We start from the raw sequence: 55,707 nt of genomic DNA on the forward strand, positions 1-55,707 counted from the left end.
AACGCCTCGACGGCGTCGCGGGCCTCGCTGTCGCTGTATTGCACCGGCGGGCTCTTCATGAAGTAGGACGACGCGGAGAGGATCGGGCCGCCGACCCCGCGGTCCTTCGCGATCTTCGCGGCCCGGACGGCGTCGATGATGATGCCGGCCGAGTTCGGGGAGTCCCAGACCTCGAGCTTGTACTCCAGGTTCAGCGGGACGTCGCCGAACGCGCGGCCCTCGAGGCGCACGTAGGCCCACTTGCGGTCCGACAGCCACGGCACGTGGTCCGAGGGGCCGATGTGCACGTTGTCGGTGCCCATGTCCCGGTCGACCTGGCTGGTGACGGCCTGGGTCTTGGAGATCTTCTTGGACTCCAGTCGCTCCCGCTCGAGCATGTTCTTGAAGTCCATGTTCCCGCCGACGTTGAGCTGCATGGTGCGGTCGAGCTGCACGCCGCGGTCCTCGAAGAGCTTGGCCAGCACCCGGTGGGTGATGGTCGCGCCGACCTGCGACTTGATGTCGTCGCCGACGATCGGGACCCCGGCCGCGGTGAACCTGTCGGCCCACTCCGGCGTCCCCGCGATGAAGACCGGCAGCGCGTTCACGAAGGCCACGCCGGCGTCCAGCGCGCACTGCGCGTAGAACTCGGCGGCCTGCTGCGAGCCGACCGGGAGGTAGCAGACCAGCACGTCGGCACCGGACTCGCGCAGCGCCGCGACGACGTCCACCGGCTCCTCGTCGGACTCCTCGATGGTCGCCCGGTAGTACTTGCCCAGGCCGTCGAGCGTGGTGCCGCGCTGCACCGTCACGCCCAGCGGCGGGACGTCGCAGATGGTGATCGTGTTGTTCTCGCTGGCGACGATGGCCTCGGAGAGGTCGCGGCCGACCTTCTTGGCGTCGACGTCGAACGCGGCGACGAACTGCACGTCGCTGACGTGGTAGTCGCCGAAGCGCACGTGCATCAGGCCCGGCACCGACGTGGTCTCGTCGGCGTCGCGGTAGTAGTGCACGCCCTGCACGAGCGAGGCGGCGCAGTTGCCGACGCCGACGATGGCGACCTTGACGGATCCCATGGACATCTCCTTGTTCTCGGACCGGGTGCGGCCGGTGGACGCGGACCGCTGACGGTCCTGCTGGGGGTGGCGGGCGCGGAGCTCTCCCGCCGGGTCGTCGGGAGGTGCTGGTCAGGGCTCGGGTGGCGCCTGTGCCGGCGGGTCCCCCTGGGCGGCGCCGTCGTCTCGGCGCCCTTCGCTGTCGGTCAGCTCGCGGTCGATGAGCTCGGCCAGCCAGCGGACCTCACGGTCGACGGAGTCCAGACCGTGGCGCTGCAGCTCGAGGGTGTAGCGGTCCAGCCGCTCGCGGGTCCGGCTCAGCGAGGCCCGCAGGCCCTCGCGCTGCCGCTCGACGGTGCGGCGGCGGCCCTCGAGGATCCGCAGCCGGACGTCCGCGGCGGTGTGCCGGAAGAACGCCAGGCGGACGCCGAAGAGCCCGCCGTCGTCGTACGCCTCCGGGCCGGACTGGCTCACCAGCTCGTGGAAGCGCTCCTTGCCCTCGGCGGTGATCGTGTAGACCACCTTCCCGCGGCGGCCGGTCAGCGGCGGTGCGTCCGCCGGCAGGGGTGCGCGCGGGTCCGGCTCGTCGGTGGTGACGTAGCCGGCGGCGTACAGCCGCTTGAGCGCGGGGTACAGCGACCCGTAGGAGATGCTGCGCAGCCCGCCGAGCACCTGGGCAAGCTGTTTGCGCAGCTCGTAGCCGTGCATCGGCGACTGGTGCAGCAGGCCGAGGATGGCGAACTCGAGCACGTCGCCCCCTCGTCGTCTGCGGATCGATGTATCGGGACGATACATTAAGGACCCCGCTGCCCCCCGTGCCTCGCTCCGCTCGGCCCGCTGCCCCCCGTGCCTCGCTCCGCTCGGCCCGGGGCCCTGCAGCGGGGCCGTTCCATCCGGTCACCGGGCTCGCGGCGGGACCCTGCAAGGGGGCCGCCAGGCTCGGCGCGAGCGTCTGGACGGGGCCCAAGGAGGGGTGTCGAGGTCGGCGGAGACCTCCCGGCGTTCCCGCCGGTGCGTACATTGGCGAGGTGCCCGGACGTCGATCCGTCGTGGACTACTCGCTGCAGCGGCGAGCCGTCCTCGCCGACGTGTACGCCGGTCGCACGGGGCTGTTCGAGGTCTGCGACGCCAGTCCGTACCTCACCCGGGCGGCGAAGTACCACGGCGAGGCGACCGACGTCGCCTGCCCCGTGTGCCGCAAGGTGGAGCTCACGCTGGTGAGCTACGTCTACGGGGAGCACCTCGGCCCCACGGCCGGCCAGGCGAAGACGCAGGCCGAGCTCACCCGGATGGACGCGGCGCAGGAGGAGTTCTCCGTCTACACCGTCCAGGTGTGCCGCGGCTGCGGGTGGAACCACCTGGACTGCTCCTACGTCCTGGGGGCCGAGCCCGACCCGGGCCGTCAGCCCCGGCGGACCCGCCGACGGGCGGCCACCGAGTAGTTGCACGCGTCACACGGGGGAACACCAGGTGCCCCGCGTGGTCGTTGAGACACCTGGGCGTCGCAGCGCCGCGGGTCGTCCTCGCTCGCACAGCTGAAGACGCCACCCTGGGTGCCGGACGCCGGAGTCCTGCGCGCCCACCCGAGACCCTGACCAGAGAGGGGCCCTGCGTGCCTCCCCACGACGAGACCTCACCGGTCGGGCCGCGCAGCGGCTCCGTCCGCCGTCCGCCGTCCGGTCGCACCGCCGGCGGGAGCGGCGGGGGCGGCCGGCCGGCAGCGGGCCGGGGCCGGCCACCGGCAGGCCGCGGGGGCCGGACGGCCTCGCGCACCGGCCCGGCCGCGCGGGGCAGCCGCACCGCCGGCGGGACCGCGCGGACCAGGAAGCAGCGCCGCAAGCGCCGGCTCAAGGCCCTGCTCGGCGTCGTCGCCGGTGCCTTCGTGCTGCTCGGCGTCTTCGTGGGCGTCGTGTACGCGACCACCGAGGTGCCCGACCCGAACTCGGTGCAGAACGCCCAGACGACGGTCGTCTACTACGCCGACGGCACCACCGAGATGGCCCGGCTGGGCGCGGAGAACCGCACCAACGTGCCGCTCAGCGAGGTCTCCGAGCCGGCGCGCGAGGCGATCCTGGCCGCCGAGAACCGCAGCTTCTACTCCGACCCCGGCATCTCCGCCACCGGCATCGTGCGCGCCGCGTGGAACAACCTGACCGGCGGCTCGACGCAGGGTGGCTCCACCATCACCCAGCAGTACGTGAAGAACGCGTTCCTGACCTCGGAGCAGACGTTCAGCCGGAAGTTCCAGGAGCTCTTCCTGGCCGTCAAGCTCGACAACGAGTACGAGAAGAACGAGATCCTCGAGAACTACCTCAACACCATCTACTTCGGTCGCGGCGCCTACGGCATCGAGGCGGCGGCCAACACCTACTTCGACGTGCCGGCCAGCCAGCTGACCGCCCAGCAGGGCGCGGTGCTCGCCGTCCTGGTCCGCAGCCCCTCCACCTACGACCCGGAGTCCAATCCCGAGGGTGCTACGGACCGCTGGGGCCTGGTGCTCGACGCGATGGTCGACGAGGGCTGGCTGACCGAGCAGGAGCGGCAGGCCTCGGTGTTCCCGCCGGTGATGCCGCGCACCGGCTCCAACCTGGGCATCCCCAGCGAGTCGCAGGGCCTGGTCGTCCAGCGCGTCATCGCCGAGCTCGAGGCCAAGGGCTACGACGAGCAGCAGATCCGGGCCGGTGGCCTGCGGATCACCAGCACGGTGGACAAGCGCTACCAGGACGCCGCCGTCTCCGCGGTCTCCGAGGTGATGGACGGCCAGCCGGAGAACCTGCGCGAGGCGCTGGTGTCGGTCGACCCGGCGACCGGTGCGGTGCGGGCCTACTACGGCGGTCCGATCGGCGCCGGTGACGGCGCGGTCGACTACGCGCAGGCGCTGCGCCAGCCCGGGTCGTCGGTGAAGCCCTACGTGCTGGCCACCGCGCTCGAGGACGGCATCGGCGTCAACGCCCGGCGCGACGGCTCCTCGCCGCAGGACTTCGCCGACCGCCCGGGCCTGCCGGTCCGCAACTCCGGTGGCGCCTCGTGCGCCTCCTGCACGCTCCGGGAGTCGCTGACCCGCTCGCTCAACACCACCTTCTACGGGCTGGCCTACGAGGTCGGTGCGGAGCGGGTGCGGCAGAACGTCCTCGAGGCCACCGGCCTGCCCGAGGCGTGGCCGGACGAGCCGGCCTACGGCACGCTCGCCGGGAGCAACACCCTGGCCGACCCGCAGACCGGCGGGACCGGCGCCTCCATCGGCATCGGCCAGTACGAGATGCGTCCGATCGACCAGGCGCACGGCTTCGCCACCCTGGCCACCGGCGTGGAGCACGAGCCCTACTTCGTCGCCCGGGTGACCGACAGCGAGGGCACCGTCCTGCTCGAGTACAACGGCGACGCCGGCGACCGGGTCTTCGAGGAGGACGTCGTCAACGACGTCACCTACGCGATGACCGACGTCGCCGCCTACTCGCGGCGCTCGCTGGACGGTGGCCGCGAGGTGGCCAGCAAGACCGGCACGCAGGGCCAGGGCGAGGACAACTCCGACGCCTGGATGGTCGGATTCACCCCGTCGATCTCGACCGCGGTGTGGATGGGCAACGACTCGCCCGCCCAGCCGATCGAGGACGTCAACGGCCGGATCATCTACGGCTCGGGCCTGCCCGGCGCCATCTGGCAGGAGTACATGAACACCGTGCTGGACGGGACGCCGGAGGAGGACCTGCCCGACCGCGCGCTGATCCGCGGCGACACCGGTGAGGGCGTGCCCGCGCCGCAGACCGAGGCGCCGACGCGGTCGCCGCAGACGCAGGCGCCCGCACCGAGCACGCCGTCGACCCCGCCGGTGGCGGTTCCCGAGGAGCCTGTCACGGAGGAGCCGGTCGAGCAGCCGGTCGTCGAGGAGCCGGTCGTCCCGAACGGCGGGACGGGCGACGAGGACACCGGCAACACCTCGCCGAACCCGAACGGTGGGGGTGCCACGAACCCCGAGAACCCGGGTGGGGTCATCGGTGGCCAGTCCGCGGAAGCCACCGCCGGCGCCGGCGCTGCCAACTGACCTCCGGCGGGCAGACTGACCCGCATGAGCACGATCCCGACGGGCCCGTCCGCACCAGCGGACGGCGCGGGTGGGATCAGCGGCACGGCGTCCCCGGGTCCGGACGCCCGGCCCGACCGCGTCGTCCCCAGCTGGACCGACCCGGTCGTGGCCCAGGCCAGCGAGGCGGTGGGCGGCCCGTGGGGTCGCCACGCGGTCGTCGGGCGGGCGGCCTTCTGGACCCCCCTGCGGGTGTGCCTGCTGTTCGCCACGACCGTGCTGGCGGTCGCCTGGCTCAAGCAGGTCCCGTGCGCCGACGGCGACTGGACCGGCTCGCTGCAGTACACCCACCTCTGCTACTCCGACCCCGTGCCGCTGTTCGGCGCCTACGGGCAGGGCGAGGGGGCGCTGCCCTACCTCGACGCCCGGGTGGAGTACCCGGTGCTCACCGGGGCCGTCATGGCCCTCGCTGGGCTCGTCTCGGGCTGGTACGAACGGCTGGCCGCCACGGTCGGGGTCCTCCCGGCGGTCCCGCCGGTGGAGAGCTACACGGTCGTCACGGCGCTGCTGATGGCGGCGTGCGCGCTGGTGGTGGTGCGCGCGGTCCTGCCGCTGACCGGCCGGCGGCCGTGGGACACCGCGATGGTGGCGCTCTCACCCGTCCTGCTGGTCTACGCCTTCAACAACTGGGACCTGCTGGCCGTGGCGCTGGCCACCCTCGGGATCTGGGCGTGGGCCCGGCAGCGGCCGGTGCTCGCCGGGGCGCTGCTCGGGCTCGGCGTGGCCGCGAAGCTCTACCCGGTCCTGGTGCTCGGCGCGCTGTTCCTGCTGTGCCTGCGGGCCGGCCTGCTGCGGGTGTGGCTGCGGGCGGCGCTGGCCGCCGCCGGCGCGTGGCTGGCCGTCAACCTGCCGGTGGCCCTGCTGGCGCCGGAGAACTGGGGCTGGTTCTTCGCCTTCAGCCGACAGCGCCCGGCCAACCCCGAGTCGATCTGGAACCTCCTCCTGACGGTCACCGACAACCGGGTGCTCGACGGGCCGCTCGCCGAGGGCGAGGCGCCCTCGGTGCTCAACGCCGTCGTGGCCGTGCTGCTGCTCGCTCTCGCCGCCTGGGTCGCCTGGCTGGTGCTCACCGCCCCCGTCCGGCCGCGGGTGGCGCAGGTGGCCTTCCTGCTGGTGGCCGGCTTCCTGCTGCTCAACAAGGTCTACAGCCCGCAGTACGCGCTGTGGCTGCTGCCGTTGGCGGTCCTGGCCCGGCCGCGGTGGCGCTCGCTGCTGGTCTGGCAGGTCAGCGAGGCGCTGGTGTGGGTCGCCACGATGCTCTACTACCTCGGCACCGAGAACCGCGGCATCGAGGTCGAGTGGTTCTTCCTCGCCGTCCTGGCCCGCGACGCCATCCTCGTGGCGCTCGTGGTGCTCGTCGCCCGGGAGGTGCGACGGCCCGACGAGGACGTCGTCCGCACCAGCTGGCCCGGCGTCGACGACCCGGCGGGCGGCGCGCTCGACGGGGCCCCTGACGTGGTCACACTGCGATCCTCCGGATCGCACCGCAGCCAGGTGCCGTCCCCCCGGTGAGCTGAGCCGCTGCGTCGCACCTGCGCGGACCCCTCCAGGGCCCACTCGGCACGACGACACGACCGGGTGCCGCTCGCCACCAGCTCCCCGTGCTCCACGTGGAACACGGGCCCGGTCACCCCAGGGCGGACCTCAGCAAGGTGATCTCCCCGGCGTGGCCGGCGGCGTCGCCGGGGGTCTCCAGGACGACGGGGCAGTCGGCCGCCCGGGCCACCTCGACCAGCAGCTCGGTCGGGATCTCGCCCTCGGTCAGCGGGGCGTGCCGGTCGCGGCTGGAGCCCTGCGGGTCGCGGCTGTTGTTCAGGTGCACCAGGTCGACGCGGCCGGTGATCGCCCGGACGTCGTCCACCGCGGTCGCCAGATCCCAGCCGGCGGCCCACGCGTGGCAGGTGTCGAGCACGAAGCCGGCCTCGAACTCGCCGATGGCGTCCCACAGCCGGGCGAGGGCGTCGAGGTCGCGGGCCATGGCGTTGCCGCCGCCGGCGGTGTTCTCGATGAGCAGCGGGAGGGGGAAGCCGCCGTCCTCGGCCTGCCGGGAGAAGGTCTTGCGCCAGTTGTCGACGCCGGCCGCCGGGTCGTCGGTCCCCAGCACGTGACCGCCGTGCACGACCATGCCGCGGGCGCCGATGGCCGCGGCGACCTGGGCGTGCTGGCCGAGCGTCTTGCGGCTGGGGATGCGGATGCGGTTGTTGGTCGACGCCACGTTGAGGACGTAGGGCGCGTGCACGACGAGGAGCAGGTCCCCGGCGCGGTCGCCCGAGAGGGCGGACTGCTGGTCGGCGGACAGTCGCGGCGCCTTCCACCCCTGCGGGTCACCCAGGAAGACCTGCACGCCGTCGGCGTCCATCTCCGCGGCCCGGGCCAGCGGGCCGCCGTGCTCCATCCCGCCGTCCTGGGTCAGACCTGGGCCGACGTGTACGCCGATCGGGTGAGCTGCCACCCGGCCGACCCTAGGAGGGCCCCGTCCTCCCCGCCCCTCGCAGGCTCGCGGCGGGACCCGGGACAGGGCCGGCGGCGGGGAGCGGGAGGCCGAGCGCCGTCGTCCCCTGTGGACGGCGGCGAGGCCCGCCGTCCACGCTGGTACCCTGGTCGGAGCGCGTTCCACCGGTGGCCGTCACCGGGCGGGGCGCGCGACGCGTGTACGACCCTCCTGCTGCAGACCGACTGCAGCCGCTCAGACCAGAGGAGGTGGGGTTCTCCGTGCGTCGCTACGAACTGATGGTCATCCTCGACCCCGACCTGGAGGAGCGCACCATCGCTCCCTCCCTCGACCGGTTCCTCACCGTCGTCACCAACTCCGGTGGCACCGTGAAGACCGAGATCTGGGGCCGCCGCCGGTTGGCCTACGAGATCAAGAAGCAGGTCGAGGGCATCTACGCCATCGTCGACATCCAGGCCACGCCCGCCGCGGTGGCCGAGCTCGACCGGCAGTTGAACCTCAACGAGTCGGTCCTGCGCACGAAGCTCATGCGGCCCGAGGTCCACTGACCATGGCCGGCGAGACCGTCATCACCGTCATCGGCAACCTGACGTCGGACCCGGAGCTGCGCTTCACCCCCTCCGGTGCCGCGGTCGCCAACTTCACCGTGGCCTCCACGCCGCGGACCTTCGACCGTCAGTCGCAGGAGTGGAAGGACGGCGAGGCGCTCTTCCTGCGCTGCAACGTCTGGCGGCAGGCGGCGGAGAACGTCGCCGAGTCGCTGACCCGCGGGTCGCGGGTGATCGTCTCCGGCCGCCTCAAGCAGCGGTCGTTCGAGACCAAGGAAGGCGAGAAGCGCACCGTCGTCGAGCTCGAGGTCGACGAGATCGGCCCGTCGCTCCGCTACGCCACCGCGAAGGTCACCAAGGCCTCGCGCGGCGAGGGCGGCGGCGGCTTCGGCGGCGGTGGCGGTGGCGGCTTCGGTGGTGGCGGCGGGTCCAGCGACCCGTGGTCGACCCCGGCCCCGCCGTCCGACGAGCCGCCCTTCTGACGAAGGACCCCCTTGCCCCCCACCGCTCGCACGCTCGCGGCGGGGCCCTGCGAGGGGGCCACACCCCTGTCTCACCCTGGAGAACCCAGTGCCCAAGCCCCCTGTTCGGAAGCCCAAGAAGAAGGTCTGCCAGTTCTGCAAGGACAAGGCGACCTACATCGACTACAAGGACACGACCCTGCTGCGGAAGTTCATCTCCGACCGCGGCAAGATCCGTGCCCGCCGCGTGAGCGGCAACTGCAGCCAGCACCAGCGGGACGTCGCCACGGCTGTCAAGAACAGCCGTGAGATGGCCCTGCTGCCCTACACCTCGACGGCGCGCTGACCATGAGCACCCAGAAGCTGATCCTGACGCAGGAGGTCACCGGTCTCGGGTCCTCCGGTGACACGGTAGAGGTCAAGGGCGGCTACGCCCGCAACTACCTCCTGCCCCGCGGCCTGGCCATCGTCGCCACCCGCGGTGCCGAGAAGCAGGTCGAGTCGCTGCGCCGGGCACGTGCCGCCCGCGAGGTGCGGTCGCAGGAGGAGGCGCAGGCCGTGGCCGGGCGCCTGTCCGGCCTGACGGTCCAGGTGCCGGCGCGGGCCGGCGAGGGTGGCCGGCTGTTCGGCCGCATCACCACCGCCGACGTCGTCAACGCCGTGACCGCCGCCGGCGGCCCCCAGCTCGACCGGCGCCGGGTGGAGCTGCCCAGCAGCATCAAGACCACCGGCCAGCACACCGTGACCGTGCGGGTCCACCCCGAGGTCACCTCGCAGCTGACCATCGAGGTCGTCCCCGGCTGAGGTCGGCCCCGTCCCGAGGCTCACCCCGAGCGGGCGAGGGCTGAGGAGGACGGGGTCCTTCTACCGTGAGGGGCGTCGGACCGTGGTCCGGCGCCCCTCACGGCCTTCCCGGTCCCCGCTCCGGGCCCGTGACGCCTGGGCGCAGTGGGCTCGGCAACCGGCCACCGGTGACGGTTCGTGAGTGCGTCCATCTGTGGACGTGTGACCGCTGGGGCGGCTGCGGCGCGCCCGCCGACACGCCGGGGGACGACACCCGGATTTCTCGCGAAATTCTCCCGTCCACACCCGGTGGGTCGTCCCCGCGCAGGTCAGCCGCGGGATACCGGTGGCGGCGCCACAACGTCCCCCGCTGTCTCCACATGTCGACACGTCTGTGTCCACCGACTTGTCCACAAGTTGTGCAGAAGCGCACCCACACCGGTGTTGGACTGGTCCGTCCGCACTTCCTAACGTCCTCCTCGGCCCCGCGCCCGCCCGAACTGTCGGTGCCCCGGGGTAGGAACGTCTCGAACACACGTTCGAGTCAGGTGTGCAGCGTTCTGGTGCTTCCCCCACCAGGCCCCGGCGATCTCGCCGGGGCCTGTGCGCGGGTGCGCCGTGAGTGGATGGAGGACCTCCCGTGGCGGTGGCCGACGACTTCAGTCGACCGATCCCGACGGCGCCGCAGTACGACCGGCAGCCGCCGCAGGACGTCGCGGCGGAACAGTCGGTGCTCGGCGGCATGCTGCTGAGCAAGGACGCGATCGCCGACGTCGTCGAGGTGCTGGCGGGCCCGGACTTCTACCGGCCGGCGCACCAGGTGATCTACGACTGCATCCTCGACCTGTACGGGCGGGGGGAGCCGGCCGACGCGATCACCGTCGCCGCCGAGCTCAACCGCACCGACCAGCTGTCGAAGATGGGCGGCGCCGTCTACCTGCACACCCTCATCCAGTCGACGCCGACGGCGGCCAACGCCGGCTACTACGCCGCGATCGTCGCCGAGCAGGCCGTGCTGCGGCGGCTGGTCGAGGCCGGCACCCGCGTCGTCCAGCTGGGCTACGGCGCGGCCGGCGGCAAGGGCGACGTGGACGACATCGTCGACCGCGCCCAGCAGGAGATCTACGACGTCACCGAGAAGCGCATGAGCGAGGACTACTCGCGCCTCGAGGACGTCCTGCAGCCGACGATGGACGAGCTGGACGCCATCGCCTCCCGCGGCGGTACCGCGCGCGGCGTCCCCACCGGCATCCGCGATCTCGACGAATTGACGAATGGTCTCCAGGCCGGCCAGATGGTCGTCATCGCTGCCCGGCCGGGTGTCGGCAAGGCGCTGGCCCTCGACACCCCGATCGCGACGCCGATCGGCTGGACGACGATGGGTGAGGTCGCTGCCGGTGACCAGGTGATGGGCTCGGACGGCCGGCCGACGACGGTCGTGGCCGCCACCGAGGTGCTGACCGGCCGCCCCTGCTACGAGGTGCACTTCTCCGACGGCTCGGTCATCGTGGCCGACGCCCGGCACCAGTGGCTGACCGAGACCCGCGCCAGCCGGAAGTCGGCCCAGGCGGCGGCGACCGGTTACAACGGCTACCGCAACCAGCGGACCTTGGGCGAGGTCCGGACGACGGAGGAGATCGCCCGCACCGTCCGCTGCGCCACCAAGGACGCCCGACTCAACCACTCGGTGACCAACGCGGCGCCCCTGGAGCTGCCGGAGGCGAACCTCCCACTGCCGCCGTACGCGCTCGGGGTGTGGCTGGGTGACGGCACCTCACGGGCCGCACACTTCACCAGTAACGACCCGGAGATCGCGGTCCACATCGAGGCCGACGGCCTCGTCGTCGAGCAGACCGGTGTCGACCGGCGATATGCCCTGCGGCTGCCGGACCGGCCGGCCGTCGAGGCCCGGCCGTGTCCCATGTGCGGCGAGCTGTTCGTCCCCAGGACGTCCCAGGTGCAGACGTGTGGCAAGACCTGCGGCGGCCGGCTGCGGGCCAGCGGTGGCGTCGGCCGTCAGGCGACCTGCCCGGACTGCGGCGGCCCGTCGTCGGGCTTCGCGCAGTGCCAGGCCTGCCAGAACGAGCACGGCACCGTGCAGGGCCTGCTGCGCTCGCTGGGCGTCTTCGGGGACAAGCACATCCCGATGGCCTACCTGCGGGCCTCCGTGGCACAGCGGCGGGCTCTGCTGGCCGGGTTGCTCGACACCGACGGGACGGTGGCACCGAACGGTGTGGTCCAGTTCGCGGTGACCACCCAGCGGCTGGCCGAGGACGCCCGCGAGCTCGTCGCCGGCCTCGGCTACCGGGTGCGGATGACGCGCAAGCGGGTCAGGGGTCGCAGCGAGGCGTCGTCCACCTGCTTCACGCTGACCTTCAGCACGGACGACGAGGTGTTCCGGCTCGAGCGGAAGAAGCTGGTGCACAAGAAGCGGGGTGCGCGCACTTTCACCGCCCGAGGCGTCCGTTTCATCACTGACGTCCGGCCGATCGAGAGCGTGCCCGTGCGCTGCATCGAGGTCGACGCCGAGGACCACCTGTTCCTGGCCGGTCGCAGCTTCATCCCGACCCACAACTCGACGCTCGGCCTGGACATCGCCCGGTCGGCGACGGTGAAGCACCACCTGGCCACCTGCATCTTCTCGCTCGAGATGAGCAAGCACGAGATCACCATGCGTCTGCTCTCCGCCGAGGCGAAGGTGCCGCTGCACCACATGCGCGCCGGCACGCTGTCCGACGAGGACTGGTCGAAGCTGGCCCGCCGGATGGGCGAGATCGCCGACGCGCCGCTCTACATCGACGACTCCCCCAACATGACGATGATGGAGATCCGGGCGAAGGCACGGCGGCTCAAGCAGCGCAACGACCTCAAGCTCGTGGTCATCGACTACCTCCAGCTCATGACGTCCGGTAAGCGCGTCGAGAGCCGTCAGCAGGAGGTCTCGGAGTTCTCCCGTGCTCTCAAGCTGCTGGCCAAGGAACTGGAAGTGCCGGTCATTGCGATGAGTCAGCTGAATCGTGGGTCAGAACAACGGCAGGACAAAAAACCGATGCTCTCCGACCTTCGCGAAAGTGGTTCGATCGAACAAGATGCCGATATGGTCATGATGATCCACCGCGAGGACATGTACGAGAAGGAGAGCCCGCGGGCCGGCGAGGCCGACATCATGCTGGTGAAGCACCGTAACGGCCCCACTGCAAACGTCACCGTCGCCTTCCAGGGCCACTACAGCCGCTTCGTGGACATGGCTAACTGACCCAGCAGGCACGAGGGGCCCGGAGCGCTGGACGCTCCGGGCCCTTCTGCGTCACCCGCGTCGCCGCCCGCATGTGGACGACCGGCACTGTTCCACGTGGAGCACGGCACCGCTGTCGGTCACCCGGGCCAGGCTGGGGGCATGACCGTCGACCTGACTGCCGCCGCCGGCTTCATGGCCACGCATGCCCGGCTGCTCGACCGTCGCCGCTTCGACCTGCTGTTCGGGGACGGCGACGACCGGGACGCCGCCACCGCCGTCCTCGCGGCCGTCGAGGCGTACCGCAACCCCGACGGCGGCTATGGCTGGGGCCTGGAGCCCGACCTGCGATCCCGCACGAGCCAGCCGGGCGGCGCGCTGCACGCCCTCGAGGCGATCGCCGATGCCGCACCGGTGGCCACCACCGCCCGGGCTCGGGAGCTGTGCGACTGGCTGGAGACCGTCACGCTGCCCGACGGCGGCCTGCCGTTCGCCCTCCCGGTGCCCGATCCCGTCGGCTGTGCGCCGTTCTGGGCCTCCGCCGAGTCCGGGTCGTCCTCGCTCCAGATCACCGCCATCGTCGCGGAGAGCGCGCACCGGGTCACCGCGCACGACCCCGCCGTCGCCGGACACCCCTGGCTCGAGCGGGCCACCAGGTACTGCCTCGCGGCGGTGCGCGCGATGGGCGAGCAGCCGCACGCCCTCGAGCTGGCGTTCGCGGCGCGGTTCCTCGACGCCGCCGCGGCCACCTGCCCCGACGAGGCGGGGGAGCTGTTCCAGCGGCTCCGGGCCCACGTCCCGGCCGACGGGCTGGTGCACGTCGCCGGTGGAGCAGCGGACGAGTACGTGCGCCCGCTGGACTTCACTCCGCGACCGGGCGGTCCCGCGCGCGGTCTCTTCAGCCCGGGTGTGGTCGAGCGGGAGCTGGAGCGGCTCGCCGGCCAGCAGCGGCCCGACGGCGGCTGGGCGGTCGACTTCGACAGCTACTCCCCCGCCGCGGCCCTGGAGTGGCAGGGCCACCGCACCGTCGAGGTCCTGTCCCTGCTGCGCGACAACGCCGTCCTCTGAGAGCGGAGAGGCCCAGGACGACGGGCGTCCTGGGCCTCTCGGGGTTCCGTGCCGGCAGTGCTGACGCCGCGGCCGGCCGGGGTGGTCGCTGTTCCACGTGGATCCGCCGCACGTGCGCCTCAGCCCACGAGGACGCGCGCCAGGCTCTGTCCGCGGACTCGTGTCTGGCCGCGGGTCACGTCGTTCGTCCCGGTGAAGCCGTACACCGTGGAGTTGACCGCCCGCAGGTCCGGTGCCGCGCTGCGCATCGTCGCCCACCCGTGCATGGGGATCTCCAGGGCCGGCCACACGAACCCGGGGTCGCCGACCACCTCGAGCGGGGGCATCCCGCCCTCGGGCGTGAGGTGACCGCCGGCGTACCAGGAGACCGTGCGGCCGGCGGCCGACCGCGCCACCATGCGTACGTCCACGACCCCGACGCCGTCCTGGCGCTGCACGAGGTGGTCGATGCCGGTCACCGTGTCGCCGGCGAGCGGGCCCTCGGTGACCGTGCCCTGGAGGTGCGCGTCGATCCGCAGCCCCTCGGGGACCAGCCCCGATGGGGACCACCTCGGTGATCCCGGCCGCGAAGGCGTAGTCGTCCATCGACCTGCGGGTGCAGGACCTCCATGGCACCGGCGGGCGCGGCCGAGCCGACAGGGCCGTGGGTCCCGAGGTGCGGGGCTGCGTCACCCGCAGGGTGCGCACGACGCCGGAGGGCGGGGTGCGTGGCTCGCGCCACGCACCCCGCCCTCCGGCGTCAGCGAGTCCTCGTTCAGGCGGCGGCCGCCCGGGTCAGCCGGACGCCCGCAGTCAGCTTCCGCTGCAGCGTGCGGCGGACCTTGGGGCTGCCCGTGGTCATCTTGTAGAGCACCGCCAGCTGCGACAGCAGGTTGCGGCGGTTGGTCAGCTCCAGCCAGCCGTTGGGCAGCGACAGTCGGATGATCTTGTGCCAGGCCGACCCGACCTGCTGCGGCAGGGGCGCGGTGTGGTAGTTCAAGCCGTAGCGGTCGAACAGGTCGCGGATCCTGGGCGCGATCTCGGCGTACCGGTTGCTCGGCAGATCCGGGAACAGGTGGTGCTCGATCTGGTGCGACAGGTTCCCGGTCATGATGTGCATGGCCTGGGAGCCGGAGATGTTGGCCGAGCCGAGCATCTGGCGCAGGTACCACTCGCCGCGGGTCTCGCCGTCGATCGACTTCTTCTCGAAGGTCTCGACGCCCTCGGGGAAGTGGCCGCAGAGGATGACCGAGTTCGACCAGAGGTTGCGCACCAGGTTGGCGGTGAAGTTGGCCGCCAGCGTGGGGAGGAAGTTCGGGCCCGACAGCAGCGGGTGGGCGACGTAGTCCTTGGCCACCTGCTTGCCGATCTTGCGCAGCACGGCCTTGGCGCGGGCCCGGAACTCCGGGTCCTTCGTCTGCTTCTTGGCGACGACCGCGCCGAGCTCGAGGTCGTAGGCGGCGATCCCGTACTCGAAGAAGCACGCGTTGATGAAGCTCCAGATCGGCTGGCCCAGGTGGAAGGGCTGCCACGGCTGGTCCTCGTCGACGCGCATGATGCCGTAGCCGAGGTCGTTGTCCTTGCCGATGACGTTCGTGTACGTGTGGTGCAGCTCGTTGTGCGAGTGCTTCCACTGATCGGCCGGGCTCGCCATGTCCCACTCCCACGTCGTGGAGTGGATCTTCGGGTCCCGCATCCAGTCCCACTGGCCGTGCAGGATGTTGTGCCCGATCTCCATGTTCTCGAGGATCTTGGCGACCGACAGGCCGATCGTCCCGACGACCCACGCGGGCGGGAAGCCCGAGGCGAGCAGGACGGCGCGGCTGCCCAGCTCGATCTTGCGGTGCACGTCGATGACCTTGCGGATGTACCGCGCGTCGTTCTCGCCGCGGGTGTCGATCACGCTCTGGCGGATGTCGTCGAGCTCCTTGCCGATGAGCTCGATGTCCTCGGGGGTGAGGTGCTCGATCGGGTTGTCGGCCTTCTTCTGCAGCACGGTCATGCGGGTTCTCCCAGCGGTCTCGGGGTCAGTGGTCGATGTCGCAGGCGCCGGCGGCGGCGCTGATGCAGGTCTGGACGAGGACGCCGTCGCCGGGGACGGCGGTGGTCACCTCGCCGGTGCGCAGGTCGCGGACGGCGCCCTCGCGCAGCGGGAGCACGCAGCCGTAGCAGATGCCCATGCGGCAGCCGCTGGGCATGAGGACGCCGGCCTCCTCGGCGGCGTCGAGGATCGGGGTGGCCCCGTCGGCCTCGATGCTCGTCCCGGTCCCGGTGAAGGTCACCGTGCCGCCCTCGCCGGCGACGACGACCGTCGGCCGGAAGCGCTCGGTGAACAGCCGGTCGGCGATGCCGGCGGCGCTCCAGTGCTCCTCGAGGGCCTCGAGCATGCCGACCGGCCCGCAGGCCCAGGTGGCGCGCTCGGCCAGGTCGGGGACCAGCTCGGCGATGGCGGCGGCGTCGAGCAGCCCGGCCGTGTCGGTGTGCTGTTCGATCAGCCGGATGCGGCCGGCGGCGGCCAGCTCCCGCAGGTCCGCGCCGAAGACGACGTCCTCCGGCGTGGGCGCCGAGTGCACGACGACGACGTCGGTCAGCTCGTCGTGGTTGCGCAGGATGCCCATGACCGGCGTGATGCCGGACCCGGCGGTGACGAACAGGACCTTGGCGGGGGCCTGCGCGGGCAGCACGAACTCGCCGGTGGCCTGGTCGAGGTGGACCAGCGTGCCCGGATGCGTGCGGTGCACCAGGTGGTTGCTGACCTTGCCGCCCGGGATGGCCTTGACGGTGACGCTGATGCAGCCGTCGGGTCGGTCCAGGTGCGAGGTGAGCGAGTAGGCACGCCACATGCGCACGCCGTCGACGTCGATGCCGATGCGCACCCACTGCCCGGGCACGTGGCGCTGCCAGTCGGCGCCGGGCCGGATGACCAGCGTGGCGGCGTCCGCGGTCTCCCGCTGGACGGCGACGACGCGGCCGCGCAGGTCCGCCCCCGCACGCAGCGGGTTGACCATGTCCAGGTAGTCGGCCGGCAGCAGCGGGGTGGTGACGTACTCGGCCAGACGCATCGCACGGTCGCGCAGCGCACTCAGGGCCGGCCGGGCCGGGGAAGGGCGCGGGGCGGTCGCGGTCATACACCTGATGGTTCCCAGCGCTGCGCGTAATTACCTGTGCTCTGGACGTGAACGTCGGGGGCTCTACTGTTCGGGGCGAACAAACTCGCCGGACCGCGGAGGTGTTGATGGCGCCGGAGCAGGACACCTTCGCCGCGGAGGTGGCGGCGGCGATGCGCGCCCAGTTGCCCGCCGTCGCCGAGCGGACCGTCGCGGCGATCGTCGTCGAGGTGCCGAGCTACACCGAGGCGTTCGCCGGGCCGATGGGCCGCCGGATCGAGTACGCCGTCCAGCTGGCCCTGGGCGGCTTCCTGGAGCTGGCGGCGGCGCCCGGCGGCGTCGACCCCAGCCGGCCGATCGGCCCGGCGCTCGAGGAGGCCTTCAAGCTCGGTCGGGGTGAAGCGCGCAGCGGGCGCTCGATAGACGCGCTGCTGGGCGCCTACCGGGTGGGCGCCCGGGTGGCCTGGCGGCACATGAGCGAGACCGCGGTGGCGGCCGGCATGCCCGCCGGGTCACTGGCCCGCTTCGCCGAGCTGGTGTTCGCCTACATCGACCAGCTGTCGGCGGCCAGCGCCTCCGGGCACGCCGACCACCTCGACAGCAGCGGCCGGCTGCGCCGCCGGAACCTGGAGCGGCTGGCCGGGCTGCTGCTCACCGGCGCACCCCCGTACGACCTGGCCAGCGCCGCCGAGCGCGCCGACTGGGCGCCCCCGCGGACCCTGACCGCGGTGCTGCTGCCGGAGTCCCGTGTCCGCGGCGCGCTGGCCGTGCTCGACGGCCGCACGCTGCAGGCCGGGGAAGATCTGCCCGGCGCCGAGCCGGGGGCCGAGCGCACGGTGCTGCTGGTGCCGGACGCCGACGGGTACGTCCGCACCCAGCTGGTCCGGGCGCTGAGCGGGCGGGAGGCCGTCGTGGGCCCGGCCCGGCCGTGGCAGCAGGCCCGCTCCTCCTACTCGCGCGCGCTGCGGGCACTGCAGCTGGACCTGCGCCCGGACGGCGACCTGCCCGTCGACACCGAGCTGCGGCTGACCGACCTGGTGCTGCGGGCCGACGGCGAGGCGCTCGGCGACCTGCGCGCGCAGCTGCTCGCCCCGCTCGACGGCCTGAGCCCGGGCCCGCGCGAGAAGCTGGTGGAGACGCTGCGCTCCTGGCTGCTGCACCACGGACGCCGGGAGAAGGTCGCCGCGGAGCTGTTCGTGCACCCGCAGACGGTCCGCTACCGCATGGGGCAGCTGCGCGAGCTGTACGGCGATCGCCTGGAGGACCCGCAGTGCGTCCTCGGCCTGACCCTGGCGCTGGGCGCGGTGGAGCGGTGAGCGTCCTGGCGGTGTACGGCTCGAAGCCCCGCCGTCCGGCGAGTTGATCATGGGGTTGTCGCGGGTGACACGCGGCGGCACGCCGAAGACCGCAGCAACAACCCCATGATCACGGCCCGGCCCGGCCCGCCCGGATCAGCCAGCGGGGCAGAGGGGTCCTCCTTCAGGAGGGGCGGAGGACGGCGACCAGGAAGTCCGACCCCGGGGCGAACGGCCGCAGGTCCCACGTCGACAGCAGCAGGTCCTCCGCCCAGCCGGCCGTGCGGGCGTCGGCGCGGAAGTCGTCGAAGGCGTAGCCGCGGCCGGCGCCGAACCCGATCGCCGCCCGGCCGCCGGGGGCCACGTGCGCCCGCAGCCGCTGCAGGACGGCGACCCGCGTGCCCGGCGCCAGGAAGGCCATCACGTTGCCCGCAGACACGACGGCGTCGAACGGCTCGGCGATGCCGCGCGCGGGCAGGTCGAGCTCGGCCAGGTCGCCCACCAGCCACCGCGGCCCGGGGTGGTCCTCCTCGGCGGCGGCCACGAGCACCGGGTCGACGTCCACCCCGACGACGACGTGCCCGGCGCGGGCCAGCCAGCCGCCGGTGCGCCCCGGTCCGCAGCCGGCGTCGAGCACGCGCGACCCGCGCGCCAGCATCGCGTCGACCAGCCGCGCCTCGCCGGCCAGGTCGAACCCCTGCGCGGCGAGGTCCCGGAACCGCTGCACGTAGGCGGCCGAGTGGCCCGGGTCCTCCTGCGTGATCCGCACCCACGCGCTCTGCTCGGTCATGCCCCCATGGTCGCCGACGGCCGGGATCCCGAGGGAACCGCCACCTGACACCCAGCGATTCCACAGGTGCGCGGCCCAGGGTCGGGGCGAGCGGCCCACCGGGGGCCGCCGGACGACGGGAGGCCGCGATGGCCGCCACGACGAGCGGGTACCGCATCCTCTGGCTGCGGACGCGCCCCGCGGTACCCGCCGGGCCCGACCTCCCCGTGGAGGTCGCCGTCCAGGTGGCCACGGTGGCCCTGGCCGACCACCCCGGGGCGGTCGTCGACCGGGTCGAGGTCGACCGCACCGGCGGGTACACGGCCCACCTGGTGACCCGCTCGGGCGTGCGGGTCGTCGTCGAGGTCGACCGGGACCTCACGGTGGTGCGGTGGCTGGCGCTGGCTCGCTGACCCGCCAGTCCGGCGGCTCGGCCGGGTGCAGCGCGGGGTCGTCGGCGGCCAGCGTCCGCACCGGCCCGGGCGGGGTCAGCGGACCCTCGAAGCGCACCGTGACCCGCCCGAGGCCGCGGCCCCACACCCAGCCGGCGCCGAGCTCGTCGTGCCGGACGTCCTGGCCCGGCCACCAGCGGGCCTCGGCGGTGAGCGGCTCGGGGACCTCCTCGACGTCCGCGCCGGCCGTCTCGACGTCGTCGGCCACCGGCTCGTCGTCGGCGGCGAACAGGTCGCCCTGCGCGTAGAGCGACAGCCCGGAGACGCCGACCCCGAGCAGCCGCAGCCCGCCCTGCGTGCCGGCCTCGGTCAGCAGCCGCGCGGCGATCGTCGCGATCACCCGCGGGTCGTCGGTCGGCTGCGGCAGCGTCTGCGACCGGGTGAGCGTCGTGAAGTCGTAGCGGCGCAGCTTGAGCGTGACCGTGCGGCCCGAGTAGGCCGCCGCCCGCAGCCGGCTGCCGACCCGCGCCGCCATGCTGTCGACGTACCGGCCGAGCACGGTGAGGTCGGTCAGGTCGCGGGCGAAGGTCTCCTCCTGCGAGATCGACTTGGCCTCCCGCTCGGCGAGCACCGGCCGGTCGTCCTCGGCGCGGGCCAGCGCGTACAGCCCCGTGCCGTGCGCCCGGCCGGCCAGCGCCACCAGGTCGGGCAGCGTCTTGGCGGCCAGGTCGGCGACGGTCTTCACGCCGACCTGGTGCAGCCGCTCGGCGGTCGCCGGTCCCACGCCGCCGAGCCGGGTCACCGGCAGCGGGTGCAGCACCTCGAGCTCGCGCCCCGGCGGGACGACGACCAGCCCGTCGGGCTTGTCGAGGTCGGAGGCGATCTTGGCCATCAGCTTGGAGCTGCCGATGCCGACCGAGCCGGTCACCCCGCCGGTGGCCGCGGCGATCCGCTCCTTGAGACCGCGGGCCAGCCCGGTGACGCCGGCCACGGACAGGTCCAGGCCCTCGCCGGCGGCCAGGTCGACGTAGGCCTCGTCGATCGACACCGGCTCCACCAGCGGGGAGAGCTCCCGCAGCAGCCCCATCACCACGTCGGAGGTGCGGCGGTAGGCGGCGAACCGGCCGCCGAGGAACGCCGTCCCGGACGGGCAGCGACGGCGCGCCTCCGCGGTGGACATCGCCGAGCGGGCCCCGTACGCGCGGGCCTCGTAGGACGCCGTCGCCACCACCCCGCGGCCGCCCGTGCCGCCGACCACCACCGGACGGCCACGCAGCGAGGGCTTGTCGCGCTGCTCGACCGCGGCGAAGAAGGCGTCGAGGTCCAGGTGCAGGATGCTCGCCTCCCGCCGCACGCCCCACCTCCTCGTCATCGCCGCCGGCGCGCTCCATGGTCGCCCGTCATCCGCAGGGGTGAGAACAGACGCACCGGTACAGCAACTGGTTGATCATGGACCGTCCCGCTGCGAGTCTGCGTCGCCGGACACCGACGGAGGGCAGCGTGGAGGCGCCGCGATCCTCGCCCGCGGTCAGGCCGAGGCCGAGGCGCTCGACGCCCGGTCGGAGGCCTTCCAGAAGTACGGCGAGGCGGCGATCCTCGAGATGCTGGTCAAGGTGCTGCCCGAGGTCGTGCAGGCGGCCGCGGCGCCGCTGGCGGGCGTGGACAAGATGACCGTCATCTCCGCCGACGGCGCCGGCTCGCTGGGCCGCTCGGTCGCGGCGAACGTGGCCCAGGGGCTGCAGCTCTCCGGCGACCTCACCGGGGTGGACGTCGCCGCACTGCTGCGCCGGCTGGGTGGCGCCGCGCCCACCGCGGACGGCGTCACCTGCGTACCGATCACGACCGCGGACGGGGAGGGGCCCACCCGCTGACCCCTCTCCGCCGTGATCATCGGCGTCTGGGTGCCTGGCACGCCGATGCGGGCAGCCGCCTGCCGATGATCACGGCGGGGCGAGCGTTCCGTCAGGCGGGCCAGATGCCGGCGAAGTGGTGCACCGGGCCGTGCCCGGAGCCGACGCCCAGGCCGCCCCCCGCCTGCAGCGCCCGGTGCAGGTAGTCGCGGGCGGGGTCGACCAGCCGCACCCAGTCGTCGGTGCGGGAGCGGGCGGCCAGGGCGGCCAGCGCCGAGGAGAGCGTGCAGCCGGTGCCGTGCGTCGAGGTGGTGTCCACGCGCGGGCGCCGGGTGACCGTGACGCCGTCCGCGGTGGCCAGCACGTCGACGCTCTCGTCCCCGCCGAGGTGGCCGCCCTTGAGCAGCACCGCCCGGGGGCCGAGGGCCAGCAGCGCGGTGGCCTGGTCCGGCAGCTCGTCGACGTCGGTGGCCGGCGGCGCGTCGAGCAGGACCGCGGCCTCGGGGACGTTCGGCGTCACCAGGTCGGCCAGCGGCAGCAGGTCGGTGCGGACGGCGTCGATCGCGGCGTCGTCGATGAGCCGGTCACCGCTGGTCGCGACCATGACCGGGTCGCACACCACCGGGCCGCCCGGGCGGTCGGCCAGCGCGGTGGCGACCGCGCGCACCACGTCGGCGGTGCCGAGCATGCCGAGCTTGGTGGCGTGCACCTCGACGTCGGCGAACAGGGTCGCCAGCTGCTCGGCCACGAATTCCGGCGGGACGCCGTGCACTCCGGTCACGCCGCGGGTGTTCTGCGCGGTCAGTGCGGTCAGCACCGCCGTCCCGTAGACGCCCAGGGCGCTGAAGGTCTTCAGGTCGGCCTGGATGCCGGCTCCGCCGCTGGGGTCGCTGCCCGCCACGGTCAGCGCTGTCGGCACCCCCGCCCGCCCCCGCTCGCTCACCGGACCGCCTGCGCCAGCCGGCCCCGGTCGATCTCCGACCGCAGCGCTCGGGCGGCGGCGTCCGGGTCGGGCGCCGTGCACACGGCCGAGACGACGCACACGCCGTCCACCCCCGTCGCGGCCACCTCCGCGGCGCGGGTGGCGTCGACGCCGCCGATCGCGACGGTGGTGAACCCGACGGCGCGGGCCGCCTCGGCCAGCGCGCGGGCGCCGTCCGGGCCGAGGGCGCTGCCGGCGTCGGGCTTGGTGGGCGTCGTCCACACCGGGCCGATGCCGACCAGGTCGACGGTGCCCGCCGGCAGCGCACGGGCGACGTCGAGCTCGGCGACGGAGGAGACGCTGAAGCCGAGCAGCCGGTCGGGTCCGAGCAGGGCGCGCACCTCGGCCGGCGGCAGGTCGTCCTGGCCGACGTGCACGCCGTCCGCGCCGGCGAGCAGCGCGACGTCGACGGCGTCGTTGACCCAGAGCGCGACGTCCGGCCGGTCGGCCAGCGCCGCCTGCACCGCGCGGGTGAGCCCGAGCAGCTCGCGGCGGGAGGCGGTCTTGTCGCGCACCTGGACGGTGGTGACGCCGCCGGCGACTGCTGCACGGACGACGTCGGCGACCGGCCGCGGGGCGGCCAGCCCGGTGTCGGTGACCAGGTAGAGGGTCGGGTCGAACGGGCGCCTCACGGGACCTCCTCGCCGGCGCTCGTCGTTCTGGTGAGGCAGCCTGCTGTGCTCGTGCGTGACCTCGCGGGCTCGGTCACGTGACGTCCGCGGCGGCCAGGGCCTCGCCGTCGACGGCGTCCAGCGCGTCGAGCCAGGCGGGTGCGAAGGTGCCCGGGCCGTGCGCCAGCCGCGCGGCCCGCTCGGCGGCGACGGCGACGTGCGCGTGCGCGGCCACGGTGCCGACGAGCGGGTCCTCCGTGGCGGCGACGTAGGCGGCGACCAGCGCCCCGAGCGCGCAGCCGGCGCCGGTGGTGCGGGTGAGCAGCGCCGATCCCCCGCCGATGCGGATGGTCCGCCGTCCGTCGGTGACGAGGTCGACCTCGCCACTGACCGCCACCACCCCGCCGGTGCGCGTCGCGAGCTCGGCGGCCGCCTTCGCCGCGTTCTCGGTGCTGTCGGTGCTGTCCACGCCGCGGCCGCCACTGCCCGCGCCGGCCAGCGCCAGGATCTCCGAGGCGTTGCCGCGGACGACGGTGGGCCGCAGCCCGACCAGCTCGGTGGCCAGCTCGGTGCGGTAGACCAGGCCGCCGACGGCGACGGGGTCGAGGACCCACGGCGTCCCGGCGGCGCCGGCCGAGCGCGCGGCCAGCCGCATGGCCTCGGCGGTGCGGGCGTGGACGGTGCCCACGTTGACCAGCACCGCGGAGGCGACGGCGGCGAAGTCACCGGCCTCCTCGGGGGCGTCGACCATCGCCGGGGCGGCGCCTGCGGCCAGCAGGGCGTTGGCGGTGATCGTCTGCACGACGGTGTTGGTCAGGCAGTGCACCAGGGGGGTGCGGGCGCGCAGCGCCGCGCGGGCGGCGCGCAGGTCGACGGCCGGCATGCCGGTGACATCCCTTCGCCAGTGCGAACTGGAGCAGGTTCGACGGGTGTGCTCTCAGTCCCCGGTCGGGGACACCCCGTGCCACGTGCTCCTCGAACGTAACACCGCCCCGCGTCCGCCTGCTGCGTGCGCACGGCCCGACGCCGGGAGCCTTCACGTTCCGCTCCCCCTTCCCGCCACCAGGTACGCGGCCGGACGCCTCGGTGGAGTCCTCCGACGACTGGCTCTGCTCGGCCTGAGAAAGGGCCCTCCCGCCCCACCCGGGCCCGTCCAGCGGCTCCCCCCGAGCTTGCGAGGGGTGAGGGGGACGGGGTCCTTCTGCTGCAGGAGGGCCGCTCGGGCGACGAACGGCTCGAGGTGGGGCAGCGCCGGCCGTGCGACAGGATGGCCGGCGTGCTGCTCGCGTGCCTCGCCGTCCTGGTGGGCGCGACCGTGCAAGCCGCTGCCGGGTTCGGGCTGGCGCTCATCGCCGGACCCGCGATCGTGGCCGTGCTCGCACCTGCCGAGGCGGTGACCACGCTAATGGTGCTCGCCACGACCACGACGCTGCTCCTGCTGCTGGTGCGCCGCGGCTCGAGGCCGGCCGTCCGGTGGACCGACGTCCGCGTGGTGACCCTCGCCGCCGTCCCCGGCATCGTGGCCGGCGTGCTGGTGCTCGCCGTGGTCAGCAAGGCGGCGCTGCAGCTCGCGGTCGGCGTCGGCGTGCTCGCCGCCGTGGCGCTGCAGGTCCTGCGGCGTCCGGTCCCCGGCCGGCCGATGCCGTCCCGGGGGGTCACGCTCGGCGTGGGGCTCCTCGCCGGCCTGCTCACCACCACGACCAGCACCAACGGGCCGCCGCTGGTGCTCTGGCTCGAGCGGCGGCAGGTGCCCCCGGCGGTCATGCGCGACACCCTCGCGGCGCTGTTCCTCGCCCTCAACCTCCTCGGCGCCGCGGTGCTGACCGCCTCGGGGCAGGCCGGTCAGGCCCTCCGGCCGGACGTGCTGCTGGTGCTGCTGGCGGCGGCGGTCGTCGGCCACGTGGCCGGTCGCCGGCTGTTCCACCTGCTCGACGTCCGCCGGTTCCGGGTGGCCGGGCTGACGCTGTCGGCGCTGGCCGGGGTGGCCAGCATCGTCGCGGCGCTGGGCTGAGGTCCACCACGAGCGCCCGCACGGATCGGTGCCCCGTGCAGTTGATCATGGGGTCGGTGCAGGCGGACGCGCGGTCGACGGCGCGTCGTCGAGCAGCAACCCCATGATCAACACCGCGCAGGGGGCGGGGAACGCGCGGCGAGGGGGGAGCACCCCGGGAGCCGGGGGGCGCGGCCGCGGGGACCCTCAGTCGGTGAGCGCGACGGGCGGCAGCCAGTCGGCGTGGAGCAGCTCCGCGATCTCCTGCAGGGCGGAGGTGTCCGCCCCGGCGGTGGAGCCGCTGACCGCCAGCCGCTCCACCATCACCCGGGCCACCTGCTCCTCCACCGTGTCCTCGGCGAAGGCGACCCGCCACGGGGACACCTGGCCGTCGCGGTGGGTGCGGCCGGTGACCTGGCGGGCCTGGATGCCGGAGAAGCGCGGCTGGTGGAACAGGCCGACCCGCGGCGTGCGGGAGGCGGTGCCGCCGCCGGGCAGCAGCTCGCCGGCGTGCAGGCTGATCGAGGCGGTCACGGTGAACACGCACACCGGCGCCTCGCCCGACTGGAAGCGCAGCCGCTCGGCCTCGACGTCGAAGCGGTCGCGGCCGTAGATGCAGGCCACCGCGACCCCGGCGTCCTGCAGGGCCTCGCGGATCGGGTCGGCCGCCGTCTCGACGAACTCCACCGACACTGCGACCTGCCGCTCGGCCTCGACCTGCGCCCGCACCCAGTCGACGGTGGCCTGGGCGCGGATCAGCCCGGCCTTCTGCCGGAAGCGCAGCAGTGCGGCGCGCCCGCGCGCGGTCTGCCGGGCCTTCCGCGCGAGCTGCATCTCGGCGCGGAACTCCTGCCACTCGGACTTGTAGGCGGCCTGCTCGGCGGGGGTGAGCGCGACCGGCGTCCCGGTGACCGACACCGGGCCCCAGGGCGCCGGCCGATGCAGCGTGGCGGGCGGCTCGCCGTCCGCCAGCCAGCCCTGCAGCCGGGCGAGGTCGGCGCGGCGGGCGTCGGCGTCCTCGGTCCAGGCCCACCCGTAGCGCCCTCGTTCCACGTGGAACCCGTGCTCGGCGAGCTTCGCCGGCAGGTCGGTCCAGGCGCGCAGCGGCTCGCCGTGCCGCTGCGCGAACTGCGGCGCGAGGTAGGACAGCTCCAGCGGCGTGTGCGCCGGGGTGGCGGTGGCGGCGATGACGAACGGCACGTCCGTCGCCCGGCCGCCGCCGGAGGCCGCCTTCCAGTGCTTCCACCGCTGTGTGGTCGTGTGCCGGACCATGTGCGCCTCGTCGGCGATCACGACGTCGAACCGCAGCTTCCTGACCTTGGCCAGCCGGTCCCAGGTGGTCACGCACCAGCGCAGGCCGCCGTCGCCGAAGCCGGCGATCGAGCGGGTCCAGTGCGGGATCGTGATGGCCGCCGGGCGGTCGGCGACGACGAGCACCCGATGCCCGCCCCGCATCTCGCAGATCTCCCGGGCGGCCAGGACGGCGGTCCCGGTCTTGCCCACGCCGGGGTCGTCACCGAGGAGGAAGACCCGGTGCCCGGCCGCTGCCGAGGCGATCACGGCCTCCGCACCGGTGGCCTGTTCCTCGCGTGGCACCAGCGGCCGGCCCGACGGCACCGGCCGGGGGCTGTCGTTGAGCTCGTCCTCGAGGAAGCGCTCGAAGGTGTAGGGCGGCGGGTCGTAGGGGGCCAGCTCCGGGGGCAGCTCGCGGCCGACCCACACGTGCGCCTGCAGGTCCGGCCGCCACTGCGCGCCCGGGGCCGGCGCCCGGAACGGTACGGCGAGCACCCACACCCGCTCCCCCGCGCCGGCGACCGGCCGCTCCGGTGCCGGCTCGGCCGGGCGACGGGCGGGTGGCCTGCGACGGGTCGTCGTCGTGCTGCGGGTGCTGGTCGAGCGGTCGGTCGTCCGGCGGCGCCGTCCGGGCATGGCAGCTGCGTTCCTCTCCTCGGGCGAGCGGCGGGTCGGCCGGGTCGCCGTGGGGATGGTGCGACGGTCCGGGGCCGATCTCGTGGCGCCCCGCCGGGGACCCAAACCCGCACGCGGAGCGGTCTGCCGCCAGGAGCGCGGAGAGCTCGTGGACGACGCCGCGACCCTCGACCTCCCGTCGCCACCCGGCCGCCGGGCGGTGGACGAGAGGCACTCCTGCTCGCGCAGGAGCACCACGCATCCTGCCCGGACGTTCTCGAGGCGCAGGACCTTCCCCCGTCCGGGCCGCGCACGTGCCGGACCCGGCCCAGGAGCCGTCGACCTCGGGGACCTGGCACTTCCGGTGGGACGGACGCGGGACGCAGCCGTCCGCAGCAGGAGCGACGCCGCACACACCACCGGGTTTGCATGTGGTCCACATGCAAACACATGCGCATCACATGTAGGATGGCATCGTGCCGAAGATGTTGCAGGTCCGTCACGTGCCGGACGAGCTGCACGCCGTGCTGCGGGAGCGGGCAGCCGAGAGTGGCTTGAGCCTGTCGGAGTTCGTGCTGCGCGAGCTGCAGGCGGTCGCTGCCCGGCCGAGCAAGGCCCAGGTGCTGGCCCGTGCCGCTCGTCGCGGCGGACGACTCCCCTTCGACGAGGCGGTCGCCGCCGTGGACGCCGGTCGCGAGGGCAGGACGTGATCGTCGCCGATGCGTCGGTGCTCGTGCCGGCCCTGGTGGACGACGGCTCGGCCGGTGCCCTGGCGCGCGAGCGGCTCCTGGGCTCCGACGTCCACGCGCCCGAGCTCGCGGACGTGGAGGTGCTCTCCGTCGTCCGGCGCGAGGTGCTGGGCGGTCGGCTCACTCGGGAGCGGGGCACCGCGGCGCTGGAGGACTACGCCGAGCTGGCCCTGGAGCGCCACCCCCACCTGCTGCTGCTGGCGCGGGCGTGGGAGCTCCGGGACGCGGTCAGCGCCTACGACGCGCAGTACGTGGCGCTCGCCGAGCTGCTGGACGTCCCGCTGGTGACGGGGGACGCGCGGCTCTCACGAGCGCCCGGTCTGCGGTGCGCCGTCGACCTGCTGCGCTGACCAGCCGGGGGTCAGCAGCCCGGGCCCCGTTCCGTCCACCGAGCGGGCCCAGCACTCCGACCGTCCCCGCGCGAGTCTGGTGGAATCGCCGGGTGACGTCGAATCCCGAGGAGCGGTTGCACGCCCGCACGCTGGGCTCCGCCGGGCCGCGGGTGGTGTTCGTGCACGGACTGTTCGGCCAGGGCAAGAACTGGACGACGATCGCCAAGGGCCTGGCCGCCGACCACCGGGTGACCCTGCTCGACCTGCCGAACCACGGGCACTCGCCGTGGACCGACCGGGTCGACTACGCCGACATGGCCGAGCTGGTGGCCGCGGAGCTGGGCTCGTTCGGGGAGCCGGCGACGCTGGTCGGGCACTCGATGGGCGGCAAGGTGGCGATGCAGCTGGCCCTGCGCCACCCGGAGCTGCTCCGCGCGCTGGTGGTCGTCGACATCGCCCCGGTGGAGTACCCGATCTCCGGTGGCCGCACCGAGGACCCCGACGAGGAGGCCTCGCCCTTCGCCGCGTACATCGCCGCGATGCGCGCCCTCGACCTCGACCGGCTGCGGACCCGGGAGGACGCCGACGCCGCGCTGCGGGCCGCCGTCCCGAGCAGGATGGTCCGCTCGTTCCTGCTGCAGAGCCTGGTCCGGGAGGGAGCCGGGGCCGCCGGCGGTTGGCGCTGGCGGCTCAACCTCGAGCTGCTCGAGCGCGACCTCGGCGAGCTCCGCGGCTTCCCCGAGCCACCGCCGGGCGCCCACTACGACGGACCGGTGCTGTGGATCGCGGGGGCGAACAGCCACTACGTGCTGCCGGATGACCGGGCGCGCATGGAGGAGCTGTTCCCGAACACCCGGCTGGTCCGGGTGAAGAAGGCCGGCCACTGGGTGCACTCCGAGCAGCCGGAGGTCTTCCTGGAGACGGTCGAGCGGTTCCTCGAGCGCGTCGAGGACTGATACCAGGACCACACCCCGACCTGACGCGCTCGACTGCAGGGCGGACGACAGTCGCCGGGCAGCGCAGCCGTGAGCGCGGGCACGAGCTCGTCCTCCGGGACCTGGGCCGGGAGCCGCTCCTGGACCTGCGGATGCGCGCCGGCGAGGGCGTCGGCGCGGTCCTGGCCGGCGGCCTGCTGCTCGCCGGGCTGGCGCTGCGCCGGGACACCGCCCGCGTCGACTCCTGACCCGCGGCCGGACCCGCCGGTGCCCGACCGGTCTCCCCAGTCGGGGTGGCCGGGCCGCGCGCCGCGTCCCGGGCACCGCCGCCAGGCGTCAGGATGGGGGGTGAACGCCCGGTTCTCGTCGACCCCGGGCGGACGCGCAGTCACCCAGGAGCGAGCAGATGACACACCCAGGTCCGCAGCAGTCCGGTGCGGAGGACCCGCACGGCGCACCACCTCCGGCCGGCTGGGGGCAGGAGCAGGCACTCCACGGCGGCGGGTACGCCGGGTACCAGGCCCCACCGGCGAGCGGCTGGCCGCCGGCCCAAGGCCAGCCGGCGCCCTACGGCCAGCCGGCGCCCTACGGCCAGCCGGCGCCCTACGGGCAGCCGGGCCCCTACGGCCAGCCCTACGGCGGCTACCCGTACGCGCCGCCGCAGCGCACCAACGGGATGGCCATCGCCTCGATGGTGCTGGGCATCCTCTGGCTGTACTGGATCGGCAGCATCCTGGCGCTGGTCTTCGGCTACACCGCCAAGAAGCAGATCCGGGAGCGCGGCGAGGCCGGGGGCGGCATGGCCACCGCCGGCATCGTGCTCGGCTGGATCGGCGTGGGCTTCCTGGGCCTCGGGCTCGTCTTCGGACTCGCCTCCGGCTTCTGAGCCGGACGGCGGCCCGGGCGCACTCCTGCGTCCGGGGCCGCCGCCGTGGTCGCAGGGGTCGCGGGCGCGCCAGGTGCGGGGCCAGGATCGGCGCATGACCGACCCCCGTGCCGGACAGCCGGCTGCCCCCAGCGACCTGGTCGACGTCGCCTCGCTGGTCACCGCGTACTACACGCTCGAGCCGGACCCGGCCGACCCGGGTCAGCAGGTCGCCTTCGGCACCTCCGGGCACCGGGGGTCGGCGTTCGACCGGGCCTTCAACGAAGCGCACATCGTCGCCACCACGCAGGCCATCTGCGAGTACCGCACGGCGCAGGGCTTCGACGGCCCGTTGTTCATCGGGCGGGACACCCACGCGCTCTCCGAGCCGGCCTGGGCGTCGGCGCTGGAGGTGCTGATCGCCAACGACGTGACCGTGCTGGTCGACGGCGCTGACCGGTTCACGCCCACCCCGGCGGTCAGCCACGCCATCCTGCGGGCCAACCGTGGGAAGGGCTCGGGCCTGGCCGACGGCATCGTCGTCACCCCGTCGCACAACCCGCCCCGCGACGGCGGCTTCAAGTACAACCCGCCCAACGGCGGCCCGGCCGACACCGACGCCACCACGGTCATCGCCGCCCGCGCCAACGAGCTGCTGCAGAAGGGGCTCGAGGGCGTGCAGCGGGTGCCCTTCGCCCGGGCCCGCGCCGCCGCGCAGGCGCACGACTTCCTCGGCGACTACGTCGACGACCTGCCGCAGGTGCTCGACCTGGACGCGGTCCGCGACGCCGGGGTGCGGATCGGCGCCGACCCCCTCGGTGGCGCCAGCGTCGACTACTGGGGTGCGATCGCCGAGCGGCACCGCCTGGACCTCACCGTCGTCAACCCGCTGGTCGACCCGACCTGGCGGTTCATGACACTGGACTGGGACGGCAAGATCCGCATGGACTGCTCGTCCCCGTCGGCCATGGCCTCGCTCATCGGCGAGCGGGAGCGGTTCCAGATCGCCACCGGCAACGACGCCGACGCCGACCGGCACGGCATCGTGACCCCCGACGGCGGGCTGATGAACCCCAACCACTTCCTCGCCGTGGCGATCTCCTACCTGTTCGCCCACCGGCCGGAGTGGGGTGGCGAGGTCGCGGTCGGCAAGACGCTGGTGTCGTCGTCGCTCATCGACCGGGTGGTCGGGGGGCTGGGCCGGCGGCTGGTCGAGGTGCCGGTCGGCTTCAAGTGGTTCGTCCCCGGGCTGCTCGACGGCTCGGTCGGCTTCGGCGGCGAGGAGTCCGCCGGCGCCTCGTTCCTGCGGCGGGACGGCGGCGTCTGGACGACGGACAAGGACGGCGTCCTGCTCGCCCTGCTGGCCAGCGAGATCCAGGCGGTCACCGGCAGCTCGCCGTCCCGGCTGCACGCCGAGCTGACCGCCCGGTACGGGGAGTCGGCGTACGCCCGCATCGACGCGCCGGCCAGCCGCGAGCAGAAGGCGGCGCTCGGGAAGCTCTCCCCGGAGGACGTGACGGCGACCGAGCTGGCCGGCGAGCCGATCACCGCCAAGCTCACCCGCGCACCGGGCAACGACGCCGCCATCGGCGGGCTCAAGGTGACCACGGAGAACGCCTGGTTCGCCGCCCGCCCGTCGGGCACCGAGGACGTCTACAAGGTCTACGCCGAGTCGTTCAAGGGCCCCGACCACCTGGCGCAGGTGCAGGAGGAGGCCAAGGCGGTCGTGACGGCCGCTCTCGGGGGGTGAACCTCGGTGATCACCGGCGGGTGGTCGCTCGACACACTGTCGAGGGCGACCACCCGCCGATGATCACGGCAGGATGTCGCCGCTACTTCACGTCCTCGTCGACCCAGTCGAGGCTCTTGGTGACCGCCTTCTGCCAGTTGCGGTAGTTGCGCTCCCGCTCGTCGGCCGGCATCTGCGGCTCCCAGCGCTTGTCCTCGGCCCACTTGGCGGTGAGCTCGTCGAGGTCGGACCAGAAGCCGACGGCGAGCCCGGCGGCGTAGGCGGCGCCCAGCGCGGTGGTCTCGGCGATCTTGGGCCGGATCACCGGGACGTCCAGGATGTCGGCCTGGAACTGCATGAGCAGCTCGTTGCCGACCATGCCGCCGTCCACCCGCAGCTCGGTGAGGTCGACGCCGGAGTCGGCGTTCATCGCGTCGAGCACCTCGCGGGTCTGGTACGCCGTCGCCTCGAGCACCGCCCGGGCCAGGTGGCCCTTGTTGACGTACCGGGTGAGCCCGACGATCGCGCCGCGGGCGTCCGAGCGCCAGTGCGGCGCGAAGAGCCCGGAGAAGGCGGGCACGAAGTACGCGCCGCCGTTGTCCTCGACCGAGCGGGCCTGTTCCTCGATCTCCGGCGCGCTCGTGATCATCCCGAGGTTGTCCCGGACCCACTGCACCAGCGAGCCGGTGACGGCGATCGAGCCCTCCAGTGCGTACACCGGCTTGCCGTCGCCCAGCTGGTAGCACAGCGTCGTGAGCAGGCCGTTCTGCGAGGGGACGGCCTCCTCGCCGGTGTTGAGCAGCATGAAGTTGCCGGTGCCGTAGGTGTTCTTGGCCATGCCCTTGGTGAAGCAGACCTGGCCGAAGGTGGCCGCCTGCTGGTCGCCGAGCGAGCCGGCGATCGGCACCCCGGCGAGGAAGCCGGCCTTGCGGCCGCGGCCGTACTCCTCGGAGTTGGATCGGATCTCCGGGAGCATCGACATCGGGATGCCCATCTCCTCGGCGATGCCGGCGTCCCAGCTCAGCGACCGGTAGTCCATGAGCATGGTGCGCGAGGCGTTGGAGACGTCGGTCAGGTGCAGCCCGCCGTCGGCCCCGCCGGTCATGTTCCAGATCAGCCAGGAGTCGATGGTCCCCATCAGGAGCTCGCCGCGCTCGGCCCGCTCCCGGGCGCCGTCGACGTTGTCGAGGATCCAGCGCACCTTGGGCCCGGAGAAGTAGGTGGCCAGCGGCAGGCCGACCTTGTCCTTGTACCTGTCGGCGCCGCCGCCGAGGGCGCCGAGCTGCTCGACGATCGCCGAGGTGCGGGTGTCCTGCCAGACGATCGCGTTGTGGACCGGCTGGCCGGTGCTGCGATCCCAGACGACGGCGGTCTCGCGCTGGTTGGTGATGCCGACGGCGACCACGTCGGAGGTGCCGACGTTGCCCCGGGCGAGGGCCTGGCCCACCACCTCGCGGGTGTTGGCCCAGATCTCGTTGGCGTCGTGCTCGACCCACCCGGCGCGCGGGAAGATCTGCTGATGCTCCTTCTGACCGACCGAGACCACGGCACCTTCGTGGTCGAAGATCATGCAGCGGGTGCTCGTGGTCCCCTGGTCGATGGCTGCCACGTACTGGCTCACGGGTGGTTCCTCTCGCTTCGTCGCGGTGGGGTTCGGGGAGCTGCGGTCAGAGGGGGACGCGGGACAGCAGGCCGCCCAGGACGGCCCCGATGAGCGGGCCGACGATCGGCACCCAGGCGTAGCCCCAGTTGCTGTCCCCCTTGCCGCGGATCGGCAGCACGGCGTGGGCGATGCGCGGGCCCAGGTCGCGGGCGGGGTTGATGGCGTAGCCGGTCGGCCCGCCGAGGGAGGCGCCGATGCCGACGACGAGCAGGGCGACCGCGAGCGGGCCGAGCTCGCCGGGCGTGTCCCCGAAGCGCAGGATGATGTAGACGAGCACGAACGTGCCGATGACCTCGGTGATCACGTTCCACGGGGTGCTCTTGATCGCCGGGCCGGTGGAGAAGGTGCCGAGCACCGGCTCGGTCGCCGCGTCGTAGTGCTTGCGGTAGGCCATCCACGCGACGACGGCCCCCAGGAAGGCGCCGACCAACTGTCCGACGACGTAGACGAGGGACGACGCCAGGGTGATCGGCACATCGGGCGCGTACTCGTCCGCGCCGCTCACCGCGATGCCGAGGGTGACCGCCGGGTTGATGTGCGCCCCGGAGCTGGCGCCGGCGTAGACGCCGGCGAAGACGGCGATGCCCCAGCCGAAGTTGATCAGCAGCCAGTTCGCCCCGTTGCCGTACGTCCCGGGGAGGACGACGTTCGCGACCACCCCGACGCCGAGGAGTATCAGGATGAAGGTCCCGACGACCTCGCTGCCGAAGACTGTCCACAGGCTCATGCGCTGCTCTCCTCATCGCCGGTGATGCGTGGGCCCCGGGGCGACGCCGGTCCGCGGCGCCGCCCGGACGACGGCCGGGGCCGGTGACGCTATTCACACAGGTGGAGGCGGGACAACGGGTGCTGTACGACCATGTCGCACAAACCGGCCCGGGTCAGGGGCGTTCGCCCCAGGCGATGCTGAGCTGCACGGCGCGCTCCCACTCGGGGTAGGCGGCGTCGAGCGCGGCGACCCGCTTCGGGTCGGGCACCCACTGCGCCGAGCGGTGCCAGTTGCGCCGCAGCGCCCCGGTGTCCGACCACACCCCCACGGCGAGCCCGGCCGCGTAGGCCGCGCCCAGCGACACCGTCTCCCCCACCATCGGGCGCACCACCGGGCTGTCGAGCACGTCGGCCAGGAACTGCATGAGCAGGTTGTTGGTGGTCATCCCGCCGTCCACCCGCAGCGCGGTGAGCGGCAGCCCCGAGTCGGCGTCCATCGCCCGGACGACGTCCCGCGTCTGCCAGCCGGTGGCCTCCAGCACCGCCCGGGCCAGGTGGCCCTTGGTGACGTAGGAGGTCAGGCCGGCCACCAGTCCGCGGGCCCGGCCGGCCCAGTGCGGGGCGAGCAGGCCGGAGAACGCCGGGACGACGTAGCACCCGCCGTTGTCGGAGACGCTGCGGGCGAGGGTCTCCACCTCGGCCGCGGAGCCGATCAGCCCGAGGCTGTCCCGCAGCCACTGCACCAGGGCGCCGGTGACGGCGATCGAGCCCTCCAGCGCGTAGTGCACCGGCTCCCCCGCCAGCTGGTAGGCCACCGTGCTGATCAGCCCGTGGCGCGAGCGGACCAGGTCCTCCCCGGTGTTCTGCAGCAGGAAGCTGCCGGTGCCGTAGGTGCACTTGGTCTCGCCGGGGGCGAAGCAGGTCTGCCCGAACAGCGCCGCCTGCTGGTCGCCGAGCGCGCCGCCGATGGTCAGCGGCACCGGCAGCGCGGTGGCGGTGCCGAGCACGCCGACCGAGGGGCGGATCTCGGGCAGCATCGCCGCGGGGACGCCGAAGAGGTCGAGCAGGTCGGGGTCCCAGCGGCAGCTGCGCACATCCATCAGCAGGGTCCGGCTGGCGTTGGTCACGTCGGTGACGTGCACCCCGCCGTCCGGCCCGCCGGTGAGGTTCCAGATCAGCCAGCTCTCCATGGTCCCGAACAGCAGCTCGCCGCGTTCGGCCCGCGCCCGCGCGCCCGGGACGCTGTCGAGCACCCAGCGCAGCCGGGGACCGGCGAAGTACCCGGCCAGCTCCAGCCCGGTGCGCTCGCGCACCAGCGGGGCCTCGGGCCGGGCGGCCAGCTGCTCCACCAGCGGCCCGGTGCGGGTGTCCTGCCACACCAGCGCCCGCACCAGCGGCCGCCCGGTGGCGCGGTCCCAGACCACCGTCGTCTCGCGCTGGTTGGCGATGCCCAGCGCCACCACCTGCCCGGGCAGGCCGGCGACGTCGCGCAGCGCCTGGGCGGCGGTGAGCTGCGTGTTGGCCCAGATCTCCTCCGGGTCGTGCTCCACCCAGCCGGGGCGGGGGAAGTGCTGGCGGTGCTCGCGCTGGCGGACGGCGACCAGCCGGCCGGCGCGGTCGAACACGATCGACCGGGTCGAGGTGGTGCCCTGGTCCACCGCGAGCACGTAGCGCTCCGTCATGTGGCCAGCTCCCGGGAGACGGCCGCCGCGGCCTCGACCACCATGGCGCGCAGCGCCGGCCGCGCGGCGTCGGCGAACAGCTCCTCGACCGGGCCGCTGACGCCGAGCGCGCCGACGACCAGGCCACCCGGGCCGTGCACCGGCGCGGCGATCCCGCCCACGCCGAGCTGGAACTCCCCCTGCTGCTCGGCCCAGCCCCGCGCCCGGGCGGCCTGGAGCTCGACCAGCAGCGCCGCCGGGTCGACCACGGTGCGCGCGGTGAACGCGTCCAGCGGGACGTCGGCCAGCGCCCGGGCCATCGCCGGGCGGGAGGCCAGCAGCACCTTCCCCACCGCGGTCGCGTGGGCGGGCAGCACCGCGCCGACCTCCAGCTCCTGCGGCGAGTCGTCGGGCCGGAACACGTGGTGGACGACCACCACCTGCAGGCCCGCCGGCGTCCCGAGCCGGACGGCGAAGCCGCTGCGGGCGGCCAGGGAGTCCGCCCAGTTCGACGCGCGGGAACGCAGCTCGTTGACGTCCAGGTAGTGCGAACCCAGCCCCAGCAGGCCGGCGCCGAGGGTGTAGCGGCCGGTGCGCTGGTCCTGCTCGACGAACCCGACGGCCAGTAGCGTCCGCAGCAGCCCGTGGGTCGTCGTCTTCGGCAGCCCGACCGCGGCGGCCAGTTCGGTCACGCCCATCTGACCGCCGGACTCGACGATCGCGTGCAGCAACGTGGCTGCACGCTCGATGGACTGCACGGTGCCGGGCATGGCCGGTCACCTTAGGCCCTCGGTGTACGACGATGTCGAACGACGAGCGTCGACGCCCTCTGACCACCGTCCTACCGTGGGACGCAGAGCAGTCCCCGCCTGAGGAGTCGGCATGCCGGTAGTCCCCGCACTCGGTCCCGAACAGCGCGCACGAGCCTGGGCCGAGCTGGCCGAACAACCCTTCGAGGTCCTGGTCGTCGGTGCCGGCGTGACCGGCAGCGGCGTCGCGCTCGACGCGGCTACCCGGGGCCTGCGGACGGCGCTGGTCGAGGCCCGCGACTTCGCCAGCGGCACCTCCTCCCGCTCCTCGAAGCTGTTCCACGGCGGCCTGCGCTACCTGGAGCAGTTCGACTTCACCCTGGTCCGCGAGGCGCTGCACGAGCGCGACCTCTCCGTCACCCGGATCGCGCCGCACCTGGTCAAGCCGGTGCCGTTCCTCTACCCGCTGGAGCACCGGGTGTGGGAGCGGCCCTACGTCACCGCCGGCCTGGTCCTCTACGACCAGCTGGCCCGCCTCGGCGCGCTGTCCACGCCGATGCCCCGGCACAAGCACCTCAGCCGCCGCGGCGCCCGGCAGCTGTTCCCCGCGCTCAAGCCCGACGCGCTCGTCGGCGCCATCCGCTACTACGACGCGCAGGCCGACGACGCCCGGCACACCCTCAGCGTCGCCCGCACCGCCGCCGCCTACGGGGCGACCGTGCTGAACTCCGCCGAGGTGGTGGCCTTCCACCACGCCGGCGGCCGGGTCACCGGGGTGCGGGTGCGCGACGTGGAGACCGGTGCCGAGGTCGACGTGCAGGCCGAGGTCGTCGTCAACGCCACCGGCGTGTGGACCGACGACATCCAGACCCTGGTCGGCGGGCGCGGCCGGTTCCACGTGCGGGCCAGCAAGGGCGTGCACATCGTCGTCCCCCGCGACCGGATCAACGGCGAGGCCGGGCTGATCCTGCGCACTGAGAAGTCGGTGCTGTTCGTGATCCCCTGGGGCAGCCACTGGATCGTCGGGACGACGGACACCGACTGGACGCTGGACAAGGCACACCCGGCGGCGTCCCGGGCCGACATCGACTACATCCTCGAGCACGTCAACCAGGTGCTCGCCGTCCCGCTGAGCCACGACGACATCACCGGCGTCTACGCCGGGCTGCGCCCGCTGCTGTCCGGCGAGTCGGAGCAGACCAGCCAGCTGTCCCGCGAGCACGCGGTCGCCCGGCCGATGCCGGGGGTGGTCGCGGTGGCCGGCGGCAAGTACACGACCTACCGGCCGATGGCGGCCGACGCGGTGGACGCCGTCGCCGACGACGTCACGCGGTCCGTGCCGCCGAGCGTCACCGAGAACATCCCGCTGGTCGGCGCCGAGGGCTACCACGCGATGGTCAACCAGCTGCACGGGCTGAGCGAGCGCTGGGGCATCCCGCACTTCCGCGCCGAGCACCTGCTCAACCGCTACGGCTCGGAGACCCCCGAGGTGCTCGGGCTGGCCGCCGACGACCGCTCGCTGCTCGAGCCGGTGCCCGGCGCCGAGGAGTACCTGATGGTCGAGATGGTCTGGGGTGCCTCCCACGAGGGGGCGCTGCACCTCGACGACCTGCTGGCCCGGCGCACCCGGATCTCGATCGAGACCCCGCACCGCGGCATGGACAGCGCCGAGCCGGTGGCCCGGGCCGTCGCCGGGGTCCTCGGCTGGGACGAGCAGCGGATCGCCAACGAGGTGCAGAGCTACGCCGCCCGGGTGGAGGCCGAGCGCCGCTCGCAGACCGAGCCCAGTGACCAGGAGGCCGACGCGGTCCGCGTGGCCGCCCCGGACACCCGCGCCGTCGCGGTGGGCCGCGCGCTCGTGTGATCTGCGGTCCTCCGGACCGCCCCGCGGTGACATCGCGGTCCTCCGGACCGCACCGCGGCCAACGGCCGTCCCCGGCTGCCGTGGAGCCACTGCCCGTGTCCCGGTCGGGAGACCCTGCGGGCCCCCGCGACCGGGTCCACCCCGGCTCGGTGCCGTCACCGGCTCCGGAGGACCTGTCGCCCGGTGACGTCCCGGCCTGCGCTGGGCTCGACGCTTCCCCAAGCCGCGGCGGGGTGCCGTCCCGGCACGGCGGGGGCAGGATCGGACCATGACGGCCCCTGCTCTGGACCCGGTGGCGCTCGTGCGGGAGCTGGTGCGCCGCCCCACCGTCTCCGGCGACGCCATCGCGCAGCGCGACGCCCTCGGCGTCCTCACCGACGTGCTGCGCGAACGCGCTGCGCACCTGCAGGTCAGCGAGGGCCGCGACCGCGACCACCCCTGGACCCTGCTGCGGACGCCGGCCGACCCCGACCGCCGGCACCTGCTGCTCGCCTGCCACGTCGACACGGTGCCCGCCGCCGACCCGTCCGCGTGGCAGCGCGACCCCTTCGACGCCGACCTGGACGGCGGCCGGGTCTGGGGCCGCGGCGGCAGCGACATGAAGGCGGGCGTGGTCGCCGCGGCGGCCGCGCTCGCCGCCGCTGACCCGGGGACGCCGGTGGCGCTGCTGCTGACCAGCGACGAGGAGATCGGCTCCAAGGGAGCAGCCGCGGCAGCCGCGGCCGTCGCCGAGCTGCCCGTGGGCGCGGTCGTCGTCCCGGAGGCCACCGGGAATCAGGTGGTCCTCGGCCACAAGGGGGCGCTGTGGCTCGCCGTCCGGACCGCCGGCCGGGCCGCACACGGCAGCACGCCCGAGCGCGGGCACAACGCGGTGCTGGACCTCGCCGCGCTGCTCGGCCGCGTCGGCGGAGCGCTGCCACTGCGCAGCGACCCCTTCCTCGGCACCGAGACGTGGAACCCCGGCGTCGTCGCGGGCGGCACCGTGCCCAACGTCGTCCCCGACCGCGCCGAGGTGGTCGTCGACCAGCGCACCGTGGCCGCCGGCGACGAGCTGCTGGCCTGGTGGCGGGCGCAGCCGGAGGTCGCCGACGTCGAGGTGCGGGTGGACCTGCCGCCGGTGGTGACCCCCGCCGACGACCCGTGGGTGGCCTCGCTGGGGGCACCGGTGCTGTCCACGCCGGCGACCTACTTCACCGACGCCTCGGTGCTCGTGCAGGTCGTCGGCGGCGCCCCGATCGTGGTCTGGGGGCCGGGCACCCCGGCGGTCATGCACGCCGTCGACGAGTACGTGGAACTCGACGAGCTGGAGCAGGCCGCGGCCGCCTTCACCGACGTCGTCACCCGCTGGGCCGGCTGAGGCCCGGGAGGGTCCTTCCTCAGCCGCGCCGGGCGGCCTTGTCGACGTACATCGCGTCGTCGGCCTCCCGCACCAGCGCCCCGAACGCCCGCTCCGGGTCGATGCCGCCCTCGACGGTCCCGATCCCGATGCTGAGCGACAGCGGCAGGACCAGCCCGCCGCTCAGCCGCAGCGGCTCGCCCACCCGCTCTCGCAGCCGCGCGGCGAGGGCCTCGGCGTCGGCGCGCCCGCTGTTCTCGCAGACGACGCTGAACTCGTCGCCGCCGACGCGCGCCGCGGTGTCGCTGGCGCGCAGCACCGAGGTCAGCCGTTCGGCGAAGGCGATCAGCACGGCGTCGCCGACGGGGTGGCCGTGGACGTCGTTGATCGCCTTGAAGCCGTCGAGGTCGACGCCCAGCAGGCTGGTCGGCGTCCGTTCGCGCCGCCCCCGCTCCAGGGCGTGCTGCAGCCGGTCGGTGAACAGTGCCCGGTTGGGCAGCCCGGTCAGCGGGTCGTGCAGCGACCGGTGCACCAGCGCGGCCTCGAGGTCCTTGCGCTCGGTGATGTCCTCGAAGATGGCCACCACGTGCGGCGGGTCGCCCTCCGGGGACTCCGGCACCCAGGACGACGTGACCTGTACCGGCACCACACCGCCGTCCCGCCGGACCACCCGGGTCTCGTGGCGCATCATCCGGCGGCGGGACAGCAGCTCGGCGAAGGCCTCCTGGGTCGCCGCACGGTCGTCGGGGTGGACGAGCCCGAGCACCGAGCTGCCGTAGAGGTCGTCGGCCGACCGCCCGATCATCGCGACGAAGGCCGGGTTCACGTCGACCAGCAGGCCGGCCGGGGTGGCCAGGACGATGCCCATGGGCGCATTGGCGAACGCGCTCCGGCGATCCGCCGGGGGGAGCGTGTCCGCCATGTCCGTCACCTGCCACCTCCGTGCCGAACATCCTGCGCCGACAGGGCCTCGTCCTGCAGCTTCTCGGCTGGGAGTGTCCCCGGGACGTTCCACGTGGAACCCGCGCCGGGGGAGGATGACACGGGATCGAGCGAGGAGGACCCCCGTGAACGAGTTCGACCTGGTGCTGCCCGCGACGGTGGACGTCCGGGAGGTGGGCATGCGCGACGGCCTGCAACTGGAGGCGCCGGTGCCCCTGGACGGCAAGCTGGCGATGCTCGAGGCCCTCGTGGCCACCGGCGTCCGCCGGATCGAGGTGACCTCCTTCGTCTCGCCCCGGGCCGTGCCCGCGCTGGCCGACGCCGACCAGCTGGCCGCCGAGCTGCACGCCTTCGACGGCGTGCTGTTCTCCGCCCTGGTCGCCAACGCCCGTGGGGCCACCCGGGCGGTGGACGCCGGCGTCGCCGACCTGGAGTACGTGGTGTCCGCCTCCGACGGGCACAGCCGGGCCAACGCCGGCCGCAGCACCGCCGAGGCGGTCGCGGCCGTCGGCGAGATCGCCGGCCTGGCGCACGGCACCGGCGGGTCGCTGGAGGTGGTGATCGCCACCGCCTGGGACTGCCCCTTCGACGGCCGCACCCCGATCCCCCGCACCGTGGACGTCGCCCGCGCCGCGGTCACCGCCGGCGCCGACCGGTTGTGCCTGGGCGACACGATCGGCACCACCACCCCGATGCGGGTCGTGCAGCTGCTCGACGCCGTCCGCCGGGCCTGCCCGGGCACCGACGTCGGCGTGCACTTCCACGACACCCGCGGCACCGGGCAGGCCAACGCGCTGGCCGCCGTGCAGGCGGGGGTGACCCAGCTGGACTCCTCGGTCGGCGGTCTCGGCGGCTGCCCGTTCGCGCCCGGCGCGAGCGGCAACATCGCCACCGAGGAGCTGGTCTACATGCTCGAGGAGTCCGGCGTGCGCACCGGGCTGGACCTCGACGCCGTGCTCGCCGCCGCCCGGGTCGCCGAGGAGGCCGTGGGGCGGCCGCTGCCCAGCTCGCTGTACCGGGCCGGCGGCCGCTCGGTGCCCCGTCCGGCCGCCGTCGGGTGACGCCGCCGGGAGACCCGCGCGCCCGTGGTTGGGTGGCGGCATGAGCCAGCCGCCGTCCGGTGCCGGGGCGGTCGACCCCGGCACCATGCGCGACGTCCTCGGTCACTTCGCCTCGGGCGTCACCGTGGTCACCGCCCAGGGGGACGACGGGCCGATCGGCTTCACCTGCCAGTCCTTCAGCTCGCTGTCGCTGGAGCCGCCGCTGGTGGTCATCGCACCCGCGCGCACCTCGCGCACCTGGCCGCAGCTGCGCGACATCGGCCGCTTCTGCGTCAACGTGCTCGCCGAGGACCAGGTCACGCTGTCGGCGCAGTTCGCCCGCTCGAACGCCGACAAGTTCGCCGGGGTGTCCTGGCGCCCGAGCCCGCTGGACCAGCCGGTGCTCGACGACGTCGTGGCCTGGATCGACTGCGAGCTCTGGGCCGAGTACGACGGCGGCGACCACACGCTCGTCGCCGCCCGGGTGCTCGACCTCGGCGCGGACCCCGGACGGCGGCCGCTGCTGTTCCACCGCGGCGCCTACGGCCTGCTGGAGCCCCGCGGGGCCGAGGGGTAGGCGGGCCCGGCCTAGCAGAACCGGACGGCGATCATCGCGACGTCGTCCCGCCCGTCGAGGGAGCCGGCGACCGCGGCGTCGCACAGTGCGCGCGGGCCCGACCCGGCCGGGGTGGCGACCAGCCGGTCGACCAGTTCGGCGATGCCCTCGTCGAGGTCGGTGCCCGGTCGCTCGATCAGCCCGTCGGTGTAGGCCAGCAGCGTGGCGTCGCGCGGCAGGTCGATCGACGTGGACCGCCGGGGCCGGCTGCCGTCGACGCCGATCAGCAGGCCGGTCACCTCGTCGAGCACCTCGACCTCGCCGCCGGCCGTGCGCAGCAGCGGCGGCGGGTGGCCGGCGCTGGCCAGCGTCAGTCGCCACGGCGCGCCCTCGCCGGCCGGGGGCACCGCGCGGGCGTAGACGATCGTGGCCATCGAGGCCACGCCCAGGCCCTGCACCAGCCGGTCCACCCGCGCGAGGACGACGCCGGGGTCGGGGTCGGGTGCCTCCCAGGCGCACGCCCGGATCAGCCCGCGCAGGTGCCCCATCGCCGCGGCGGCCGCGATGTCGTGCCCGACGACGTCGCCGATCACCACGCCGATGGACCCGTCGGGCAGGTGCAGCAGGTCGTAGAAGTCCCCGCCCACGTCGGCCGCCGTCGAGGCGCTGACGTAGTGGGCGGCCGACTCGACCCCGGGGATGGCGGGGAGCTCGGGCAGCAGCGAGCGCTGCAGCGTGTCGGCGACGGTGTGCTCCTGCTGGTAGAGGCGCACGTTGTCCATCGCGAGCGCGGCCCGGCGGGCGAGGTCCTCGGCGAGGTCGACGTCCTCCTGGTCGAAGGGCCGCTCGGTGTGGGCGCGGGCCAGCAGGATGGCGCCGCGGGTGCGCCGGCGGGCGACCATGGGGACGGCGAGCAGCGACCGCATCCCCAGCCGCTCGGCGGCCTGGCGGGTGGCCTCGGAGCTGAACAGGTCGTCGACGTGGGTGCCGGCCTGCTGGACGAGCACCGGCCGGGACGTCGCGATGCTGCGGCGGGTCGGCGAGCTCTCCGGCAGGTGCCCGACGTGCTGGGTGGCCAGCACCCGCAGCTCCTCCTCGAGCCCGTCGCGGTGCCGGGAGGCGGTCTCGCGGACGGCTCCGTCGTCGTCGACCAGGCAGATGAACACCCAGTCGGCGAGCAGTGGCACGCAGAGCCGGGACAGCCGGTCGAGGAGGTCGGTCAGGTCGAGCGTGGCGATCAGCGTGCTCGTCGCCTCGGCCATCAGCGCCAGCCGGCCCTGCATGCGCTCGGCGTCCGCGCGCGCCCGCTCGGCGTCGGCCTGCGCCCGCTCGGCGGTCGCACGGGCCAGCTCGGCCTCCCGTCGGGCGGCCTGCTCGGCGGCGAACGCCGCCTCCCGCTCGCGCTCGCCCCGCACCCGCTCGGTGACGTCGGTCTGCACGCCGACGAAGCTGACCAGCTCGCCCGCGCCGTCGAAGACCGGGCTGATCGAGAGCTGGTTCCAGAAGGCCGTGCCGTCCTTGCGGTAGTTGAGGAGGGTCGTGGTGACCGCCCGCCGCTCGTCGAGCGCGGCGCGGATCCCCGCGATGGCCGCCGGGTCGGTGGCCGGCCCCTGCAGGAACCGGCAGTTGCGGCCGACGGCCTCGTCGCCGTAGCCGGTGATCCGCGAGAACGAGGGGTTGACCCAGATCAGCGGGTTGTCCGGCTGGCGGGGGTCGGTGATGATGAAGGCGATGTCGGTGGCCACGACCGCCCGCTCCCGCAGCGCCTGCAGCTGGTCCTCGGCGGCGTCGGCGCCGCCGGCCTCCACCTCGAGGAAGACGACCAGGGACAGGTGCTCGTCGCCGTCGGGCCGCGACAGGGGGAAGCCGGTGACCCACAGCAGCCGGTCGGGGCGGGCGTCGGCGTCCGGGGCGGGCGGGCCGTCGGCGCGCGGGCCCGATGCCATCCGCACCGCCTCGCCGGTGACCGGGAGGCCCTGGGCGACGAGGGACAGCGGGCCGGACGTGCTGGCCAGCGGCTGCCCGCCCAGGTCGGTGAGACCGACGGAGGCGCCCCAGGTGTCGATGTCGACGGGGAGGCGGACGTTGCCCGCCAGCTCCACCGCGGCGGTGTTGGCGTAGGTGACGGCCCCGGCGCCGCGGTCGATGACCAGCACCGCCACCGGCACGTCGGCCAGCACCCCCGGCAGCGCCTTCGAGGCGCTGGCGGGGGTGCTGGCCTGCTCGACCACGGCGGTGGCAGCGGTGACGAGGCCGGCCTCCTCGCGGCCCACCACGGCGTCAGGCCGCTGGACGAGGATGGAGTCCCGCGGACGGTCGCGCTCGGCCGGCACGCGACGACAGTAACCACGCGGCGGCGCGGTCGGCCACCACGGGTCACCCGTCTGACCAGCGGTTGCGGGATCGCAGGTGTGGGCGGCCGCCCGCCGGGAACCCCCTGGCCGGGGCACGCCGTTCCCCGACCGGAGGGAGACGATCGCCATGGGACTGCTCGACCGGCTCTTCGGCCGCCGCCGGCCTGACCACGACCGGTACCGCGACGCGGGGTACTGGCAGGCCGCGCCGCAGCACGCGGGGGACCAGGCGCCGCCCCCGCCCCCGCCGCCGCAGGGCGGGGCGCCCACCGACCAGCAGGCGGTCGAGCGCTACCGCTACCTGCTGCGCACCGCGCCGCCGGACCAGATCGAGGAGGCGCACGCGGAGGCCTTCGCCCAGCTCACGCCGCAGCAGCGTCAGGAGGTGCTGGTGCAGCTGGCCGCCGCGGTGCCCTCGTCGGAGCGGCCGCGGTCGGACGACCCGCGCTCCCTCGCCCGGGCGGCCACCCGCGCGGAGGTGCGCCAGCCGGGGACGCTGGAGCGCGCCTTCGGCGGCGGCGGCTTGGGAGGTGGTCCCGGGTACGGTCCCGGGTACGGCGGCGGCTACGGCCCCGGGTACGGCCGGGGCTACGGCGGGGCGGGCTTCGGCAGCACGCTCGGCGCCAGCCTGCTGGGCACCGTCGGCGGCCTGGTGGTCGGCACGGCGGTCGCCGACGCGTTGTTCGACACCGGCCTCGGCGACGGCGGGCTGTTCGGCGGCGGGGACGAGGAGGCCTACGCGCAGGGCCACGAGGACGGCGCCGGCGCTGACGGTGACTACGGCGGCGACCCGGGTGGTGACCTCGCCGGTGGCGCGGACCCGGGCGGCGACTTCGGTGGCGGCGACTTCGGTGGGGACTTCGGCGGCGGGGAGTTCTAGGAGGACCCCGCGTCCCTCCGTCCCTCGCAGGCTCGGGACGGGCCCCTGACGCGGGGCCGTTCCAGCGCGTCACCAGGCTCGCGGCGGGACCCTGCAGGGAGGCCGTTCCCCGCCTCACCACTCAGGACGGGGTCCCCGTCAGGGCGAGGGCGTCCGCGTGGCGCGGCGCAGGTAGAGCAGCCCGACGACGGGCAGCACCAGCGGGATGAACAGGTAGCCGCGGCCGTAGCCCGACCACACGGTCTCGTCGGGGAAGGCCGCTCGGTCCACCAGTGACAGCGTGCCCACCACGAGCACGCCGACCAGCTCGACGGTGATGGCGACCAGCGCGACCCGGCGTCCCCCGCGGGCCAGGGCCACGGTGGCGACGACGTAGACGGCCGCGGCCAGGGCGGAGAGCAGGTAGGCGACCGGCGCCTCGGCGAACCGGGTCGACAGCTGGACGGCGGCCCGCGCGCCGGCGGCCAGCGCGAAGACGCCGTACACCGCGACCAGCACCCGGCCGGGCCCGCCGGCAGCGGCGGGCTGCCCGCCCGCCGGCCGGTCCCCCGTCGTCTCAGCCACCCGTCGCCTCCCACAGCTCCTGCAGCCGCCAGACCATCACGCCCACGGCCCCGGCCGCCACGGCGAGCACGGTGCCCGCCCAGCGGCTGGGCTCGGTCCGCGCCCACAGTGCCCCGGCGATCGGCAGCAGCACGATCCCGGCCAGGTAGCCGAGGAAGGTCGGGGTGTCGGCCAGGCGCTCCTCGCCCAGCAGCAGGACGACGGCGATCCCCGCCTGGACCAGCAGCAGCAGCTCCAGCAGCGCGGCACCCCACAGGTGCAGCAGGCCGATCCGCCGGTGGGCGAGGGTCGAGGCGACCCCGGCCAGGGCGAGCAGCCCGGCGACGACGGTCACCGCGACCACCAGCGGGACGATCACCGGGCGGACCCCGTGGCGACAGTGGCGGGCACGGGTGCCATCCTCGCGCGCGGAGGGGGAACGGGCCGGTCATCGCCCGGGCTGCTCACCACGCGGGTGCGTCGAGACCAGGGCGCACCGGGAGGCTGCCATGACCGTCCGCGACCTCGTCGTCGACCTCTTCACCGAGCACCTCGACGCCGTGACCGACCGGCCCGTGCGCCTCCGGTCGCTGGTGGACCTCCTCCCGGCCCTCGACGTCGCCGAGCCCACGACGCGGATGACCACCGCGGCGCTGCGCCACGCCGGCTGGCTCGGCGCCATCCGCAGCGGACGGGAGAACCGCTACGCCCTGACCGAGGAGCGGCGCGGCGCGGTCCGCCGGGCCGGGCCGGCTCGACGAGCGGCTCGGCCCGTGGGGCGGCCACTGGCGCATGGTCGTCTACACCGTCCCGGAGACCGACCGGTCGGCGCGCGAACGGGTCCGCCGGACCCTCGCCCGGCACGGCTTCGGGCCGCTGGCCCCCGCGACGTGGCTCTCCCCGCACCGCTGCGCGCTCGACGACGTGCGCACCGAGCTGGCCGGCGAGCCGCTGGGCCGGCTGGACCTGCGGACGGCGCGGCAGCGCTGGCGGCCCACCTGCGGGGGCTGGCCGCCGTCCGCCGGGTCGGTGCCGCCGACCCGCTGCTGCCCGCGGACCTGCGCCCGGCGGGCTGGCCGGGGCCGGAGATGCGGGCGACCTGGGCGGAGCTCGGCGACCGGCTGCGGGCACCGGCCCGGGAGCAGGTCGCCGCCGTCCTGGACCGACCGGGCCCCTCTCAGCGGTGCACGCTGGACATGTCCGGGTAGCGGTCCCCCGCCGTGGCCCCCACGGGAGCGGCCTGGTCCAGCCGGCCCAGGTCGTCGTCGGTGAGCCGGACGTCGGCCGCGGCGGAGTTCTCCTCGAGGTAGGCGACCCGCTTGGTGCCCGGTATCGGCACGATGACCGGACCGCCGTCGCGGCCGCTCTGTGCCATCACCCAGGCCAGCGCGAGCTGGCCGGCGGTCACGCCCTTCTCGTCGGCGATCTCGCGGACCCGGTCGACCAGCTCCAGGTTCCTGGCGAAGTTCTCCCCCTGGAAGCGCGGGTTGGCCCGGCGGTAGTCGCCGGGGGCCAGGTCGTCGACGCTGCGGATCTGCCCGGACAGGAAACCGCGGCCGAGCGGCGAGTAGGCGACGAAGCCGATGCCGAGCTCGGCGCAGGTGGCCAGGACGCCGTCGTCCTCGGGGTCGCGGCTCCACAGCGAGTACTCGGTCTGGACGGCGGTCACCGGGTGCACCGCGTGCGCCCGGCGGATGGTCTCCGGCGCGGCCTCGGAGATGCCGGCGTGCCGCACCTTGCCGGCCTCGACCAGCTCCCGCAGCGCCCCCCACGTGTCCTCCACCGGGACGGCGGTGTCGACGCGGTGCTGGTAGTAGAGGTCGAGGACGTCGACGCCCAGCCGTTGCAGCGAGGCGTCGCACGCGCGGCGCACGTAGTCGGGCCGGCCGTTGATGCCGAGGAACGAGCCGTCCTCCCCACGCTCGTTGCCGAACTTGGTGGCGAGCACGACCTCGTCGCGCCGGCCGGCGATCGCACGACCGACCAGCCGCTCGTTGATGAAGGGGCCGTACATGTCGGCGGTGTCGAGGAAGGTGACGCCGAGGTCCAGGGCCCGCTGGATGGTGCGCTCGGCCTCCGCCTCGTCGCCGGTGCCGTAGAACTCGCTCATCCCCATGCAGCCCAGCCCCTGGGCCGGGACGGTCAGCCGCCCCAGTCTGCGTGTCTCCATGGGTGTTCCCCTGCCCGTGTCCCCGCAGTCCCAACCGGTACTCCGGGGGGCAGTTGACACCTGCAACGGACCGTGTGGCAGGTTAGGCATGCCTCACTTAGCCAAGCCTCACCTCAGGAGCACCATGCGCACGCAGGCCCGGCCGCTGGCCGCCCTCTCCCTCACCGTGGCCACCGCCCTGGCCGTCAGCGCCTGCAGCGGCAGTGGGGACACCACCGCGGAGGCGGCCTCGGAGTCCGCCGAGGTCACCGTCACCCACGCGCAGGGCGAGACCGCCGTCCCGGCCGACCCGCAGACCGTCGTCGTCTTCGACGTCGGCGTCCTGTCGACCCTCGACAGCCTGGGCGTCGAGGTCGCCGGCGTGCCGGAGGCGACCTACCCGGAGTCGATGGCGCAGTACTCCGGCGACGAGTACGCGAAGGTCGGCTCGCTGTTCGAGCCCGACTACGAGGCGGTCAACGCCCTCGAGCCGGACCTGGTCATCGTCGGCGGGCGCTCGGCCGCGGTGTACCCCGAGCTCGCCGAGATCGCGCCCACCATCGACCTGACCGTCGACAACCAGGACTTCCTGGCCTCCTTCGCCGAGCGCACCACCACGCTCGGCGAGGTGTTCGGCGAGCAGGCCGCCGTCGCCGAGCGGCTGGCCGCCGTCGAGCAGCGGGCCGCCGAGGTGAGGACGGCCGCCGAGGGCGCCGGCGACGCGCTCTTCGTCATGACCAGCGCTGGGGAGGTCAGCGCCTACGGCCCCGAGACCCGGTTCGGCCTGGTCTACGAGGAACTGGGACTGACCCCGGCCGACGAGGGCCTCACCGCCGCCGACCACGGCGACGCCATCTCCTTCGAGTACCTCGCCGAGAACGACCCCGACGTCCTGCTGGTCCTCGACCGCGACGCCGCGATCGGCGAGTCCGGTCAGGCCGCGGCACAGGTGCTGGACAACGACCTGGTCCGCGGGACGACCGCCTGGCAGAACGACGACGTCCACTACCTGGACTCGACGGTCTGGTACATCGCGCCGAACGGCCTGCCGTCGGTCGAGCAGATGGTCGAGGAAGTCGGCGCGGCGGTCGAGTGACCCCGGTGACCAGTACGGACGAACGACGCAGCGGCGCCGCACCCACCCGAGTGCGGCGCCGTGGTGTGCAGCGCCGGCACGTCGCCGCCGCGCTGGCGGCCCTGGTGCTCGCCTCGTTCGCGTCGCTGTTCATCGGGGTCGGCGACCTGACGCCGGGCGACGTGCTCGACCCCGACGCGGCGCAGGCGCGGGTGTTGTGGACCAGCCGGGTGCCCCGGCTGCTGGCGATCCTGCTGGCCGGGTCGGCGATGGCGGTGGCCGGGCTGGTGATGATGCACCTGACGCGCAACCGGTTCGTCTCCCCGCAGACCGCCGGGACGACGGAGTGGGTGGGCCTGGGCATCGTCGTCGCCACGCTGTGGCTCGGCGGCACGTCGGTGCTCGGCAAGATGGCGATCGGCATGCTGTTCGCGCTGGTCGGTAACGGGTTCTTCGTCTGGCTGCTGCAGCGACTGGTGCTCACCGACATCGTGGTGGTCCCGCTGGTCGGCATCCTGCTCGGCGGCGTGGTGAGCGCGGCGACGACCTTCCTGGCCTACCGCTTTGACCTGCTGCAGTCGATGGACGCCTGGGTGAACGGGGACTTCTCCGGCGTCCTCGCCGGCCGCTACGAACTGCTCTGGCTCGTGCTGGCCGCCACCGTGGTCGCCTACCTGTGGGCCGACCGCTTCTCCGTCGCCGGCATGGGGGAGAGCTTCGCGGTCAACCTGGGCGTCGCCTACACCCGGGTCGTCTTGGTCGGCCTGGCCATCGCGTCGATCGTGACCGCGATCGTCGTGGTCAGCGTCGGGTCGATCCCGTTCCTCGGCCTCGTCGTCCCCAACCTGGTCACCCTGGCGATGGGCGACAACCTGCGCCGGGTGCTGCCGGTGACCGCGCTGACCGGCGCGGCGTTCGTGCTGATCTGCGACGTGCTGGCCCGCACCATCCGGTACCCGTACGAGGTGCCCGTCGGCATGGTCGGCGGCGTCGTCGGCGGCGTGCTGTTCGTCTGGTTGCTGCTGCGGGCCCGGAGGCGGGCCCTCTGATGACCGCCGTCCTCACCGCGCCGCAGCGGGCCGCCCGCCGCCGGCGCACGCTGGTCGTCCTCGCCGTCCTCACGCTGGTCGTCGTCGCCGCGTTCCTCACCGTCGACGTGACCGGCTCCTGGGACTACGCCCTGCAGCAGCGCGGCCGCCGGCTGGCCGCGATGGCCGTCGTCGCCGTGGCCGTCGCGGTCTCCACCGTGCTGTTCCAGACGGTCACCGACAACCGCATCCTCACGCCGGAGATCATGGGGTTCGACCGGCTGTTCGTGCTGATCCAGACCGTCGGCGTCTTCACCCTCGGCGCCGCCACGGTCACCACCGCCGACCCGCGGCTGCGCTTCGCGGTCGAGGTGGTCGTGCTGATCGGCTTCGGCGCGCTCCTCTACCGGTCCCTGTTCGGCCGTACCGAGCGCGACGTGTACGTGCTGGTGCTGCTCGGCGTCGTGCTCGGCTCGACGTTCACCAGCCTCACCCTCCTGGTGTCCCGGCTGATCGACCCCAACGAGTTCCTCACCCTGCAGGACCTGCTGTTCGCCAGCTTCAACTCCGTCGACCGGCAGATGCTCGCCCTGTCCGCGGTCCTCGTCGCGGTGGTCACCGCCGGCGTGTGGCGGCTGCTCCCCCGGCTGGACGTCGTCGCGCTCGGCCGGGACACCGCGGTCGGCCTGGGCGTCGAGCACCGGCGGGTGGTCAACCGGGCGCTGCTGGCGGTCGCCGTCCTCGTCGCCGTCGCCACCGCGCTGGTCGGGCCGATCACCTTCCTCGGCCTGCTGGTGGCCAACCTGGCCCGCCAGCTGCTGGGCACCCACCGGCACGCCTGGGTGCTGCCCGGCGCCGCCCTGCTGGCGCTGCTCGCGCTGGTCGGCGGGCAGCTGGTCCTCGAGCAGGTGTTCGGCTTCAACTCCAGCCTCAGCATCGTCGTCAATTTCGTGGGCGGGATCGTCTTCATCTCGCTCCTGATCAGAGAGCCCCGCCAGTGATCGAGATCGAGTCCGTGACCAAGTCCTACGGCGACGTCCGCGTGCTGGACGACGTCTCGCTGACGATCCCGACCGGTGGCATCACCTCGCTGGTCGGCGCCAACGGGGCGGGCAAGTCCACGCTGCTGTCGGTCGCCGCGCGGCTGGTCCCGGCCGACGGCGGCCGGGTGCGCGTCGACGGGATGGACGTCGCGACGGCGCCGGGTCCGGTGCTCGCCCGGCGGCTGGGGGTGCTGCGCCAGGAGAACGCGATGTCGGTGCGGCTGACCGTGCGCGAGCTGGTCGCCTTCGGCCGCTTCCCGCACTCGGGGGGCCGGCTCACCGCGGAGGACCACCGGCTGGTCGACGAGGCGATGGCGTGGTTCGAGCTCGGCCCGCTGGCCGACCGGCACCTCGACCAGCTCTCGGGCGGGCAGCGGCAGCGCGCCTACGTGGCGATGGTGATGTGCCAGGGCACCGACCACGTGCTGCTCGACGAGCCGCTGAACAACCTCGACATGCGGCACGCCGTCCAGATGATGCGGATGCTGCGCGGCATGGCCGACGAGCTCGGGCGCACCGTCGTCCTCGTCGTCCACGACGTCAACGTGGCCTCCTGCTACTCCGACCGGATCGTCGCCATGCGGGAGGGCCGGCTGGTCGCCGAGGGCCCGACGGCGGAGCTGATGACACCGGAGCTGCTGCGCAAGGTGTTCGACGTCGAGGTCGAGGTGCACGAGCTGGCCGGACGGCGGATCGGCGTCCCCTGGTCGTGAGTCGCCCCGGGGCGCGGTGGCCGGGTCGCGGCCGTCAGCGAGGGGCGGGCCGAAAACACCCGGAGGGGGTGAGCGCGGAACCGAGCCGAGGCGCGTACTGGTCGAGGAAGATCCGGGAAACCAGTTCCCGGCGGCTGCGCACGCCCGACTTGTCGAAGATCGACTTGAGGTGGTCCTGGACCGTGTAGGGGGACAGGTACAGCCTCCGCGCGATTTCCTGCGTGTCGGCGCCCCGCAGCGCGTGGGTGACGATGTCGCACTCGCGCTCGGTGAGGCCGAAGGCCGCGGCCACCAGCGACACGACGTCCGGCGGGCATGCCTCCTCGACGGTGAGGACGACATCGCGCCCACCGGCCGTCGTGCCCGCCAGCGGAGCCGCGTGCACGACGAGGAACTGACCCGACGGCGCGCGCACGCGCAGCCGTGGCGGCACGGCCGAGCGCCCGGCGGCGAATGCCCGAGCCGCGGCGACGACCGAGAGCAGCGGTAGCGGGAGGACGCTCCCGGGAGCCCCGCCGAGCTCGGCGAGCCGTCGCTCCCCTGCGGCGGTGAGCTGCGCGAGCCGGTCGTCGGCACCGACGACGAGGACCGCGGGTCCGGTCGATGACTCGGCGTCCGAAGCCGTCGACGCGACGAGCGCAGCACGCAACCCGCCACCGATCAGCGTCGCGACGTGACCGACGAGCGCCGCCTCATCAGGGCTGAAGCCGGTCGCGCCGGACGGGCGGAAGACCGCGAGCAGGCCCCAGCCCGCGCCCCCGGAACGGAACACCGACCGCAGCTCGTGGGCCTGGCCGAACTGCGGCACGAGCAGCTCTCGCCAGCGTGCGCTGCGTTCCGGCCGACCACCGGTGTCGAGGTCGAGTACGCCGACCGGGCACGGGCGGTGTACGAGGTCCCGGAACAGGTTGACGTCGTCGACCTCGTACTCGAACCGGGCGACCTCGGAGTCCAGGTGATCGGGCAGTCCGACCTTGAACGTCCTGGTCACCAGACCGGTCGCGGGATCGGTCATCGCCAGGCAGCCGAGGTCGTGCGGCACCGCACCGCCGAGGACGTCCAGCGCGTCCCACGCGAACGAGTCGAGCGGCCCGCCCGCTCGGGCGAGGCTCGACAGGGACCGCTGCAGCCGCTCGGCGCGCGCCGCGGACATGCTCGCCATGCTCGTCCTGCGCCGGGCGAGCGGGAAGTCCCGGCGTCGCGGGGTCGCGGAACGGCGGCGGACGGCGAGAACCCAGATCTCTGGGATGGCCGCGCGCGACACCCGCGCGGTCTCCTCGACGTCGATCCACCCACCCGTCGAGGAGGAGAGACCGATGAGGATTTACGTCGAACAATGGCGACCGGGGCCGGCGTGGCTCGAGCTCGACGCCGAGCAGCGCACCACCTTCGTGAAGGCCGTCGGCCCGGATCTGCAGGAGGTCCTCGACCGAGGTGCCGACCTCGTCGCACTCGGCCCGGCCGATCCGGCCACCGCGCACAGCGGTGAGCCGCAGTACTTCGCGGTCTGGCGCTTCCCGGACCTCGACCTCGTCCAGCTGTTCGAGCGCCGGATCGAGGGAGCGGGCTGGTACGAGTACTTCGACCAGACCAACCTCGGCGGCGAGATCGTCGACCTGGACGTCCTCCTCGAGCAGCTCGTCGCGGCCTGAACCGGCTGCGTCGCGGAGGGGGCCGAGCCGCTCCGTCCTCCCCGCCCCCGGCCGGTGGCTGCCGCGCCCCGGGGGCCGATCTCCTGCACCACCCCAACCCACCTCACCCAGGAGTCGTCATGACCTTCATGGCCGTGCTCGCCGCCGTCACCCTGCTCGCCGCCGCCCTTCCCACCGCGCGCCGCCGTCGCCCGTTGCGCGACGCCGCCCGCATCGGAATGGCCGGCGCCATGGTCTTCGCCGGGATCTCCCACTGGCTCATGCCCGTCCCGTTCGTCCAGCACGTGCCGCCGTTCGTCCCCTTCCCGGAGGCGGTGGTGCTCCTGTCCGGCGTCGTCGAGGTCGCGCTGGGCGCGGCGCTGCTCGGGCCGCGGCAGTGGCGCCGTCCGGCCGGGATCGTCCTCGCGGCTTACCTGGTCGCGGTCTTCCCAGCGAACGTCTACGTCGCGGTCGCGGCCGTGGACGTGCAGGGGCAGCCCGACGGCTGGTACTCCTGGCTCCGGCTGCCCCTGCAGGCACTGTTCATCGCGTGGGCCCTCTGGAGCACCGGCCGGTCCGGGCCGACCCGGCCAGCCGGGAACGCTGTCCGGGCCGGCGCGGAGCCGGGTGGCCGCGCCGTCCACCCGGTGCCGCCCCGACGGTGACGACGCCGCACCCGCTGGAGGGACACGGAGACGCCGGGTCCCTCCAGCGCCCCGGGGCCCGGACGGCGTCCCGCAGCCGTGGATGGAGCTGCGCTCACCCGCGTGCGCTGACCCTGCGGCGGGTCGGGAGCCGCGTTCCGCTACGTGAGGGAGGGGTGGTTCCGGGTGCATCGCACGAGCCGGTGAAACGGTGCTGCAGCGGGCCCCTGGTTTCGCCATGGCGACTCTCGAAGAGATACCCGGCGAGCACCCGAAGATGTCACTGGTCGAACGTAGGTTCGAGTCGTGCAGGAGGTCGCGGGTCCCGTGTCAGCGGTTGAGCGTGCGCTCGCCGGCTGTCTGGTGGAGCGACCCGCGCCGTTCCGGCGGTTGCCGGTGGCGCTGTTGTCGCGGGAGCAGAAGGCCGCGGAGCTGCAGCGGGTGGCCGTTCTCAAGGCGACGACCGCCGCGTACGAGGCCGAGCTGGTGCTGGGGCTGGCCGACGACAGCCCTGCCGACGACGACCCTGCACCAGGTACGCCGGGGGCGAAGGGGTCCTGGGCGCCGGACTCGCAGTTGCCCGGCGTGTCCAAGTTCTTCACCGCCGAACTCGCGATGGTGCTCAACTGCGGCCGCGGCACGGCGAGCCACCTCGCCCACCGCGCCTGGACCTACCGGTCCCACCTGCCCGCCACCTGGGCGGCCATGGCCGCAGGCGACCTCGACGAGACGCGCGCCAAGGTCCTGGCCGACGTCCTGCAGCACACGTCCCCGGCGGTCGCCCGCGCCATCGAGGGGCGGCTGCTGCCCGAGGCGGCATCCCTGACGACCGGCAGGCTGAGGAAGCGCGCGCTCGCCGAGCTGCTGGAGGCCGACGCCGATGCGGTCGACAAGCGCCGGGAGCAGGCGCAGCGGCAGGCCGACGTGCGCTGCCACCCCTCGCCGCTGGAGGGGATGGGCACGCTGACCGCCGACCTGCCCGCCCCGGTGGCGGCTGCCTGCCACGAGATCGTCGACCAGCTCGCCCGCATGCTCAAGGCCGACGGCGACCCCCGCCCCATCGGGGAACTGCGGGCCGCGGTGCTCGCCGACCTCGTTCAGCGGCCGTGGGACACCGGCCGGCCAGCGGTCACCGCTCACCTGCAGTTGGTCGCCACGCTGTCCGCGCTGGCCGGCCGCTCCGGCGAGCCGGCGGAGGTCAACGGCCTCCCCATCACCATCGGCCGGCTCCACGAGCTGCTCGCCGAGCTCGACGCCCTCGGCCTGCGCACGCCCGAGGGCGGCACGGTCACCCTCGCGCTCACCGACGACGACGGCGCCCTCCGGGCCACCACGCCCCTCGACCAACTGCGCCGTCTGGCCCGCCGCGGCTGCCCCGACCACCCCGACGGCACCTGCGGGTGCTCGGTGCTGGACCGGCCGGCCGAGGTCGACCGCCACGACCCGAGCCGCGCTCAGCAGGCCTTCATCCACACCCGCGACCGCACCTGCCGCTTCCCCACCTGTGGACAGCGCGTCGGCTGGGCCGATGCCGACCACGTCGTCCCTCACGCCCACGGCGGGGCGACCGACTGCGCCAACCTCTGCTGCCTGTGTCGCAGCCACCACCGGCTCAAGACCTTCGCCCGCGGTTGGCGGTTCACCATGAGCGACGACGGCGTCCTCACCGTCACCACCCCGTCGGGAGTCACCCGCACCACCCGGCCACCCGGCATGCGACCACCGGCGGCGACCGACTCGCCCGCCCCGCACGCGGGGTGGGACGACCCCCTGCCCGACGACCCCCTGCCCGACGACCCGCTGCCCGACGACCCGCCGCCCTTCTGACTGAGCACGCGTACGGGTCTGCGGCCCGGGGTCGACGTACCGGCCGCCGACCCCGGGCCGCCCGCGGTCACGACCGCGCCACCAGGACGTCGGTGGCGCGGTGCGGCCCGGTGACGCCCTCCACCAGGACCGCCCAGCCGGTGCTG

At 74.2% G+C, this 55,707-nt stretch carries 55 protein-coding genes, 2 pseudogenes and 1 riboswitch (2 of these 58 running past the window's edge); of the genes and pseudogenes, 34 read left to right on the forward strand and 23 right to left on the reverse strand.

Annotated elements, in window-relative coordinates; all coding sequences use genetic code 11:
* A protein-coding gene (locus BLW63_RS21040) for an inositol-3-phosphate synthase (protein WP_091158366.1) crosses the window boundary here: on the reverse strand, positions 1-1,055 show its 5' portion. 25 nt of this gene lie to the left of the window's left edge; the window shows 1,055 of its 1,080 coding nt (coding positions 1-1,055); its start codon is at positions 1,053-1,055; the stop codon falls past the left edge of the window.
* Between the two features lie 111 nt (positions 1,056-1,166).
* Positions 1,167-1,784, reverse strand: coding sequence for a PadR family transcriptional regulator (locus BLW63_RS21045; protein ID WP_091158369.1), 618 nt, complete (start codon positions 1,782-1,784; stop codon positions 1,167-1,169).
* A 278-nt stretch (positions 1,785-2,062) separates the two neighbouring features.
* On the opposite strand from BLW63_RS21045, the gene BLW63_RS21050 reads away from it, so the two are divergent.
* The 3 genes from BLW63_RS21050 (at position 2,063) to BLW63_RS21060 (ending at position 6,627) form a co-directional block, all read left to right on the forward strand.
* Positions 2,063-2,476: a DUF5318 family protein gene (locus tag BLW63_RS21050; protein ID WP_211517214.1), complete on the forward strand. Its 414-nt coding sequence runs from the start codon at positions 2,063-2,065 to the stop codon at positions 2,474-2,476.
* 170 nt (positions 2,477-2,646) lie between these two features.
* Positions 2,647-5,076 carry a transglycosylase domain-containing protein gene (locus BLW63_RS21055; protein WP_244522705.1) on the forward strand — a complete coding sequence of 810 codons (2,430 nt, stop codon included), beginning with the start codon at positions 2,647-2,649 and terminating at the stop codon, positions 5,074-5,076.
* 24 nt (positions 5,077-5,100) lie between these two features.
* On the forward strand, positions 5,101-6,627 hold the full coding sequence (locus tag BLW63_RS21060) for a glycosyltransferase family 87 protein (RefSeq protein WP_091160629.1): 1,527 nt from the start codon (positions 5,101-5,103) through the stop codon (positions 6,625-6,627).
* 115 nt (positions 6,628-6,742) lie between these two features.
* On the opposite strand, the gene BLW63_RS21065 is transcribed toward BLW63_RS21060, so the two are convergent.
* The gene (locus tag BLW63_RS21065; protein WP_091160632.1) at positions 6,743-7,567 is read right to left on the reverse strand and encodes a deoxyribonuclease IV; all 825 of its coding nucleotides are present in this window, start codon (positions 7,565-7,567) and stop codon (positions 6,743-6,745) included.
* A gap of 260 nt (positions 7,568-7,827) precedes the next feature.
* Here BLW63_RS21065 and rpsF point away from each other — a divergent pair, with 260 nt between their 5' ends.
* From rpsF to BLW63_RS21095, 6 genes are all read left to right on the forward strand, one after another.
* Positions 7,828-8,115 carry a 30S ribosomal protein S6 gene (rpsF, locus tag BLW63_RS21070; RefSeq protein ID WP_072920562.1) on the forward strand — a complete coding sequence of 96 codons (288 nt, stop codon included), beginning with the start codon at positions 7,828-7,830 and terminating at the stop codon, positions 8,113-8,115.
* A 2-nt stretch (positions 8,116-8,117) separates the two neighbouring features.
* Complete coding sequence (locus BLW63_RS21075) at positions 8,118-8,597, forward strand: single-stranded DNA-binding protein (protein ID WP_012951017.1); 480 nt, start codon at positions 8,118-8,120, stop codon at positions 8,595-8,597.
* A gap of 88 nt (positions 8,598-8,685) precedes the next feature.
* Complete coding sequence (gene rpsR / locus BLW63_RS21080; protein WP_073422051.1) at positions 8,686-8,922, forward strand: 30S ribosomal protein S18; 237 nt, start codon at positions 8,686-8,688, stop codon at positions 8,920-8,922.
* A 2-nt stretch (positions 8,923-8,924) separates the two neighbouring features.
* Complete coding sequence (gene rplI / locus BLW63_RS21085; protein WP_091160634.1) at positions 8,925-9,380, forward strand: 50S ribosomal protein L9; 456 nt, start codon at positions 8,925-8,927, stop codon at positions 9,378-9,380.
* 619 nt (positions 9,381-9,999) lie between these two features.
* The gene (dnaB, locus tag BLW63_RS21090; RefSeq protein ID WP_091160635.1) at positions 10,000-12,615 is read left to right on the forward strand and encodes a replicative DNA helicase; all 2,616 of its coding nucleotides are present in this window, start codon (positions 10,000-10,002) and stop codon (positions 12,613-12,615) included.
* Between the two features lie 141 nt (positions 12,616-12,756).
* Entirely contained in the window at positions 12,757-13,662 is a 906-nt protein-coding gene (locus BLW63_RS21095; RefSeq protein WP_091160742.1) for a prenyltransferase/squalene oxidase repeat-containing protein, read from the forward strand.
* 119 nt (positions 13,663-13,781) lie between these two features.
* On the opposite strand, the gene BLW63_RS21100 is transcribed toward BLW63_RS21095, so the two are convergent.
* The 3 genes from BLW63_RS21100 to BLW63_RS21110 all read right to left on the reverse strand — a co-directional run bounded on the left by BLW63_RS21100 (position 13,782) and on the right by BLW63_RS21110 (position 16,769).
* Positions 13,782-14,120, reverse strand: coding sequence for a hypothetical protein (locus BLW63_RS21100; RefSeq protein WP_091160637.1), 339 nt, complete (start codon positions 14,118-14,120; stop codon positions 13,782-13,784).
* Between the two features lie 296 nt (positions 14,121-14,416).
* Positions 14,417-15,643 (reverse strand): fatty acid desaturase family protein, encoded by a 1,227-nt coding sequence (locus tag BLW63_RS21105; protein ID WP_091160638.1) that lies wholly within the window; start codon positions 15,641-15,643, stop codon positions 14,417-14,419.
* A 25-nt stretch (positions 15,644-15,668) separates the two neighbouring features.
* The gene (locus BLW63_RS21110) at positions 15,669-16,769 is read right to left on the reverse strand and encodes a ferredoxin reductase (protein WP_091160640.1); all 1,101 of its coding nucleotides are present in this window, start codon (positions 16,767-16,769) and stop codon (positions 15,669-15,671) included.
* Positions 16,770-16,876: 107 nt separating this feature from the next.
* On the opposite strand from BLW63_RS21110, the gene BLW63_RS21115 reads away from it, so the two are divergent.
* Entirely contained in the window at positions 16,877-18,064 is a 1,188-nt protein-coding gene (locus BLW63_RS21115) for a PucR family transcriptional regulator (RefSeq protein WP_091160643.1), read from the forward strand.
* A 163-nt stretch (positions 18,065-18,227) separates the two neighbouring features.
* Here BLW63_RS21115 and BLW63_RS21120 read toward each other — a convergent pair whose 3' ends face one another.
* Entirely contained in the window at positions 18,228-18,833 is a 606-nt protein-coding gene (locus tag BLW63_RS21120; protein WP_091160645.1) for a class I SAM-dependent methyltransferase, read from the reverse strand.
* 128 nt (positions 18,834-18,961) lie between these two features.
* On the opposite strand from BLW63_RS21120, the gene BLW63_RS21125 reads away from it, so the two are divergent.
* Complete coding sequence (locus BLW63_RS21125) at positions 18,962-19,225, forward strand: hypothetical protein (protein WP_091160648.1); 264 nt, start codon at positions 18,962-18,964, stop codon at positions 19,223-19,225.
* Here the strand turns inward: BLW63_RS21125 and BLW63_RS21130 are convergent.
* Positions 19,191-20,558 carry a DNA polymerase IV gene (locus BLW63_RS21130; protein ID WP_091160651.1) on the reverse strand — a complete coding sequence of 456 codons (1,368 nt, stop codon included), beginning with the start codon at positions 20,556-20,558 and terminating at the stop codon, positions 19,191-19,193. The two genes, BLW63_RS21125 and BLW63_RS21130, sit on opposite strands and share 35 nt — an antisense overlap.
* 58 nt (positions 20,559-20,616) lie before the next feature.
* On the opposite strand from BLW63_RS21130, the gene BLW63_RS21135 reads away from it, so the two are divergent.
* Positions 20,617-21,075, forward strand: coding sequence for a flotillin domain-containing protein (locus tag BLW63_RS21135; protein ID WP_244522706.1), 459 nt, complete (start codon positions 20,617-20,619; stop codon positions 21,073-21,075).
* A 91-nt stretch (positions 21,076-21,166) separates the two neighbouring features.
* Here the strand turns inward: BLW63_RS21135 and thiD are convergent, their stop codons facing one another.
* The 3 genes from thiD to thiM form a co-directional block, all read right to left on the reverse strand.
* Positions 21,167-21,997 carry a bifunctional hydroxymethylpyrimidine kinase/phosphomethylpyrimidine kinase gene (gene thiD / locus BLW63_RS21140; protein WP_244522707.1) on the reverse strand — a complete coding sequence of 277 codons (831 nt, stop codon included), beginning with the start codon at positions 21,995-21,997 and terminating at the stop codon, positions 21,167-21,169.
* The gene (gene thiE, locus BLW63_RS21145) at positions 21,994-22,668 is read right to left on the reverse strand and encodes a thiamine phosphate synthase (RefSeq protein ID WP_091160654.1); all 675 of its coding nucleotides are present in this window, start codon (positions 22,666-22,668) and stop codon (positions 21,994-21,996) included. The genes thiD and thiE overlap by 4 nt, the downstream gene beginning before the upstream one ends.
* Positions 22,669-22,741: 73 nt before the next feature.
* Positions 22,742-23,530, reverse strand: a complete 789-nt coding sequence (gene thiM / locus BLW63_RS21150) for a hydroxyethylthiazole kinase (RefSeq protein WP_091160655.1) — start codon at positions 23,528-23,530, stop codon at positions 22,742-22,744.
* A riboswitch (TPP riboswitch) is annotated at positions 23,524-23,619 on the reverse strand. Its footprint overlaps the gene before it by 7 nt.
* Positions 23,620-23,923: 304 nt before the next feature.
* On the opposite strand from thiM, the gene BLW63_RS21155 reads away from it, so the two are divergent.
* Positions 23,924-24,658, forward strand: a complete 735-nt coding sequence (locus tag BLW63_RS21155; RefSeq protein ID WP_170856892.1) for a TSUP family transporter — start codon at positions 23,924-23,926, stop codon at positions 24,656-24,658.
* Positions 24,659-24,844: 186 nt separating this feature from the next.
* Here the strand turns inward: BLW63_RS21155 and BLW63_RS21160 are convergent, their stop codons facing one another.
* Complete coding sequence (locus BLW63_RS21160) at positions 24,845-26,566, reverse strand: DEAD/DEAH box helicase (protein ID WP_091160660.1); 1,722 nt, start codon at positions 26,564-26,566, stop codon at positions 24,845-24,847.
* Between the two features lie 464 nt (positions 26,567-27,030).
* Between BLW63_RS21160 and BLW63_RS21165 the strand changes: the two genes are divergently transcribed.
* From BLW63_RS21165 to pgm, 6 genes are all read left to right on the forward strand, one after another.
* The gene (locus tag BLW63_RS21165) at positions 27,031-27,255 is read left to right on the forward strand and encodes a FitA-like ribbon-helix-helix domain-containing protein (protein WP_091160747.1); all 225 of its coding nucleotides are present in this window, start codon (positions 27,031-27,033) and stop codon (positions 27,253-27,255) included.
* A complete protein-coding gene (locus BLW63_RS21170) occupies positions 27,252-27,644 on the forward strand; it encodes a type II toxin-antitoxin system VapC family toxin (RefSeq protein WP_091160662.1) in 393 nt (130 codons plus the stop codon). The genes BLW63_RS21165 and BLW63_RS21170 overlap by 4 nt, the downstream gene beginning before the upstream one ends.
* A 92-nt stretch (positions 27,645-27,736) precedes the next feature.
* Complete coding sequence (locus BLW63_RS21175) at positions 27,737-28,582, forward strand: alpha/beta fold hydrolase (RefSeq protein ID WP_091160664.1); 846 nt, start codon at positions 27,737-27,739, stop codon at positions 28,580-28,582.
* A gap of 20 nt (positions 28,583-28,602) precedes the next feature.
* Complete coding sequence (locus tag BLW63_RS21180; protein ID WP_244522711.1) at positions 28,603-28,809, forward strand: nicotinate-nucleotide--dimethylbenzimidazole phosphoribosyltransferase; 207 nt, start codon at positions 28,603-28,605, stop codon at positions 28,807-28,809.
* A gap of 158 nt (positions 28,810-28,967) precedes the next feature.
* Entirely contained in the window at positions 28,968-29,447 is a 480-nt protein-coding gene (locus BLW63_RS28665; RefSeq protein ID WP_091160667.1) for a DUF4190 domain-containing protein, read from the forward strand.
* A gap of 94 nt (positions 29,448-29,541) precedes the next feature.
* The gene (gene pgm / locus BLW63_RS21190) at positions 29,542-31,176 is read left to right on the forward strand and encodes a phosphoglucomutase (alpha-D-glucose-1,6-bisphosphate-dependent) (protein WP_091160669.1); all 1,635 of its coding nucleotides are present in this window, start codon (positions 29,542-29,544) and stop codon (positions 31,174-31,176) included.
* A gap of 82 nt (positions 31,177-31,258) precedes the next feature.
* Here pgm and glpK (BLW63_RS21195) read toward each other — a convergent pair whose 3' ends face one another.
* The 4 genes from glpK (BLW63_RS21195) to BLW63_RS21210 all read right to left on the reverse strand — a co-directional run bounded on the left by glpK (BLW63_RS21195) (position 31,259) and on the right by BLW63_RS21210 (position 35,957).
* Positions 31,259-32,776, reverse strand: coding sequence for a glycerol kinase GlpK (gene glpK / locus BLW63_RS21195; protein ID WP_091160672.1), 1,518 nt, complete (start codon positions 32,774-32,776; stop codon positions 31,259-31,261).
* Between the two features lie 46 nt (positions 32,777-32,822).
* Complete coding sequence (locus BLW63_RS21200; RefSeq protein ID WP_091160675.1) at positions 32,823-33,545, reverse strand: MIP/aquaporin family protein; 723 nt, start codon at positions 33,543-33,545, stop codon at positions 32,823-32,825.
* 154 nt (positions 33,546-33,699) lie between these two features.
* Positions 33,700-35,208 carry a glycerol kinase GlpK gene (glpK, locus tag BLW63_RS21205; protein ID WP_091160679.1) on the reverse strand — a complete coding sequence of 503 codons (1,509 nt, stop codon included), beginning with the start codon at positions 35,206-35,208 and terminating at the stop codon, positions 33,700-33,702.
* Complete coding sequence (locus tag BLW63_RS21210; protein WP_091160681.1) at positions 35,205-35,957, reverse strand: IclR family transcriptional regulator; 753 nt, start codon at positions 35,955-35,957, stop codon at positions 35,205-35,207. Before BLW63_RS21210 ends, glpK (BLW63_RS21205) begins: the two co-directional genes overlap by 4 nt.
* A 112-nt stretch (positions 35,958-36,069) precedes the next feature.
* On the opposite strand from BLW63_RS21210, the gene BLW63_RS21215 reads away from it, so the two are divergent.
* Positions 36,070-37,800 carry a glycerol-3-phosphate dehydrogenase/oxidase gene (locus BLW63_RS21215; protein WP_091160683.1) on the forward strand — a complete coding sequence of 577 codons (1,731 nt, stop codon included), beginning with the start codon at positions 36,070-36,072 and terminating at the stop codon, positions 37,798-37,800.
* A gap of 268 nt (positions 37,801-38,068) precedes the next feature.
* Positions 38,069-39,157, forward strand: a complete 1,089-nt coding sequence (locus BLW63_RS21220; protein WP_170856893.1) for a M20 family metallopeptidase — start codon at positions 38,069-38,071, stop codon at positions 39,155-39,157.
* A gap of 19 nt (positions 39,158-39,176) precedes the next feature.
* Here BLW63_RS21220 and BLW63_RS21225 read toward each other — a convergent pair whose 3' ends face one another.
* Positions 39,177-40,058: a diguanylate cyclase domain-containing protein gene (locus BLW63_RS21225; protein ID WP_244522708.1), complete on the reverse strand. Its 882-nt coding sequence runs from the start codon at positions 40,056-40,058 to the stop codon at positions 39,177-39,179.
* A 145-nt stretch (positions 40,059-40,203) separates the two neighbouring features.
* Between BLW63_RS21225 and BLW63_RS21230 the strand changes: the two genes are divergently transcribed.
* Positions 40,204-41,139 (forward strand): hydroxymethylglutaryl-CoA lyase, encoded by a 936-nt coding sequence (locus tag BLW63_RS21230; protein ID WP_211517215.1) that lies wholly within the window; start codon positions 40,204-40,206, stop codon positions 41,137-41,139.
* A gap of 40 nt (positions 41,140-41,179) precedes the next feature.
* Positions 41,180-41,695, forward strand: coding sequence for a flavin reductase family protein (locus BLW63_RS21235; protein ID WP_091160689.1), 516 nt, complete (start codon positions 41,180-41,182; stop codon positions 41,693-41,695).
* An 11-nt stretch (positions 41,696-41,706) separates the two neighbouring features.
* Here the strand turns inward: BLW63_RS21235 and BLW63_RS21240 are convergent, their stop codons facing one another.
* Complete coding sequence (locus tag BLW63_RS21240) at positions 41,707-44,007, reverse strand: SpoIIE family protein phosphatase (RefSeq protein WP_244522709.1); 2,301 nt, start codon at positions 44,005-44,007, stop codon at positions 41,707-41,709.
* 148 nt (positions 44,008-44,155) lie between these two features.
* Between BLW63_RS21240 and BLW63_RS21245 the strand changes: the two genes are divergently transcribed.
* Entirely contained in the window at positions 44,156-44,908 is a 753-nt protein-coding gene (locus BLW63_RS21245) for a hypothetical protein (protein ID WP_091160751.1), read from the forward strand.
* 138 nt (positions 44,909-45,046) lie between these two features.
* Here BLW63_RS21245 and BLW63_RS21250 read toward each other — a convergent pair whose 3' ends face one another.
* Positions 45,047-45,472, reverse strand: coding sequence for a hypothetical protein (locus BLW63_RS21250; protein ID WP_091160694.1), 426 nt, complete (start codon positions 45,470-45,472; stop codon positions 45,047-45,049).
* Positions 45,465-45,830: a hypothetical protein gene (locus BLW63_RS21255; RefSeq protein ID WP_091160697.1), complete on the reverse strand. Its 366-nt coding sequence runs from the start codon at positions 45,828-45,830 to the stop codon at positions 45,465-45,467. Before BLW63_RS21255 ends, BLW63_RS21250 begins: the two co-directional genes overlap by 8 nt.
* A gap of 130 nt (positions 45,831-45,960) precedes the next feature.
* Here BLW63_RS21255 and BLW63_RS29050 point away from each other — a divergent pair.
* The 3 genes and pseudogenes from BLW63_RS29050 to BLW63_RS29060 all read left to right on the forward strand — a co-directional run.
* Positions 45,961-46,161: pseudogene (locus BLW63_RS29050) on the forward strand (hypothetical protein); the annotation flags it as partial.
* Positions 46,162-46,243: 82 nt separating this feature from the next.
* A pseudogene (locus tag BLW63_RS29055) lies at positions 46,244-46,342 on the forward strand (PaaX family transcriptional regulator C-terminal domain-containing protein); the annotation flags it as partial.
* Positions 46,342-46,659: a PaaX family transcriptional regulator C-terminal domain-containing protein gene (locus BLW63_RS29060; RefSeq protein WP_425284252.1), complete on the forward strand. Its 318-nt coding sequence runs from the start codon at positions 46,342-46,344 to the stop codon at positions 46,657-46,659. The pseudogene BLW63_RS29055 and the gene BLW63_RS29060, both read left to right, overlap by 1 nt.
* Here the strand turns inward: BLW63_RS29060 and BLW63_RS21265 are convergent.
* Positions 46,629-47,621, reverse strand: coding sequence for an aldo/keto reductase (locus BLW63_RS21265; protein WP_091160703.1), 993 nt, complete (start codon positions 47,619-47,621; stop codon positions 46,629-46,631). The two genes, BLW63_RS29060 and BLW63_RS21265, sit on opposite strands and share 31 nt — an antisense overlap.
* A gap of 124 nt (positions 47,622-47,745) precedes the next feature.
* Here BLW63_RS21265 and BLW63_RS21270 point away from each other — a divergent pair, with 124 nt between their 5' ends.
* The 4 genes from BLW63_RS21270 to BLW63_RS21285 are packed head-to-tail and all read left to right on the forward strand — an operon-like array spanning position 47,746 to position 51,459.
* The gene (locus BLW63_RS21270) at positions 47,746-48,696 is read left to right on the forward strand and encodes a siderophore ABC transporter substrate-binding protein (protein ID WP_091160705.1); all 951 of its coding nucleotides are present in this window, start codon (positions 47,746-47,748) and stop codon (positions 48,694-48,696) included.
* A gap of 5 nt (positions 48,697-48,701) precedes the next feature.
* Positions 48,702-49,724 carry an ABC transporter permease gene (locus BLW63_RS21275; protein WP_091160753.1) on the forward strand — a complete coding sequence of 341 codons (1,023 nt, stop codon included), beginning with the start codon at positions 48,702-48,704 and terminating at the stop codon, positions 49,722-49,724.
* Complete coding sequence (locus BLW63_RS21280) at positions 49,724-50,704, forward strand: iron chelate uptake ABC transporter family permease subunit (RefSeq protein ID WP_091160708.1); 981 nt, start codon at positions 49,724-49,726, stop codon at positions 50,702-50,704. Before BLW63_RS21275 ends, BLW63_RS21280 begins: the two co-directional genes overlap by 1 nt.
* The gene (locus BLW63_RS21285; RefSeq protein WP_091160710.1) at positions 50,701-51,459 is read left to right on the forward strand and encodes an iron ABC transporter ATP-binding protein; all 759 of its coding nucleotides are present in this window, start codon (positions 50,701-50,703) and stop codon (positions 51,457-51,459) included. Before BLW63_RS21280 ends, BLW63_RS21285 begins: the two co-directional genes overlap by 4 nt.
* Before the next feature lie 34 nt (positions 51,460-51,493).
* Here BLW63_RS21285 and BLW63_RS21290 read toward each other — a convergent pair whose 3' ends face one another.
* On the reverse strand, positions 51,494-52,621 hold the full coding sequence (locus tag BLW63_RS21290) for a response regulator transcription factor (protein ID WP_091160711.1): 1,128 nt from the start codon (positions 52,619-52,621) through the stop codon (positions 51,494-51,496).
* A gap of 154 nt (positions 52,622-52,775) precedes the next feature.
* On the opposite strand from BLW63_RS21290, the gene BLW63_RS21295 reads away from it, so the two are divergent.
* The 3 genes from BLW63_RS21295 (at position 52,776) to BLW63_RS21305 (ending at position 55,561) form a co-directional block, all read left to right on the forward strand.
* The gene (locus BLW63_RS21295; RefSeq protein WP_139263711.1) at positions 52,776-53,111 is read left to right on the forward strand and encodes a DUF6616 family protein; all 336 of its coding nucleotides are present in this window, start codon (positions 52,776-52,778) and stop codon (positions 53,109-53,111) included.
* A gap of 119 nt (positions 53,112-53,230) precedes the next feature.
* Entirely contained in the window at positions 53,231-53,755 is a 525-nt protein-coding gene (locus BLW63_RS27495; protein ID WP_211517216.1) for a DoxX family protein, read from the forward strand.
* A 306-nt stretch (positions 53,756-54,061) separates the two neighbouring features.
* Positions 54,062-55,561, forward strand: coding sequence for an HNH endonuclease signature motif containing protein (locus tag BLW63_RS21305; protein WP_170856894.1), 1,500 nt, complete (start codon positions 54,062-54,064; stop codon positions 55,559-55,561).
* A gap of 67 nt (positions 55,562-55,628) precedes the next feature.
* Here BLW63_RS21305 and BLW63_RS21310 read toward each other — a convergent pair whose 3' ends face one another.
* Positions 55,629-55,707, reverse strand: partial view of a DUF1330 domain-containing protein gene (locus tag BLW63_RS21310; RefSeq protein WP_091160719.1) — the end only. It continues 260 nt past the right edge of the window; 79 of the gene's 339 nt are visible here — the last part of the coding sequence; its start codon lies off the right edge, out of view — the gene reads right to left on this strand; it ends in the stop codon at positions 55,629-55,631.

This window comes from Geodermatophilus africanus (assembly GCF_900107105.1).
Taxonomy (GTDB): Bacteria; Actinomycetota; Actinomycetes; order Mycobacteriales; family Geodermatophilaceae; genus Geodermatophilus; species Geodermatophilus africanus.

What these genes read in the sequence shown, in the direction of transcription:
- BLW63_RS21060 (WP_091160629.1), top strand. Translation starts at nt 5,101, where the DNA reads ATGAGCACGATCCCGACGGGCCCGTCCGCACCAGCGGACGGCGCGGGT.
- BLW63_RS21075 (WP_012951017.1), top strand. Translation starts at nt 8,118, where the DNA reads ATGGCCGGCGAGACCGTCATCACCGTCATCGGCAACCTGACGTCGGAC.
- rplI (WP_091160634.1), top strand. Translation starts at nt 8,925, where the DNA reads ATGAGCACCCAGAAGCTGATCCTGACGCAGGAGGTCACCGGTCTCGGG.
- BLW63_RS21095 (WP_091160742.1), top strand. Translation starts at nt 12,757, where the DNA reads ATGACCGTCGACCTGACTGCCGCCGCCGGCTTCATGGCCACGCATGCC.
- BLW63_RS21105 (WP_091160638.1), bottom strand. Translation starts at nt 15,643, where the DNA reads ATGACCGTGCTGCAGAAGAAGGCCGACAACCCGATCGAGCACCTCACC.
- BLW63_RS21110 (WP_091160640.1), bottom strand. Translation starts at nt 16,769, where the DNA reads ATGACCGCGACCGCCCCGCGCCCTTCCCCGGCCCGGCCGGCCCTGAGT.
- BLW63_RS21115 (WP_091160643.1), top strand. Translation starts at nt 16,877, where the DNA reads ATGGCGCCGGAGCAGGACACCTTCGCCGCGGAGGTGGCGGCGGCGATG.
- BLW63_RS21120 (WP_091160645.1), bottom strand. Translation starts at nt 18,833, where the DNA reads ATGACCGAGCAGAGCGCGTGGGTGCGGATCACGCAGGAGGACCCGGGC.
- BLW63_RS21125 (WP_091160648.1), top strand. Translation starts at nt 18,962, where the DNA reads ATGGCCGCCACGACGAGCGGGTACCGCATCCTCTGGCTGCGGACGCGC.
- thiM (WP_091160655.1), bottom strand. Translation starts at nt 23,530, where the DNA reads ATGCCGGCCGTCGACCTGCGCGCCGCCCGCGCGGCGCTGCGCGCCCGC.
- BLW63_RS21160 (WP_091160660.1), bottom strand. Translation starts at nt 26,566, where the DNA reads ATGCCCGGACGGCGCCGCCGGACGACCGACCGCTCGACCAGCACCCGC.
- BLW63_RS21165 (WP_091160747.1), top strand. Translation starts at nt 27,031, where the DNA reads ATGTTGCAGGTCCGTCACGTGCCGGACGAGCTGCACGCCGTGCTGCGG.
- BLW63_RS28665 (WP_091160667.1), top strand. Translation starts at nt 28,968, where the DNA reads ATGACACACCCAGGTCCGCAGCAGTCCGGTGCGGAGGACCCGCACGGC.
- pgm (WP_091160669.1), top strand. Translation starts at nt 29,542, where the DNA reads ATGACCGACCCCCGTGCCGGACAGCCGGCTGCCCCCAGCGACCTGGTC.
- BLW63_RS21200 (WP_091160675.1), bottom strand. Translation starts at nt 33,545, where the DNA reads ATGAGCCTGTGGACAGTCTTCGGCAGCGAGGTCGTCGGGACCTTCATC.
- glpK (WP_091160679.1), bottom strand. Translation starts at nt 35,208, where the DNA reads ATGACGGAGCGCTACGTGCTCGCGGTGGACCAGGGCACCACCTCGACC.
- BLW63_RS21210 (WP_091160681.1), bottom strand. Translation starts at nt 35,957, where the DNA reads ATGCCCGGCACCGTGCAGTCCATCGAGCGTGCAGCCACGTTGCTGCAC.
- BLW63_RS21215 (WP_091160683.1), top strand. Translation starts at nt 36,070, where the DNA reads ATGCCGGTAGTCCCCGCACTCGGTCCCGAACAGCGCGCACGAGCCTGG.
- BLW63_RS21220 (WP_170856893.1), top strand. Translation starts at nt 38,069, where the DNA reads ATGACGGCCCCTGCTCTGGACCCGGTGGCGCTCGTGCGGGAGCTGGTG.
- BLW63_RS21225 (WP_244522708.1), bottom strand. Translation starts at nt 40,058, where the DNA reads ATGGCGGACACGCTCCCCCCGGCGGATCGCCGGAGCGCGTTCGCCAAT.
- BLW63_RS21235 (WP_091160689.1), top strand. Translation starts at nt 41,180, where the DNA reads ATGAGCCAGCCGCCGTCCGGTGCCGGGGCGGTCGACCCCGGCACCATG.
- BLW63_RS21245 (WP_091160751.1), top strand. Translation starts at nt 44,156, where the DNA reads ATGGGACTGCTCGACCGGCTCTTCGGCCGCCGCCGGCCTGACCACGAC.
- BLW63_RS21265 (WP_091160703.1), bottom strand. Translation starts at nt 47,621, where the DNA reads ATGGAGACACGCAGACTGGGGCGGCTGACCGTCCCGGCCCAGGGGCTG.
- BLW63_RS21270 (WP_091160705.1), top strand. Translation starts at nt 47,746, where the DNA reads ATGCGCACGCAGGCCCGGCCGCTGGCCGCCCTCTCCCTCACCGTGGCC.
- BLW63_RS21280 (WP_091160708.1), top strand. Translation starts at nt 49,724, where the DNA reads ATGACCGCCGTCCTCACCGCGCCGCAGCGGGCCGCCCGCCGCCGGCGC.
- BLW63_RS21290 (WP_091160711.1), bottom strand. Translation starts at nt 52,621, where the DNA reads ATGGCGAGCATGTCCGCGGCGCGCGCCGAGCGGCTGCAGCGGTCCCTG.
- BLW63_RS21295 (WP_139263711.1), top strand. Translation starts at nt 52,776, where the DNA reads ATGAGGATTTACGTCGAACAATGGCGACCGGGGCCGGCGTGGCTCGAG.
- BLW63_RS27495 (WP_211517216.1), top strand. Translation starts at nt 53,231, where the DNA reads ATGACCTTCATGGCCGTGCTCGCCGCCGTCACCCTGCTCGCCGCCGCC.